Origin of the sequence: Chitinophaga qingshengii (genome assembly GCF_014529935.1) — a bacterium.
Classification (GTDB): Bacteria; Bacteroidota; Bacteroidia; order Chitinophagales; family Chitinophagaceae; genus Chitinophaga; species Chitinophaga qingshengii.
Genome location: NZ_JACVFC010000007.1, coordinates 1 through 57,671 on the forward strand (window position 1 = coordinate 1; position 57,671 = coordinate 57,671).

Annotated in this window: 16 protein-coding genes; 15 read left to right on the forward strand and 1 reads right to left on the reverse strand. The window is 48.6% G+C overall.

Translation table 11 applies throughout. The features are described from left to right. The 15 genes from ICL07_RS31215 to ICL07_RS31285 form a co-directional block, all read left to right on the forward strand. Positions 1–3,454: non-ribosomal peptide synthetase (locus tag ICL07_RS31215; RefSeq protein WP_188091985.1), on the forward strand; the 3,454-nt coding region annotated here is incomplete at its 5' end. Between the two features lie 36 nt (positions 3,455–3,490). Beyond that, positions 3,491–10,015: a non-ribosomal peptide synthetase gene (locus ICL07_RS31220; protein WP_188091986.1), complete on the forward strand. Its 6,525-nt coding sequence runs from the start codon at positions 3,491–3,493 to the stop codon at positions 10,013–10,015. Then, on the forward strand, positions 10,012–15,876 hold the full coding sequence (locus tag ICL07_RS31225) for a non-ribosomal peptide synthetase (RefSeq protein ID WP_188091987.1): 5,865 nt from the start codon (positions 10,012–10,014) through the stop codon (positions 15,874–15,876). Before ICL07_RS31220 ends, ICL07_RS31225 begins: the two co-directional genes overlap by 4 nt. Then, positions 15,873–26,606 (forward strand): non-ribosomal peptide synthetase, encoded by a 10,734-nt coding sequence (locus tag ICL07_RS31230; RefSeq protein ID WP_188091988.1) that lies wholly within the window; start codon positions 15,873–15,875, stop codon positions 26,604–26,606. Before ICL07_RS31225 ends, ICL07_RS31230 begins: the two co-directional genes overlap by 4 nt. Before the next feature lie 26 nt (positions 26,607–26,632). Then, entirely contained in the window at positions 26,633–39,163 is a 12,531-nt protein-coding gene (locus ICL07_RS31235; protein WP_188091989.1) for a non-ribosomal peptide synthetase, read from the forward strand. Positions 39,164–39,190: 27 nt separating this feature from the next. Next, positions 39,191–43,597 (forward strand): non-ribosomal peptide synthetase, encoded by a 4,407-nt coding sequence (locus ICL07_RS31240; RefSeq protein WP_188091990.1) that lies wholly within the window; start codon positions 39,191–39,193, stop codon positions 43,595–43,597. Positions 43,598–43,615: 18 nt separating this feature from the next. Next, positions 43,616–44,512, forward strand: a complete 897-nt coding sequence (locus ICL07_RS31245) for a class I SAM-dependent methyltransferase (protein ID WP_188091991.1) — start codon at positions 43,616–43,618, stop codon at positions 44,510–44,512. Between the two features lie 26 nt (positions 44,513–44,538). Further along, on the forward strand, positions 44,539–45,246 hold the full coding sequence (locus tag ICL07_RS31250) for a thioesterase II family protein (RefSeq protein WP_188091992.1): 708 nt from the start codon (positions 44,539–44,541) through the stop codon (positions 45,244–45,246). 12 nt (positions 45,247–45,258) lie between these two features. After that, on the forward strand, positions 45,259–46,935 hold the full coding sequence (locus ICL07_RS31255) for a cyclic peptide export ABC transporter (RefSeq protein ID WP_188091993.1): 1,677 nt from the start codon (positions 45,259–45,261) through the stop codon (positions 46,933–46,935). A 17-nt stretch (positions 46,936–46,952) separates the two neighbouring features. Next, positions 46,953–48,575 (forward strand): MBL fold metallo-hydrolase, encoded by a 1,623-nt coding sequence (locus ICL07_RS31260; protein ID WP_188091994.1) that lies wholly within the window; start codon positions 46,953–46,955, stop codon positions 48,573–48,575. Between the two features lie 174 nt (positions 48,576–48,749). Continuing rightward, positions 48,750–51,215, forward strand: a complete 2,466-nt coding sequence (locus ICL07_RS31265) for an outer membrane beta-barrel protein (RefSeq protein WP_188091995.1) — start codon at positions 48,750–48,752, stop codon at positions 51,213–51,215. A gap of 16 nt (positions 51,216–51,231) precedes the next feature. Next, the gene (locus ICL07_RS31270; protein WP_188091996.1) at positions 51,232–53,736 is read left to right on the forward strand and encodes a M1 family metallopeptidase; all 2,505 of its coding nucleotides are present in this window, start codon (positions 51,232–51,234) and stop codon (positions 53,734–53,736) included. A gap of 646 nt (positions 53,737–54,382) precedes the next feature. Next, on the forward strand, positions 54,383–55,279 hold the full coding sequence (locus ICL07_RS31275; RefSeq protein ID WP_188091997.1) for an NmrA family NAD(P)-binding protein: 897 nt from the start codon (positions 54,383–54,385) through the stop codon (positions 55,277–55,279). Between the two features lie 29 nt (positions 55,280–55,308). Continuing rightward, positions 55,309–55,776: a nuclear transport factor 2 family protein gene (locus ICL07_RS31280; protein ID WP_188091998.1), complete on the forward strand. Its 468-nt coding sequence runs from the start codon at positions 55,309–55,311 to the stop codon at positions 55,774–55,776. Between the two features lie 89 nt (positions 55,777–55,865). After that, on the forward strand, positions 55,866–56,783 hold the full coding sequence (locus ICL07_RS31285; RefSeq protein WP_188091999.1) for a helix-turn-helix domain-containing protein: 918 nt from the start codon (positions 55,866–55,868) through the stop codon (positions 56,781–56,783). A gap of 194 nt (positions 56,784–56,977) precedes the next feature. On the opposite strand, the gene ICL07_RS31290 is transcribed toward ICL07_RS31285, so the two are convergent. After that, positions 56,978–57,661 (reverse strand): MBL fold metallo-hydrolase, encoded by a 684-nt coding sequence (locus ICL07_RS31290; RefSeq protein WP_188092000.1) that lies wholly within the window; start codon positions 57,659–57,661, stop codon positions 56,978–56,980. Positions 57,662–57,671: the final 10 nt, after the last annotated feature.

Genomic DNA, 57,671 nt, shown 5'->3' on the forward strand with positions numbered 1-57,671 from the left:
GCAGCTGGCGGCCATCTGGGAAGAAGTGCTACAGGTAAGCCAGGCAGGTATCCATCATAATTTCTTTGAACAGGGAGGTAACTCTTTTTCTGCTATCAAGCTGGCTACGGCCATCCGCAATAAACTGCAAACGGAACTGGCCGTCAAAGATATCTTCCGTTATCCCACTATTGCGCAGCTCAGTGAAGTGCTGGGCGATGACCGGAAATCATTGTCCATACCGCGTCTTGCGCCCGCTGCGATTACAGGAAAGATACCTTTGTCTTATTCACAGGAGCGTTTCTGGATCCTGGATAAATTAGGGAAAAGCCACTCGTATCATATACCGGTAGCTTTGCGGCTTCGCGGTGTGCTGAACAAAAGCGCACTAGAAAACGCGCTGAGCACGATTATTCAACGGCATACTGCTCTCCGGACTTTGATCAGGGAACATCAGGGAGTGCCCTGGCAATTTGTGCAGGATACACCGGAATGGCATCTGCCACTCATAGAAGATACAGCCTGCGCGGATCACGGCCATCTATCTCTGCTCATCAATCAGATCATTGCCAGGCCCTTCGATCTTGCAACTGATATACCACTGCGTTTGCAATTGATCAGGATAGACGAACATACGCATGTGCTCCTGTTATTATTTCATCATATCGCAGTAGATATCTGGTCGATTTATCTGATAGCACAGGAGCTGCAAGTCTTATACAGCGCTTATCTGAAACAATCTGTCGTTGCGCTGCCGGAATTACCTGTACAATATACTGACTATGCCATATGGCAGCGTCAATGTCTGCAAGGGGACCTGCTGGATGCCGGGGTAGCGTACTGGACAAGGCAACTGACTGGCGTATCTCCGCTTCAACTACCATGCGATCTCATTCGCCCGGCAATACCTGGTGATCAGGGACGCTCTATTGGCATCAGTATTGACAAAGACATGGTGGATGGCATCAAATGCCTGGCGGCCCGTCGCAATACAACGCTGTTCGTGACATTGCTCGCCGCATTCAAAGTGCTTTTATACCGGCATACAAGCCAGGAAGATATTTGCGTAGGAACGCCCGTTGCCAACAGGGAACAACCTGAGATGGCATCGCTGGTCGGTTGTTTTATCAATACGATCGCATTGAGGAGTGAAGTGCGTCCGGAAATGCCGTTCTCCGCATTCCTGCGACAGCTGCATGATACAGTTGCCGCCGCTTATGCCCATGAATATATACCATTCGAAAAAGTGATTGAAAATCTCCCGGCATCAACTGACCGGAGCTATAACCCCGTTTTTAATGTGATGTTTGAATTGCAGGATGTACCGATAGATACAACGCTTTCATTGGAAGATATTTTATTGGAGGAGGTAGCGCTTGATCATGGCGTGTCACGGTTTGACCTGACATTTTCGGTAAGTACGGCGGGTGAAAGCGGGGAACTCTTACTGAAAGTAGAATACAATACCGCCTTGTTCCTCGAAGATACCATCAACAGAATGATCGGTCATTATAAAATGCTTATCACCGCTGCCTTGCAGCATGAGGATATGCCGTTGGGCCGCATGGAAATGCTCACACCCGCAGAAAGCGTACAACTCCTGACTGCTTTCAGGGGAACATCCGGAACTTACCCGCAGCAACTGACCGTGCTGGATCTGTTCAGAGAACAGGTCTCGCAATATCCGGAAGCGACCGCGCTTGTATTCAATACGCAAACACTTACCTACCGGCAGCTGGATGAGCGGTCCAGTCAACTGGCGCATTACCTGATAACAAAAGGTGTGAAGACAGAAGTACGGGTAGCTGTTTTGATGGAACGTGCTGTTGACGTAATAGTGAGCATGCTCGGCGTTATCAAGGCAGGCGGGGCTTACGTGCCCATTGATCCAGCTTCTCCACGTGAAAGAGTGCAATATATGTTGCAGGATGCAGCTGTCGGGGTTGTTATAACGGATAGCGATTATACGTTTCCGGACGGGCGGCATGTGATCTCTTTGGAAGCTGCATGGCCGCAGATTGAAAAATTCTCCGCAGCACTCCCTGTCATAAAAATTGATCCTGCCCAACTGGTTTATATTATCTATACATCAGGCTCTACAGGTATGCCTAAAGGGGTGATGCTGGAGCACCGGAACCTGCTGAATATTACCTTGAGCTGGAGGAAAAAATACCAGCTGGATCTGGTTAAACCGGTTTTGTTCTCCGTTGCCAATATCGCATTTGATGTGTTTACGGGCGACTGGTGCCGTGCATTGACAAATGGCGGTAAAATGATCATCGCCGACAGCCGGAACTTTGATATCTATGTTTACTACCGCGCCATACTGGAACACCAGGTAAATATTATTGAGGCTACGCCTGCGGTTATCATGAGTATCATGCAGCAAATGATGACAGCCGGTGTTGGTAACGCGTCTTTGCGTACCATTGTCGTAGGTGCCGACGTACTCGCCACAGCAGATTACCTGTCGCTCCGTAGCAGGTATGTGCCTGCAGCGCGGGTGATGAACAGTTATGGTGTAACTGAAGCAGCCATCGACTCCTCCTGCTTTGAAGGTGACATTCAATATGGTGCAACAGTGCCCATCGGCAGACCTTTGGACAACATTTATTACTATATCCTGGATAGCATGATGCAGCCTGTTCCCATAGGGGTATGGGGCGAATTATATATTGGCGGTGCGGGTGTGGCCCGGGGATATATCAACAAGGATGATCTTACCGCCGGCCGTTTTCTGCCCGATCCATTTTCTTCTGCCAAACAGCGAATGTACAAGACGGGAGATGTGGTCCGCTGGCTACCGGATGGCAATGTTGCTTTCGGCGGCAGAAAAGACAGCCAGGTAAAGATCCGCGGATTCCGCATTGAGCTGCAGGAAATAGAGAATGCGCTGATGCAACATCCTGCTGTGGATAACGCTGTATTGATCGCTGAAAGCGATACTGACAATATACATGAGAAATACCTTTGCGCCTATTATACCCCGGTAAAAGAAGAAGCCGCGCCTGCCATATCCGCGCTGCGGAATTTCCTGATAGACAAGCTACCGTTCTATATGGTGCCTCAATATTTTGTGAGCATGGAAACAATTCCGCTGACAGCCAACGGCAAAGTGGATCGTAAGGCCTTGCCCTCTGCAAAAGAAGCAGGGCAGCTCAAAGCTTTAAGACATGAACCACCCGCCAATGAATTGGAGACGGCCCTGCACGAATTGTGGCAGGAAGTGCTCAAGACAAGCGCTTTCGGGGTAACAGATAATTTCTTCGAGACCGGTGGCAATTCCCTCCGGGCCGTGAATATGCTGGCGTTGATGAATGAACGATTTTTTACAGATATCAGGTTGACAGGATTTATCCTCAGCCCCACCATCAGGGAGCAGTGTGATATCATCCTCGGCTTTTATGAAGAACAAAAACATCTTTTCGAGGAAGCGCTGGATAAAACAGCGGATGAATCGGAAAGCCTGCAATAATTAATGACCGTTATTAATTGTTAATCACTTCTCACAATGGCAAATATTTTTGACGAATTGAAGAATCTGTCCGCAGATCAGCGGGAGATGCTGAAATCCAGATTGAGGGAGAAAGGAATGAAAGGGATGGACGCAGAAAGGATAACACCGGCTCCTTCTATGGCTAACTATCCCTTGTCTTCCGCACAGAAGCGGATGTTTACCATGTATCAGATTGATCCGGTTACAATCGTGTATAACCTGCCGCAAGCGCTGTGGTTGAAAGGACACCTGGATGTTGAACGGCTTGCGCATGCCTTCCGGCAGCTGGTTCATCGTCATGAAGCGTTAAGAACTTCCTTTCACCTGCTGGACGACCAACTGGTACAGGTAGTACATCCAACGGTCAACTTTCATTTAGACTATGAGGTCAGGGATGAACGGCCGCTGACAGATGAAGAACTGGATAATACCGTTGCCGCATTTATGCAGCCTTTTGATTTTTCTGTCGCACCACTTTTCCGTGCAAAGCTGATCAGGATTCAGCGGAACGGAGAGCAGGTTCATCTGCTGTTGCAGGATAAGCACCATATCATTTCTGACGGTATCTCCGAAGAGGTGCTCAACACAGAGCTTGCTGCGCTCTATGCCGGCCTCGGATTATCGCCCGTAGCCCTTCACTATAAAGACTACGCTGTCTGGCAACAGCAACAACTGAATAAAGAATGGTTCCAGCAACAGCGCAGATACTGGCTGGACAAATTCAAGGGGCCTTTGCCCGTGCTCGACCTTCCCGCTGATTTTCCGCGGCCCAGGATCAAAACATTCAAGGGGGATACCTTTCTCTTCCAAATGGATGAACAGTTGACGGCAGGCCTGAAACAACTCGCCGCAGCCAATAGCGCTACCCTCTATGTATTGCTGGTAGCCATGTTTAAAACACTGCTGTTCCGGTACACGAACGAAAATGAACTGATCATTGCCTCTGATACGGCGAACAGGACACGCGCCGAACTGAACGGGGTAGTGGGTATGTTCATCAATAAACTGATCATAAAATCGCAGCCCGGAATGGATATGCCCTTTGACGTATATCTGAAACAGATAAGGGAAATATTTGCCGAGGCACTGGAGAACCAGGACTACCAGTTCGATATGTTGGTACAGGATATTAACGTACCAAGGGATACATCGCGCAACCCGGTATTCGATATCTCTATGGGATTTCAGAATATGGATGTTTCCGGCATCGCTCCGATAGCGCTTGATGTTGCGCCATATACCGGCAAGGAACGGCTGTCTGCCCGGCTGGATCTGCATCTCGACGGAATCGAAAAAGACGGCCGCCTCTATTTCACTTTTGAATACAGTACCGATCTGTTCAGGGAAACGACCATCGCAAACATGGCCAGGCATTTCCAGCAGCTGGCCGCCGCTATTGTAAAGGATAGTTGTACGACATTAGGTATGCTGCCGCTGCTCGGCAACGTAGAAAAAAATCATCTTATCGAAGCCGGTAATAAAGGGCCCCTGGAATATCGGAAGGAAGCACTTGTACACCAGATTTTTGAAGAACTCGTGGCCGTACAGCCTTTGCAGCCAGCCGTACAAGGCGGGCATGAAGTACTCACCTACATGGAGTTGAACAAAAGAGCGAACCAGCTGGCCCACCTCCTGAAAAGCAAAGGTGTATGCAGAGACCAGCCTGTGGCCATTCTCGCAGACCGCTCCGTGGAAACAGTGATCGGAATATTGGGCATTCTGAAAGCCGGCGCCTGTTATTTACCGATTGATAGCAACCATCCCACGGAGAGGATCGCATACATCCTGGAAGATGCCCATGCAGTAATAGTACTTTCCACGATGAACGATACCTTTCTCCGCATTTTTTCCATGCCGGAGTTCAGTGATACGGAGTGGATAATGCTGGATGATAAAAGTATCTTCACCGGACCCACTGAAAACCTCGGACAGGTAAACGTTCCCGGTGATCTGGCTTATATCATTTATACCTCTGCTACCACCGGACAACCAAAGGGGGTGATGCTTGAACATCGCGGTGTGCTCAATCTCGTGGCTAATACCAGCCACACTTTTGGTCTAACCAATGCAGATCATATCCTGCAATTCGCCACCATGGGCTTTGACGCATCCGTATTCGAAATTTTTACTGCGTTGCTGACGGGCGCCACCCTGTATATGCCTTCATTAGCCGTTATTCAGGAGTATAGCAGGTTTGAGCAATACCTGAATGATAACAATATCACGATGGCGCTGTTGCCTCCCATCTATGCGCAACATCTCAACCCGGAGAATATACACAGTTTACGTATACTTTTCACAGGCGGATCGGCGAGTAACTTCGAACTGGAAAAGAAATGGAAAACGCATCTTACCTATGTAAATGCATACGGGCCAACAGAAACAACCGTGGTGGCCAGCTTCTTTGTCAGCGATAATAACATATCAACGGAGTCGACCTATAGTTCTGTACCTATCGGAAAGCCTCTGTATAATACCCGATTGTATGTACTGGACGAATACCTGCAACCCGTGCCTGTGGGCTTTACCGGCGAATTGTGTGTAGCCGGGGACAGCGTAGCCAGAGGATACCTGAATAGGGAAGAAATGACTGCCGCCAGATTCATCGATGATCCTTTTGGCGAAGGCAAGATGTACAGAACGGGAGATATCGTAAAATGGACAGCTGATCTCAACCTCGAATTCAGAGGCCGGGTGGATGACCAGGTAAAGATCCGGGGATTCCGCATAGAGACTGGCGAAATAGAGAAGGCATTGATGCAGTACCCGGATATCAAAGAAGCGGTGGTGCTGGCAGTAGCCGATCCACAACAACAGGGCGAAAAATTTCTCTGTGCTTATTATACCGGTAGGAAAAATTTAGGTGCGCCACTGGTGACAGATGCGATTAAAAAACATCTTGAAAAGTCGCTTCCGGCTTATATGATACCACATTGCCTGATGCAGATCGAAGAGATGCCATTATCTCTCAGCGGTAAAATAGACAGCAAATTGTTGCCGCCGCCTGATAGTATTATCCATAAATCCAGCGCTGCCGATATGGTCGTCAGCCCACTGGAAGAGCAGTTGGCCGGTATATGGTGTGAAGTGTTGAGAAAAGAAAAGATCGGCATCCATGATAATTTCTTTGCTCTGGGCGGTGACTCCATTAAAGCTATCACCCTGGTGAGCAAGTTGAACAAGGAGTTGGATCTGGACCTGGTGATCAATAATATTTTTGCCAATCAAACCGTCAAAACGCTGGCTGCTTTTGTCGTCGGACAGAAAGATGAGCCGGTAGACCTTCCGCCGGCAGCAGCAGCGTACCAGGCGCTGACCGACTGGCAAGCCCGACAGCAAAGCGTTGTGGAAAAGCTGGGCCTGGGTGCATATGAAGACCTTTATCCTATGAGCGACATACAGGCTGGTATGTTCTATCACAACCTCGCGGACCCGTTCATGTATCATAATCACGTGGTTTTTGAGATCAGGGATGATGCCTTTGACCTGGATGCGCTGCGGGATACGATCGCCAGGCTTGTTCAAAAGCATGGTATCTTCCGGGCTGCCTTCTATCTTGATGCTTTTGAATCACCTGCCATCGTTGTGGCCAGCTCTCTGGATCTCTCTGAAAAAATCTTTTATCACGATCTTGACCATCTGCCCGGAGACCAGCAGCAGTCATATATGCAGGATTTTATGAATGATGATCTCCGGCAAGGGCTGGATTGGAAAGTGTTCGGTTTGTGGAGAATTGTAGTGTTTAAATTGTCTGCATCCCGGCACGCTGTGTTACTGGGGTGCCACCATGCTATCATGGATGGATGGAGTGATGCGGTATTCCTCACAGAAATAAGCCAGGTCTATCAAACGATCCGGAAAGATCTGCCTTTGAAGCTGGAACCTTTGCATTGTTCCTATAAAGATTTCGTGGCAGATCAATGGCGATACAAACAGGCGCCGGCTGTCAGGCAATTCTGGGCCACACAGCTGGATGGATATGAGCGGCTGCCACTGCCCTTTGACAGAAAGGCTGCCACAGCTGATGTGATGGAAAAAGACTACCACTACTTTTATCCGGAGAAAGAACTGGAAATGGCTTTACTGGAATTTGCGCAGCAAAATGAAATGAGCCTGAAACATATCTGCCTGGCGGCATACCTCTGTCTACTGCAATTGACCACCGGCAAGCAGGACCTGACCATCGGCGTGCTGTGCCACGGCAGGCCGGAGTTGGAAGACGCAGAAAAAATGTTGGGTTGCTTTCTGAACTCTGTACCATTCCGCGTGAAATTTGACAAGATGCTGTATGCCCGCGAAATACTCGACCTGGTTAAGCAGGCCAGCGACCTGCAACAAGGGTTCGACAAATTGCCATTGGTAGATATCGTACAAGCGGCGGGAGAGAAGTCCGCAGAGAGGAACCCACTGTTCGATGTTTTCTTCAGCTACCTGAATTTTCATGTGTATGAGCAGGCGGAAGCCGGCATGGAATTGAGCTCAGCCTCCAGAGGATTTGGCGTAAGCAACACGCTGTTCGATATTATGATAGAGTATTACGACAGCCTGACGATCTCATTCCACTATGTTAAAGGACTATATACAAATGCAGAAATTAAACGGCTGGAAGAATATTACCTCCGCTTGCTTTATAGATTGGTCACCTATCCGAAAGAAGTAATTCATACCAAAGATGTTATGTCTGCCGAAGAAGTGAAGAACGTACAGGTAACGTTTAATGATGTTGGTCCTGGTGAGACCGCTGCCGGTTCTGTTGTGGAGCAATTCCTTTATCAGGTGCGGCGTTTGCCTGGCAATACCGCGCTGGTGGCGGAAGGCCGGTCGCTGACTTACCTGGAGCTTAACACGAAAGCAAACCAGCTGGCGGCTTTATTAATACAAAAGGGCATAAGGCGGGATACGCCGGTAGTATTGTTGGGCACTCATTCAGCGGAGACGATCATTGGTATGCTGGGCATTCTGAAGGCTGGTGGCTGCTACGTGCCGGTAGATCTTAACTACCCGCTTGAAAGATTGCGGATGATAGCCACGGAGTCCGGCGCGGGTATAGCTATTGCTTGCGGATACCGCGAGGGCCTGATACTCCCGGATCAGGAGCTGATCAATATCGCAGATGCGCTCCAGGGCGATATTACCCATGAACCTCCGCTGGTGAATAAAGCAGATGATCTGGCTTATATCATATATACCTCGGGTACCACGGGCACGCCCAAAGGTGTGATGGTGTCGCATGACGGTATTATAAGATTGGTAATAAATCCTAATTATATTGAATTAAATGAGCAGACAAGAATACTGCCCACCTGTGCCATTTCGTTTGATGTATCAACCTTCGAAATATGGGGCGCATTGCTCAACGGTGGAACATTATTCCTGCTTTCCCGCGACGAGCTCCTGGATCAGTCGCTGCTAAAGGAATGTTTAACTGCAAATGCTATTAACACCATGTGGTTCACCACCTCCTGGTTTAATCAGCTGGCAGATACTGCACCTGATATATTTTCCGGATTGAAGTACCTGCTGGTAGGCGGTGAGAAATTATCGCCGGCACACATCGCCAGGATACGGAACCTCTTTGCGGCCAAAGGCCTCCGCATTATTAACGGTTACGGTCCTACGGAAAATACTGCCTTCTCTGCCTGCTATCAGATCGATCAGGACTTCGAATTCAGTATCCCGCTGGGGTATCCTGTTTCCGGAAGCCAGGTATATATTCTGGATGCTCACCGGCAACTGGTACCGGTAGGCGTTCCGGGAGAGATCTATTTGGCGGGGAGGGGACTGGCCCGCGGATATCACCGGCGGCCCGACCTCACAGAAGAGAAGTTCGGTGTGCTTTACCTCGACGCGCCCGTAAGGGTATACGCCAGCGGAGACATCGGATTCTGGCAACCCGATGGCACCGTGGCATTCATAGGAAGAAAAGATGAGCAGGTGAAAATACGAGGGCACCGCATAGAACTGGAAGAGATAGAACAAACTTTATTGCATCATCCGGAAGTGGCCAATGCCGCGGTGACTGTATTCACCGGCGAGCAAGGCAATAGATCGCTGATCGCCTATATTGTCGGCAAGGAAGGCAAAATACCTGTTATTGCCGATGTAAAAAGATACCTGTTAAATCTGCTGCCTGATTTTATGTTACCGGCGCAGTTTATACTGCTGGATACATTGCCCCTTACTTCCAACGGAAAGATCAACAAGGCGGCACTGCCGCCACCAGGGACATTGCAGACCGCCAATTATCAGGCTGCCCGTAACGAAACAGAACAAATGCTGGTAAATATCTGGGAACAGGTATTGGGGATTTCTCCTGTCAGCATATTCGATAACTTCTTTGAACTGGGTGGCCATTCATTGAAGGCATCGCTGCTCGTTACCCGTATTTCAAATGAAGGGCCGGTCAATATCACTCCCCGTGATATCTTCAGAAACCCTACCATCGAGCTGCTGGCAGAAGAGATAGGAAAACGTAAATGGATGCATACCGGCACAATGACCGCCGGTGATGACGCCGCATTTAAGATAATTGATTTATGAGCATAGACCAGCTGATAGGTCAACTGATGGAGCAGGATACCTTTATCAGGTTGACCGGTGATAACCGCTTGCAGGTTATGATGCCAAAGGCGGGAGCGCAGAATGATGCGCTGCTGGCGGAATTGAGATCCCGCAAGGCCGAAGTGATCGCCTGGCTTCAGAACGGATCGGGCGAACGCCTTCCGGTGGCCGCTTTTGAAGAACAGGACCATTATCCCTGTTCCCATTCGCAACAAAGGCTTTGGCTACTGCAGCAACTTATCGGCGATGCACCGGCCTATCACATCGCTGTTGGCTACCAGTTCCCGGATAGCCTTGATATTGCTGCATTCCGCAGGGCGCTGGCCCTGCTGGTATCGCAGCACGAAAGCCTGCGTACCTCGCTGCGGGAAATCGCAGATGAGCCCCGCCAGGTCGTATTGCCAGATATTAACGGGTATTTCTTCTATACAGATTATAGTGATGAATCGTTACAGGAAAGAGAAATGATGGAAAAGCTGCAGGCATTCAGGGATCTGCCGTTTCAACTCGATACCGCACCGCTTTTCAGGATTGGATTATGGAAGAGATCGGCGCAGCAGTATTACCTGTTGTTTGTGATGCATCATATCATCAGTGATGGATGGTCGATAGAAGTGCTGATGAAAGACCTGATCCGGTTTTATCGCCAGGAAACAGGCGGCAGCATTGGTTTTTCCGATAAGCTGCCCATACAATACAGGGATTATACTATGTGGCTGGAAACATGGCTGCAATCCGGAGAAATGCAACGGCACCGGGACTACTGGCTAAAATTACTGGGAGATGATCTGCCGGTGCTGGACCTCCCGGTAGATTATACCAGACCTGTTGCCCAAACATTTAACGGCCGCCTGGTATCAGCACAATTCCCGGTGAATACTTCCCTGGCATTTGCAGCACTGCTGAAGGAGCAAGGTTGTACCCTTTTTATGGGATTAACGGCCTTGATGAATACCTTATTCTTCCGCTATACCAACCAGCAGGATATCGTCCTGGGCACACCGGTAGCAGCGCGCCCGGACAAGTTACTGGAAGATCAGGTGGGCTTTTATATAAATACAATTGTATTGCGTACGAAAATACAGGAAGACGATTCATTTCTATCGATATTGAAAAGAACCCGTGAAACTGTATTGTCAGCATATGAGCACCAGCTCTATCCCTTTGATAAACTGGTGAAAGAGGTGAGCGACTACAGGGATACGAGCCGGTCTCCCGTTTTTGATGTATTACTCAGCTTCAATCCTGACGCCTATCTCGCAGGCGGCTTTCCGGAAGATGCACCGATACACGCAACTCCCTTGCCGATAGATGGTAATACCAGCCAGCTGGACCTGTCGTTCGATTTTACAGGGTATGATAACGCACTGGCAGTATGCATCGAATACAATACCGATCTTTTTTCTGCAGCGCGCATCGACAGGATGATAGTACATCTGCAGCTGTTAATGCGGGAAGTGGTAGCGCATGCCCACACCCGGATTACGGCGCTGGACTATATACCGCCAGCGGAGAAGGAGCTATTGCTGTATGAGCTGAACTACTCCGAAAGGGCGCCGGACTATCGCCATACCATCCATGAACTGTTTGAAAGGGAAGTGGAGAAATTTCCCGCAGCCCCGGCCGTTATACATGGTGCAACAGTGCTTTCATTCCGTGACCTGAATACTGCAGCCAACAGGATAGCACACCTGCTCTTGCGCCATGGCATCCGGAAGGGCGATTTTGTTGGCGTGTATCTCGAAAGAGGCGCGGACCTCGCATGCGCCATCATCGGTATCATTAAGGCCGGCGGCGTATATGTACCCTTGGATCCGCAGCATCCGAAAGTCCGCATACAGCTGCAATTGCAGGATAGCACCCCTTTTGCCTTGATAACGGCTGCGCAGATGATAACAACGGATCCTGCATTTTTTAAAGACACAGGCGTCAAACTGTTGCTTGCGACAGATAAATTAAAAACAGACAGGCGACTGCTGGAAAATATGCTGGCGCTGAAAGTCGCCGACAGCCAGGAGCTCAACGGCATGCCGGAAAATAATCCGGATGTCCGCATATTGCCGGAAGACTGGGCTTACATGGTATATACATCCGGCACCACCGGAAAACCTAAAGGTGCGATCTTGCGCCACGACGGAGCAGTGAATCATATACTGGCGGAATACCAGGAACTATCGCTTGCTGACGGTTTCCGCTTTTTGCAGAGCGCTAATATCTCCTCCGACATTTCGGTGTGGCAATTCATGGCGCCATGGCTTCGCGGCGGCGCCTGTGTAATTATCGACAAAGAAGATATTCAGCGCTATGACCAGCTGCTGGCGGTAATGGAAAGCCGGGAAGTGAGTATCGTAGAATTTGTAACATCATATCTCGCGGGGTTGATATCGTTTCTGGAATACTACCCGCAACGCCGCCCTGCTTTAAAGCACCTGCAGTGGATGATGATTGTGGGCGAAGAAGTAACGCCCGCTGTTGTAAATAAATGGCGTGCATTGTACCCTCATGTTGGCATACTGAATGGTTACGGGCCCGCTGAAGCTTCAGACGATATCACACAATACATCATTGCAGATGCCTTGCCTGCAGATACCCTGAAAGTACCCATCGGACGGCCTTTGCCCAATCTTAATATTTTTCTGCTTGATAGTCGCCGGCAACTGCTGCCATTCGGATATTACGGCGAAATCTGTGTGTCCGGTATCGGGGTGGGCGCCGGGTACTGGAATCTGCCGGAAAAAACCAGTGAAGTATTCATTCCCAATTCATTTGCAGGTACACTGGGAGAAACCATCTACCGCACGGGAGACCTTGGCCGCTGGCTGGCCGACGGCAACCTTGAATTCTGCGGACGTACCGACATGCAGATCAAGGTGCGCGGTTTCAGAGTGGAAGTGGCGGAAATTGAAATGATATGCCGTGTACATGAATGGGTGGAGGATATCGTTGTGGAGATGAAGAACATCCCGCCATCCGGGAAAGCATTGGTAGCATATGTCATAAAAAGCCGGACAGAAATGGAAGACCAGGCAGTAGCGGATGCTTTGCAGGATTTTCTGGCTGCCAGGTTGCCCGACTACATGTGGCCCTCATACTTTGTATTTATGCAGGCGTTTCCCGTGAACCTGAGTGACAAGGTAGACCGGAAAGCATTGCCGGCGCCAACCGGCTCACCTGGCAGCAAACAATATGCGCCACCTGAAAGTGAGCTGGAAAGTAAACTGCTGGCCATTTGGGAGCAAGTGCTGGAAAAGGATGGATTAGGTGTATTGGCAGATTTCTTCAGGAACGGTGGCCATTCCCTCAAAGCTATTCAGATAACTTCCCGCATTTATCACGACATGGGGTTGCGTGTTTCACTGAAGGATATTTTCATGTATCCCGCCGTCAGGAAACTGGCAGCCCACCTGGCAACCTTGCCTGTGGAAACGGATTTACATATTGACCGGGCGCCGGAAGCCGCAACTTATCCGCTGTCGCACGCACAACAACGGATATGGGTATCCGGAAAGTTGTACGAAGGCAATATGGCCTACAACATGCCCATGAAGTATATTTTCAACGGCCGCCTGAATGCTGCCGCACTCCGGCAGGCACTATACCTGCTGGCCGGGCGGCACGAAATATTAAGGACAGCTTTTATTGATGTCGATGGTGTTCCCTCACAGAAAATATTGCCCGTCGAACAGATGGAGCCACATCTCACCATTACCGGCATGCGCGGTGCAACGGAAGATGCAATAAGGGAAAAGGCAGAATTATTGCTGTGGCAGCCTTTCGACCTGAAAAAAGGGATGCTGTTCAGAGTAGATTTGTTACAGGTAGAAGAAGAGAAATACCTGCTGCTGTTTGTACTGCATCACATTATTTCCGACGGCTGGTCTGAAGATATTTTCCTGAAAGAGCTGACCATGCTCTACGACAGTTGCTGCAAGGGAAATACATCTACCCTTCCGCCCCTGAAATTACAGTACCGGGATTATGCTGTATGGCAACTGAAGTTCCTCGAAAGCCAGGCAGCTGAAAGACAGCTAAGGTACTGGCTCGACAAATTTTCTGCTGAAATACCGCTGCTGCAATTGCCCGTCGATTATCCCAGGCAGGAACACAGAACATTTGATGCCATCGACCTGCGGTTTACCATTCCATCAAATGTGGCGGATCAACTCCGGTCTATGGCCGCCGCCGCCGGTGCCAGCCTGTTCATGGTGTTGCAGTCGGCCATATACGTGCTGCTATACAGGTTTACTGCGCAAACAACACTGGTGATCGGGTCGCCTGTCGCTGCACGGACCCATGTGGATCTGGAAGGACAGATAGGCTGCTATATGAACATGCTGGCATTGCTAAACAGGATCGACCCGCAAAAGGAATGGACAGCTTTATTGCACCAGGTAAAGGAGAATACCCTGGATGCGTTCAATCATCAGGACTATCCTTTCGATCTGCTGTTGAAGGCATTGCAACCGCAACGGCATCCGGGACGCCTGCCGCTTTTTGATGTCGGATTTACATGGTTGAATACGATCGGGCCGGGAGAAGCCGTGGCCATCTACGAACAAAGCAACTATACAATAGAAGCCTATGCAGAGGGTGCCCGTACTGTGAAAGCCGATCTGTGGGTACACGCCTGGGAAGATGCGAACGGAGAGATCGGATGCAGCAGCTCTTTCAACAAAGGGCTATTCAGCGATCATACCGCCAGGCTCATATCCGGCACCTTCTCCCGGTTAATGCATCAATTGCCGCAATACATGCATACCAGCATTTCCACCATCATAAACGAATTAACTGTTGAACATAAAAACGCCACTAACATGAATAGGAACGAAGCCAGGAAGAAGAACCTGGAAAAATTCTTCCAGGCAAAAGCGCAGCCTGCCACGGTTTCCTCCATGGTGAATGAATCCCTGCTTTCCAATGGAGCTTCCTCCGTTAAATTGGTGGAAAGCACTGTCATTGGCGTAAAGCTGAACTACTGGATAGAAAATAACCGGGCGCAGGTGGATGAATCGCTGCGACAATACGGAGGCATCTTGTTCCGCGGATTCAACATCGATACGCCGGAACGTGTACAGGAAGTTGCTGACAGCTTCGACGGAAAACAACTCCGGTATTTTGATCAGACTTCTCCGCGTAGCGCTATCACAGGACAGTTGTATACTTCTACTGACCATCCCCATCACCAGGTTATACATATGCACAACGAGCTGTCGTATTCCATGCAGTGGCCCTTGAATATTATGTTCTGCTGTATTACCCCGGCAACAGCCGGTGGTGAAACACCGATAGCCGATGTCCGGCAAGTGTGGAAACAGCTGCGGCAGGAAACGAAAGACCGCTTCGCCGCCAACGGTGTGCGTTACGTAAGGAATATGAGAAACGGAGTCGGCCTCTCCTGGCAACAGGTATTTCAGACAGATGATAAAAGCACAGTAGAACAATATTTTGCTGATACAGGTATTGACTACAATTGGATAAGCGACGATCACCTCCGTACCCGGTGGGACCGCCCCGCTGTGCTCCGGCACCCATTCACAAAAGAAGAAATATGGTTCAATCACGGTTACTTTTACAATGAATGGCTGATGGAAGATACCATGCGTCAGGTTTTAGGAGGAGAATCCGAACTGCCATTCAATACTTATTATGGAAACGGCCTGCCTATCGAAGAAGAAACCATAGCCGAAATTGCCGCCGCCTTCGAACATTGCAAAATAGTTTTCCAATGGAAGAAAGGTGACGTGCTGCTACTGGATAATATGCTGATGGCGCACGGACGCAACCCCTTTGAAGGAAACCGAAAAATTGTGGTGGCCATGTTTAATCCGATTACCGTATGAAAGAGATGAACAACATATACCAGTTGTCGCCTGTACAGAGAAGGCTGATGGCTTTAAAAGCAGCAGGGATGGAAGGAATGGCGCATGTATGCTCCGTTCGCATCCATCAACCGGATATTACCGGGCTGCAAATGCAGCTGAAACAGATCATCAGGAAACACGATATTTTCAGGACTGTATTCATAAAGGAGCTGGGGATGGATTTTGTTTGTCAGCAAGTGCGGCAATATACAGGCTTTGAGCTGTCAGTAATATCTCTTGAGCACTTGCCTGCAGCTGAGCAAATGATGCAGATCGCACAACACAGGCATGCTATGATATGTGCATTGAATGATCCTGATGCCGCCATTGCTGCTGAGTTGCTGATCACGGGAAAAGATCAGGGCCTGCTACTGCTGGGGGTATCCGCTACTGCAGGCGATCTGGCTTCCCTGAAAAATGTTTTGCAGGAACTGATACCGGCAGAAAAGCCGGTAGCGGAAAATGACCCGCCGCAGTTTATTCAATTCTCTGAATGGCATAACCAGTTGTTAACAGAGCCACAGGAAGATGCGGCCGCTTTCTGGCAATACCAGCACCTCCGGGAAAACATGAGAGCCCCGTATCCCTTTCAGTCGCAGCGCCTGCATCAACCGCCGGCTCACCCGGGCGTCCTGCAAACGGATATCGATCATGATTGCCTCGAAAAACTACAAGCCTGTTGCCATGCCAGCCATGTTCCACTCGAGTCACTGTTGATGGCCTGCTGGTACCTGGTGTTATTCCGGCATGGCGACAATATCGCACCCGTCGTCGGCGTAGTGGAGCCATGCCGCAGCTATGAAGCATTTGAAGGGATAAATGGGCCACTTGCACAAACGCTGCCCCTGCGTTTGACAGTAGAGGCGAACCTGCCCGTAACGGATTTTATCTGCCGGCTCGGCGAGCAGCTGGAAGAGATGAGGCAGTGGCAGGACAATTTCCTGCTGGAAGAAGCGACACAGTTGTTACGCGGGCAATACAACTTCTTCAGGGCTGGGTTCTCTTTTGCAGATGTGATGCAATGGCACAACAACCACATTGATCATCTGTACAGCTTTTCGGACAGGTTCCTGTTACAAATCTTTGCATGGCGCCATGCGTCAGGGTTGGCACTTCACTATTACTATGAACCGCAGCATATACCCCGGGAAGCGATCAATTGCCTGCAGCAGTCCATGCGGAATATGTTGCTTCGCATAGCAGCAGATAATGAAGTGACTATTTCGGCGCTGCTGGATTTATATCCGGAGGAGCAACGCACCATTATGCATGTATACAGCGGATCGCAGCCTCCGTTGCCGCTTGCAGCTACTTTGCTGGAATCGCTGGAACAGCATGCCATACGCTCAGGAGAACGTATAGCTGTGACCCTTGGAGAGGCCCGATATACCTACAGCGAGTTAAATGACAAAGCCGGCCGGCTGGCAGCTTGCCTGCTTCATCAGCATCATTTACAGCCCGGGCATAAAATAGCCGTGGCCTTGCCCCGCTCTATAGATATGCTGGTGGTATTGATCGGCATACTAAAGGCCGGCTGCAGCTATATACCGCTGGATACCGGCATTCCTCTGAAACGTCTGCAGTTTATACTGGAAGACAGCAAGGCTGCATGTATTATCACCAACCGCATGTTCACATCCGCCCTGAAATGCCCGGTATTGCCCGCTGACGGGTTGTTCAGCCGGCTTAACGCTGCCGCATATACGAATCCGGCCATTGCCGTTGGCAGGGAAGAGGTTTGTTACAATATTTATACCTCAGGCACTACCGGCATCCCCAAAGGCGTAGAGATTACGCATGGTAACCTGTCCAATTATCTCTCCTGGTTCTCTTCCTCATTCAGCATCACTGACTCGGACAAAGCGTTGGTATTTTCTTCCGTCGCTTTTGATCTTACCTATACTACCCTGTGGTCTGCACTCTACAGCGGCGGCACCGTTTGCCTCCTGCCGGAAACAGAACGACTGGACCTTGAAATGCTTGTCAGTACGCTGAAGAATGAGAAGATCACCTATATCAAGTTAACGCCTTCGCACCTTTCACTGCTGGTGAACGAGAGTGATCTTGCTTTACACATAGATAGATTTGCCCTGCGGTTGATCACTGTGGGAGGGGAGCGGATCAGGGTACCCGATATCGAAAGATATTTATCACTGGCGCCACGGTGCCGTTTTATTAATCACTATGGGCCTACAGAAACCACTATTGGTACGGTTTTTAAAGAAATTACCGCAGATACGCTGGCGCATTTTGCTGACTTTCCGGTGATAGGGCGCCCCATCGCCAACAACGCGGCCTATATACTGAACGAACAGGATATGCCAGTGCCGGTAGGTGTAACAGGAGAGCTTTGCATATCCGGCGCCGGTGTGGCAAAGGGATACATCGGGCAACCGGCATTCGGACACCTGTATAAAACGGGTGATCTCGCGCGATGGTTGCCGGATGGTAACATCGTATTTATCGGCAGGAAAGATTTTCAGTTGAAAATAAGAGGGTACAGGGTAGACCCGGAAGAAACAGCACAAGTCCTGAAAGGAACACCGGGCATTGACAATGCCGTCGTGATGGCCCGTGAACACGAAAGTGGTGTATATCTCGCCGCTTATTATACCGGTACCGTTTACAACGATCAGGATCTGCGGCAGATATTGGCTTTACAGTTGCCGGAATATATGATGCCCGCCGTTTGTGTGCATATGAAAAACTTTCCCTTAACACCAAACGGAAAAATAGATGGCGCCCTGTTACCTGATCCCCGGATGCAGCCAGTAACAGGAGAAGATGAAACAAGATTGCCGCAAACAGACCGTGAGAAGGCTTTTGCGCGTGTGTGGGCAGAAGTGCTCCGGTATTCACCGGTAAGCTTGAACGATAATTTCCTGCGAAAGGGAGGTGACTCAATCAACGCTATCCAGATAGTTGCGCGCATGGCAAAAGAAGGCTACACCGTAAAGGTATTCGATATCTTCGCCTATCCCCGTCTGGCTGATCTGATTGCACAGGCGCAAGGGATGACGCACGTTGCCAGGAGTGTGCATGATATTGGCAGCGCGCCGCTCACGCCCATACAGGCCCGCCTGCTGACGCAGCCGGATATTGCCGCACCGCATCATTTCAACCAGTCTGTAATGCTCAGGGGCCAATTCAAAACAGACGTGATGAGAAAGGTATTTGAAAAGATCACTGCTCATTATGATGTTTTCAGACTGGTTTTCAAACAGAAGAACGGCGGCTGGGTACAGGAATATGCTGAACAGCCGGGCTTCTTCACACTGGAAGAAGCAGACCTCAGCGGTACGGCCTATCCTTCGGAAAGCCTGCGCCTGCACGCCGATAAGCTCCAGGCTTCGCTTGATATTTCCACAGGTCCTTTGCTGAAGGCGTGTATCTATCATTTGCCTGATGCTGACCGCCTGCTGCTGGTGATGCACCACCTGATCACAGATGGTGTATCCTGGAGGATCTTACTGGAAGATATAGCCACCCTCACCACACAGTATAATGAACAGCAAGCCCTCTCGCTTTCGCCTTGCACGGATGACTACATACAATGGGCAGCCCGGCTGCAGGAGTACGCCGGCAATGATGAAATATTACAGGAGCTGCCATACTGGAAAGAACAGGAGCGGATGGCCCTGCAAGCCCTGATCCCGCTGAAAAGTTCCAGTGAACAACCGGAAAGAGATACCCTGGGATTTACGTTCGATAAAGCTAGTACGCAATTGCTCGGCGCCGGCTTGCATGATCTTTATGGCACTACTGCCAATGACGTATTGCTGGCGGCGTTGTCGAGAAGCCTGGCACAGGTATTTAACCTGAAAATGATAGCATTGGCATTGGAAGGGCATGGCCGGGAAGACATCATCCCGGGAATGGATGTTTCCCGCACGATGGGCTGGTTTACGAGTATTTACCCGGTAGTGATCAATATAGACAGTATAGGCGATCCCATTAGCCTGCTGCTGGAAACAAAAGCGACACTGGATAAGGTGCCACGCAAAGGTATCGGTTATGGCATACTGAAATATCTCACCGGAAGCCATTTGGACATGCCGGTACAAGTGAGTTTCAACTACCTCGGGAGATTTGATACGGCTGTGAGTGAGGAACCGTTTGGGCTCGCCGCAGAAGACAGGGGCGCTGAGTGCCATCCGGATAATAAACGTTTCTTTGCGATGGAGGTAACGGCCGTTATTACCGAAGGACAGTTACAGGTGGAGCTGGATTACGATAAGGAATGTCTCGATAAAAAAGATGTTGCCCGTGTATCCACTGCATTTAAGGCTGCATTGCTGGATATACTGTATAGCCGTAGTGGAAGAGCAACCACCGGTCCGGTGATACCGGAATATACGTTCCATACCCTTACACCAGAGGAGCGGCAGGCGCTCGCAGAGAAATATGCGCCGCAGGATGTTTACCCGCTTTCTCCTTTGCAGGAGGGCTTGTTCTTTCACAGCCGTACGGGACTCGAAAGCGATGCTTACTTCCGGCAGTTCTCTTACCGCTTCCATGGCGTGTTTGACGTAGAGGCACTACGCCGGAGCTTTGATCTGTTAATAGCAAGACATGATATACTGCGGGCGATTTTTGATGATGAAACTGCCGGCCGGCCCGTACAGGTAATCCTTAAAGAAAGGCATATTGACTTCACCTTTATCGACCTGTCGGGTGAAAAAGAACAGGATACCAGCATCCAGGCTTTAAGGGCATCCGATAAAAAGAAAGGCTTTGACCTCGGCAAAGACTTGTTGATGCGTGTCACCGTGCTGAAGTTGCAGGATGCTTTGTATGAGCTGATCTGGAACTATCATCACATCATTATGGATGGGTGGTCTTCCGCCTTGCTCGGAAATGAGTGCCTCGAAATTTATAGTAGCATCCGCCAGGGGCGTGAAGTGAACCTGCCGCCGGCAATATCTTACAAAACATATATCAGCTGGGCCGCCCGGCAATCCCAGACTGCGGCGCTGGGCTACTGGAAGCATTACCTCGCAGGTTATGATGAACTGGCCAGCTTGCCCGGCAAGAAAAAAAATAGCCAGGGCATCTACAAAAAAGAACAACATGTATTGACCATTGCTGCCGACAAAACAGCTGCACTTGCGTACACGGCAGCCAATGAACAGCTTACTGTCAATACGCTGCTACAGGTAGTGTGGGCCATTCTGCTCGGTCGATATACGATGAAACGGGATGTCGTATTCGGTGCGGTAGTGTCTGGCCGTCCTCCTGAAATACCGGATATTGAAAGCATCGTTGGCCTGTTCATCAACGTCATTCCGGTAAGAGTCCGGATAGACAATCAAACTTCCCTGGTGTCGTTATGCCGTTCCGTTCAATATGAACAGCTGCAATCACACGTTTATCAGTGGTCACAGCTGGCAGAGATACAGACGGCGGCTGAACTGAAATACGGTTTGTTTGATCACTTCATCGGATTTGAAAACTTCCCTGTGGATAATAAACCGGATGATGATACAGGTGATAACTGGGGAAGACCTGCACTGGAGCTGTCCGGCAGCCAGGAGCAAACTACGTATGATCTGTACATCACCATTATCCCGGGTGAGCGGCTTACCCTGCTTTTTTCCTATAATGAAGCCGCATACGATCGTAGCGCTATGCAGGGTATTGCGGATCACTTTCTGTTTATATTGGAACAACTGCTGGATGATCCGGGAATCAGCATCGGCAATATAGAACTGGTAACGCCCGAAGCACGTAACAGGTTACTGCAACCGCAGCCCAGGGAAATCTTGCAGCCTTTCGAAGATGTGGTCGCCCGCATTGCGCAACAGGCGGCACATCATCCCTTGCAAACGGCAATGGTATGTGAAGGCCGCAGTATTACCTACGAAAATTGTGCGCAGTTATCTGACCGGCTGGCCAGCTACCTGCTGCAAGCCCATACCACGCCTGATGAGCCGGTAGCCGTTTGTATGCAACGCTCGGAATGGGCTGTAATAGCATTGCTGGGTATTCTCAAGGCCGGCATGGCCTTTCTGCCGATAGATCCCGCATATCCGGATAGCCGTATCCGTTATATATTGAAGGAAGCAGGTGTACGCGTCTTATTGACCGATGCTGACGGTATGTTCCGCGCAACGGAAAATTTCGGGGGTGAGGTATTTGTAGCAGATATTCAGCTGCCGGTAATGGAAGCATCCGCCTTTACAACCCTGCCGGCAACAGATATGGATCAGCTGGCCTATGTGCTCTTTACTTCCGGATCAACAGGGAATCCCAAGGGCGTGGCTGTTACGCGGGGAAATATAAATTATTACCTGAGATGGGCCAATCAATACTACTTCGATAATAGATCCGGATTTCACTTTCCCTGCTTTACCTCGCTGGGATTCGATCTTACGCTTACCAGTATCTTCACTACCCTGATGCGGGGAGATACCCTTTATATTTGGAGAGAAGGGGATATTGGAGAGATGCTCAGGGATATCTTTGATCCGCATAACCACATCCGCGCAATAAAATTGACGCCTTCGCATATCAGCCTGTTACCGCACCTCTCCATTTCTTCCACGGCAATTATGCATGCAATCGTTGGAGGAGAAGAGCTGACGCCGGAACAGGTAAATATATTACATAGCCTGAACCCTGATATGCGTGTTTATAATGAGTATGGACCTACGGAAACAACAGTTGGTTGTATGATAGCGGAAATACCCAGAGGCGCGCATACCGTTACGATCGGGAAGGCCATTGCAGGCACCGACATTTTCATCATGGATCAAGCCGGAAAACTACAGGCTCCCGGTATGCCCGGGGAGATCTGCATTGGTGGCGCGGGCGTCACGAAAGGATACATTGGCCGCCCGGACCTGACGGCAGAACGTTTTGTCGCCAATACCTATACCGCTGCACTGATGTACCGCAGCGGAGACAAAGGGCTATGGCTGCCGGATGGTAATATCGCCTACCTCGGGCGTATAGATGATCAACTGAAGATCCGCGGTCACCGTATAGAGCCCGGAGAAGTACAGCAGCTCATCAGTGACTGCAGCCGGGTACAGGAATGTATTGTCACCGCCTGCAAGGATACAGAAGGCGCAGATGCGCTGGCAGCCTACGTGGTCATGAAACCCAAAGATACCGGCGTTGAATCGTTGAGAACAGCGTTGGCTACACAGCTGCCTGCCGCCATGATGCCACAGTACATTATTCCTTTGGACACAATTCCCTTGACTGTTAACGGTAAAATAGACAAGACCGCATTACCTGTGCCTGGAACATCGGCCACTGAAAATACGCTGTTTGAACCACCATCTTCTGTAACAGAGCTGAAGCTCGCCGCAATCTGGGAAGCAGTACTGCAGGTAAGCAATGTTGGCATAAACGATAATTTCTTCAGGCTGGGAGGCCATTCGCTCAAAGTAGTCATGGCTATATCGAGGATTCATAAAGCGCTGGGCGTCCGGCTGAATATACATACTTTCTTCGATCATCCTACCATCAAAGCATTAGCGGAGCTGGTGGTGCAAAAGGAAGCAGATATGAGCACCGGCATTGTTCCGCTGCCGCCGGCACTGCATTATGAAGTATCTCACATGCAGCGCCGTTTGTGGATCATCAGCCAGTTTGAAAAAAATACGACTATCTATAATATAACGGCGCCGCTTTCCATCAACGGCATATTGCATATCCCCGCGCTGGAGAAGGCGTGCCGGGCACTGGTGGAAAGACATGAAAGCCTGCGCACCACCTTTATGATGATAGACGATGAGGTCCGGCAGGTAATACATTCCGCTAACGACGTGCTTTTTTATATGGAACAACTTGACCTGAGCGGGGATGCTGACCCGGCACGGCTGGTAAGGAATGAAATGGGTACAGCCTTTGATCTTGAGCAGGGGCCATTGTTCCGGGTGAAATTAGCCCGCCTCGCGCCGGAAAAGTATCTCCTCGTATTGTCCATGCATCACATTATTTCGGATGGATGGTCCATGGAATTAATGATCAGTGAACTAACGAAATACTATTGCGCGTTTACAAACGGGATGGATGCCGCATTGCCACCTTTATCAATACAGTATAAAGATTATGCCGCCTGGCAAAACAGGCAGTTGCAGGGCGCCGGGCTCGAAAAACACCGAAACTACTGGATCGGGCAGCTGGGCGGCGATCTGCCGGTACAGGAGTTGCCCGTCGATTTTCCCTATCAACAGGTGCAAACCTTTAATGGCGATGCTGTGGAGCTCATATTCAGCGAACAGGAAACGAAAATACTGCGGACTGTCAGCGAACAGGAAGATGCTACGCTCTTCATGACACTGCTTGCGGCAGTGAAGGCGTTGCTATGGTATTACACCGCACAAAATGATCTCGTCGTCGGTATACCGGTATCCGGCCGCGATACAGAGAGCCTCGAACAGCTGGTGGGATTCTTTGTAAATACCTTGCCGGTGAGAGTGAAAATATCGGAAGAAGAAACTTTTTCCTCTCTGCTGAAAAAGGTGAAACAGCACACAATGGAGGCTTTCGAGCATCAGGCGTATCACTTCGATAAACTGGTGGAAGACCTGGATATACCCCGGGTGTTCAGTCATTCTCCCATATTCGATACGCTGGTATCATTACAGCTTCCGGTTTTGCAAAATCAGGACGTTACCCTGCCGGATAACATGACAGTAGAAGCCTTCCCTGCACTATCTGCAACAGTCAGTAAATATCATCTCACATTTAACTTTACGGAGGAGGCAGGAACACTGACACTCGAATTGCAATACAATACCGACTTGTTCATGAAGCATAAGATCATCAACATGACGGCGCATTTGAAGCAATTGATCAATGCAATAGGCGTACATGCCGATATTCCCTTACAGCAGATACATTTTATTACACCGCAGGAAGAAATACTGGTGGTAAAACAGTTTAACAACACATCAATCCCTTATCCCGCGAGCGCTACCGCCGCAGATATATTTGAAGTGACAGCAGATAAATATCCCTGGTCTACTGCATTGGTATACGGAGAGAAGCAGGTCACCTACCGGGATCTGAATGCCATGGCTAACCGTATCTCCCGTTTGCTGCGGGAGGACTTGCATATCGGGCAGAAGGAAAACATCGCACTGAAATTGGAGCGAAGCGAAAAAATGATCGTCGTCATTCTGGCTATATTGAAGGCCGGCTGTACCTATCTGCCTGTTGATCCTGCGCTCCCGGACCAGCGTATCCGTTATATGCTGGAAGACACCAGACCGGCGTTGCTGATAAACGAAGCGTCTGCCGGAAATGAATGGGGACACCTGCTGCCTGAAATAACGCTCGATGAGTTGATCAGGAGGTCGGAAAGATTGGAAGAAATGAATCCTGCAAGGACTATTGATGCGGACAGCATCGCCTATATTATGTATACATCCGGCTCTACCGGCATCCCGAAAGGCGTTATGGTGCCTCATAAAGCCATGGTAAGGCTGCTGACAGGAAAGTCCTTGCCACAGTCCGGTCCCGGAACACGTTCTCTCCTGACATCCGGTTATGCTTTTGACGGATCTGTTTTCAGCATCTTCAATGCGTTGTTACATGGTGGCGAACTGCATGTGGTGGATAAAGAAACCGTCATTTCCCTGACAGCACTTGCCAGCTACATTCAGCGCCATGCGATCAGTGAAATGTTCGTAGCCACTGCTTTGTTTAACCTCCTGGTAGAACATCAGCCGGAAGTTGGAGCATGGATGAAATGGATAGCTACCGGGGGGGAAGAAGCCTCTACATTCCATATCAGAAAATGTATGGCCTCAGCTGCACCCGGATTTCGTATCTATAACGCTTACGGGCCTACGGAGAATGGCGTTATCACCACCGTGCTCGAAATAACTTCGCCCGATCAGCCCGTTTCAATCGGGAAACCCGTATCCAATGCCTCGGCTTTGATCCTCGACAGGCAGCGTCGCCCGGTGCCAGTGGGCATTGATGGTGAACTGTATGTAGGGGGCGAAGGCCTTGCTTCCGGCTATCTTAATAACGAAAGCCTGAGCAGGGAAAAGTTTGTGCTGCTCAACGGCAAACGATACTATGCCACAGGTGACCTGGGCCGGTGGACCCCCGCCGGCGACATCGTTTTCCGCGGAAGAAAAGACCGTCAGTTGAAAATAGAAGGCTATCGTATCGAACCCGGTGAGATAGAAACTACCATCCGGCAGCATCCTTCAGTAGTCAACGTAATAGTGGCCGGCACAGGCCCCGACAAACGCAGGCAGCTGGGAGCATGGGTGGTGCTCGCAGAAAGCGCCGGCACACCCGACCTGCGGTCCTGGCTGCGGGAGAGACTGCCTGTTTATATGATCCCTGTATTCTTTCGCTACATGGATGCTCTCCCCCTGACCTCAAACGGTAAAATAGATTATAGCCAATTGCAGGCGCCGATGGATGTACCGGATCTGGAATATGCCGCACCGCTTACTGAAACAGAAAACAACCTGGCACTCATATGGAACGAAGTGTTGATGCGCGAAAAGATAAGCATACACGCAGATTTCTTTGATATAGGCGGCCATTCACTCAAAGCCACCCAGATCATGGCCCGCATCTACAGAACAACCGGTGTGAATACAGACCTCCGGCGTTTCTTCGAAAACCCTACCATCCACCTGTTGGCAGGCTATATCGACAAAATGAAAGGAGAGCGGACTTCCGCTGCCGTTCAGGACAATGGTAACGAAGTGGAAGAATTTTTCCTCTAAACAATTAACGACCCAAAAAGACTGACATGGAAAAACTCATTGCTGACCTACGGAAGCAACAGGTACGGATCACACTGCAAGATAAACAACTGAGGGTCCTGGCGGCCAAGGATGCCCTCTCTCCAGACCTGATGGAAGCGCTGAAGCGCCACAAGGATGATCTCATCAGCTATATCGAAAAATATCCGTTTGCTTTTGATGAGCAACATCGCATCACCGCTGTGGAAGAGCAGGAGCATTATCCTGCTTCTGACGCACAGCAGCGCATGTGGGTGCTGAATCTGTTCGAAGAAAATCAAGCTGCGTACAATATACCTGCTGTATATACGCTTTCCGGATCGCTGCACCTCGCCGCTTTTGAAAAGGCCTTCGAAGAAGTAGTGAAGCGGCACGAATCACTGAGGACCACCTTTCTGGAGGTAGATGGCGCATTGCGCCAACAAGTGCTGGCAGGCACTGACAGGACCTTCCGTTTCAGTTATGTTGACCTTGGCGCCATGACTGATACGGAAGCGCTTATACAGGAAATGATAGCGTACGAAACTACATTCGTATTTTCCTTGCAACACGGCCCGCTATTACGCTGCAAGCTGGTGAAAACGGGGGATGCCAGGTATGTGTTCCTGCTGAATATGCATCATATCATCACCGATGGATGGTCGGTAGAAGTGTTGCTGAAGGAAGTACTCTTTTTTTATAACCATCATACATCGGAAACAGGACAGCCTGCACCCGCACCCTTGTCTATCCAGTACCGCGACTATACCATCTGGAAACAACACACACTCGCCGCATTGGAAAATAGCGATGATAGCAGATATTGGAAGGAGCAACTGGCAGGGCCCGTGCCTGTACTCGAACTGCCGGCAGACCACATCCGTCCGGCTATCATGAGCGCCAATGGCAGACAACAATGGTTTACGATCGATAAAGACCTTTCCAGGGCACTGCTGGAACTCGCCAGAAAGGAACGTGTTTCCAGGTTTGTACTTTTTGTAGCAACATTCAAAGCCCTGTTTTTCAGATACACCGGCCAGGAAGACATCATCATAGGTACGCCCGTCGCCAACCGTAATAAAGAAGAACTGGAAGACCAGATAGGACTATATATGAATACCATGGCGCTCCGTACCCGGTTCAACGGAAAGGGCGGCTTCCGGCATTTGCTTGAGCAGGTGAAGAATACAGTATTGGATGCCGATAAACATCAGCACTATCCGTTCGATAAACTGCTGGATGACCTGCAACTGAAACGCGACCTGAGCAGGTCTCCCTTGTTTGACGTCATGATCACCGTGCCCGCTGAAGCTACCGCAAATACTGGCCATACAGCCACCATGCAGGGACTGGATATCTCCAGATATCCCGGCAATACCACCACGGCACAATTCGATCTTGCTATTGATGTAGTTGAAAATGATGATGCTTTTGACATCAGTATCATCTATAATGCAGATATTTTCGAAGATAGACGTATAGCGTATTTCTTCGGACACTATTGCCAGCTCATAAAGAACATAGTCGAGGAGCCTGTCCGTCCGCTTGACTCGTTGAATTACCTGTCGCCGGAAGAACGGCACCAGCTGATATTTGAATTCAACCGTACTGCGTTGGCGTCGCCGCCTGAAAAAAGTTACCTGGATTTTTTCTATGATCAGGTAATAAAAAATCCTGATAATATTGCGGTGTCTTGTGAGCAGGAAAGATTGACGTACCGCCAGCTCGACGAATATGCCGGCCGCCTGGCACACTGGCTACTGGCGAAGGGACTACAAAAAGGAGATTTTGTGCCGGTGTTGTTTGAACGGTCGGTAGACACCCTGGCGGCTATACTGGCGATCTTCAAAGCCGGCGGTGCTTTCATCTTACTGGATCCGCTTTATCCGCTGAAACGCATAGCCGACCTGGTGGCCGACACCGGGGCCGCCATGCTCATTACCAAAACATCTGCATGCGCGGACTGGTCTCTGTTTGCCACCAGCATGCAACAGGAAACGGCGCTGCGCCATATCATCTTTCTCGATGTGCCGGCTGTAAATGCTGGTGTGTGGCCGGATACGGCAAATACCGATCTTACCGCAACAGGTACTGATGTATTGCAGGAGCAACCAGCGGGCAACCCGTCCATCGCGATACAACCGGATGATATCAGTTTCGTTATCTATACTTCAGGTTCCACCGGAAAACCCAAAGGCGCCCTGAATACGCAGATCGGCATGGTGAACCACTGCCTTGTGATGATAGACCGCTTCGAAATAGACAGTAATAGCGTCATCGCACAGACCGCACCGCCCAGCTTTGATATTTCCATATGGCAGCTTGTCACAGGCGCCATGGCAGGTGCCAACACCGTCATCTATCCCCAGCGCCAGGTACATAATCCGGCCGCGTTATTGCGGGCTATGCAGCAAGACAATGTAACGGTAGTGCAATGGGTACCGTCTTACCTGACGGTAGTGTTAGAGGAACTGGCAGCATGCCCCGAAGAAGATTTCTTTCCCTCGTTAAAATACCTCATCCTCTGTGGTGAAGTGATCCGGCCAGGGTTGATTAAGGAGTGGTTCCATTTCTATCCACAGGTGAAAGTAGCCAATGCCTACGGACCTGCGGAAGCCTCTGATGATATTACGCTCAACATTGTATCTGCTGACACCTTTGATGGCAGGATCTCTATCGGGAGACCCGTTGCCAATTGCCGCATCTATATACTGGATGAGCAATTGCAACTTTGCCCCGCAGGGCATATCGGGGAGATATGCGTCGCCGGCATTTGCGTGGGCGCGGGCTATCTGAACAATCCCGAAAAAACAGCAGCAGTGTTTCTGAAAGATCCTTTCGGGGAAGCCTCGCATCAGATGTATCGTACCGGTGATCTTGGCATGTGGCGCCCGGATGGTACCCTCGAGTTTATTGGCAGAAAAGATTACCAGGTTAAAATACGCGGACAACGCGTAGAACCCGGTGAAGTGGAAACCTTGCTGTTACGGGAAGAAACAGTGGCGCAAGTGGTTGTACTCGATGTGATAGATGAAAATCAAAATAATGACCTGGTAGCATTTCTGGTGCCCACAGATGACAGGCAATTCAGTGTTGATAACATCAAACAACGGCTGGAGCAACAGTTGCCGGTGTTTATGATCCCCTCCCGCTTTATCCGGTTAGCCCGTCTGCCATTGACCGATAATGGAAAAGTGGATAGGAAAGCCCTGAAAAGAAAGGCGGTAGAAGGAAGTCTTGAACAGCATGAAACCTATATCGCGCCACATAATGCATCCGAGATGCTTTTGCAAAAACTGTGGCAGGAAGTGCTGGGAAAAGAAAGTATTTCTATCCGCAGTAATTTTTTTGATATAGGCGGTCATTCACTGAAAGCGGTGCGACTGATATCACGTATTTACAAAGAGACAGGGCACCGGGTTGAGCTCAGGGAACTGTTCTTCCGGAACACCATAGAAAAACAGGCCATGCTGCTGTCGTTCGCACCGGCAGAAGATTTTGCGGAGATACCGCTGGCGCCTGCCGGACCACACTATCCGGTATCACATGCCCAGAAAAGGATCTGGCTGCTGGAACAATCAAATGAAACCGGCGCTTATAATGTACCGGAATCATTTGAGCTCTCCGGCACTTTGAACATTGATCTGTTTAATAAAGCTTTCCAATATCTTATAAAGCGCCATGAGTGCCTGCGTACCACTTTCATCACGGTGGACGGAGAGCCCAGGCAGCTGGTTCATGCAGTTGAAAACTATCCTTTTCGTATTGAAGTGACGGATCTCCGGATGGCACCTGACAAGGAAAAACAGGCAGCTGCTATGGTTGATAAAGAAGCCTGGCGCCCCTTTTCGCTGGAAAAAGGCCCGCTGATGTACGCCAGGTTGTTGCGGATAGAAGACGAGCGTTACATCTTTCTCCTCACCATGCACCACATTATTGCTGATGGATGGTCGACAGATATTGTTTCGCGGGATGTAATGACGGCCTATAATGCTTACCTGTCGGGCAATGAGCCGGACCTGGCACCACTGCGGATCCAATACAAGGATTACAGTGTATGGCAACAACATGAACTGACCGGTACCAGTTATGCCGGCCATCGGGAGTACTGGCTATCGCAATTCAGTGAAGACGCGCCTGTGCTGGCGCTGCCGACCGATGCTCCGCGGCCTGCCGTAAAAACTTACAATGGTGAAACCGCCAGTATGAACATCGACCCGCCGTTGAAAAGAGAACTGGACCAGCTGGCCCGCCGTCAGGGATGCACCATGTTTATGTTGATGATGGCCGCCGTAAATACCTTGTACTACCGCTATACCGGCCAGGAAGATATAGTGATAGGCGCCTCCGCGTCAGACAGGGATCATCCCGATCTCGAAGATCAGATTGGTTTCTTCGTAAACATGCTCCCCATCCGGCAGCGTTTCTCCGGAACAAACAGTTTTATCGAACTGTTGAAGGCGGTGAAAGATAATGTACTTGGCGCTTTCAGCCATCAGGTGTATCCATTTGATCTGTTGTTGGAAGAGCTCAGGCTGGATAGGGACCTGAGTCGTATGCCGCTCTTCGATGTGGTGCTCACCATGCAGAACACGGGGCTATCGGATGATGCCATGCAGGAACTACAAGAAGTATCCATTCAAACTTACGATAGAAAAGTGAAGCTGGCCAAGTTTGATGTTACCTTGTTCTTTGTGGAGCACGAAGGCGGAATGGAGCTGCGTGTGCTTTATAATACCGATCTTTTCCACGCCACCCGTATAGAAAACATGTTGCGGCATTTCAGGACGATGCTGGAAGCTATTGTAAAAGAGCCGGAGCTGCCGCTGAAGATCATTCCTTTGTTGTTGCCTGCGGAACATACGTCTCTGCTGGCTTTCGCAGCGCCGCCAGTGCCGGTGAAGCAGCGCTGTCTGCTTACGCATGAGCAGATAACAGCACAAGCCGCACTGCATCCGGATGCTACCGCAGTGATATCCGCTTCCGGCCGTATCAGCTACCAGCACTTTAATGAGGAGGCCAACCGCCTGGCACATCATCTGAGAAAGCAGCACCAGGTGAAGCCCGGTGATATCGTGGGTATGATGATGGACCGCTCGGAAAAAATGATCATCACTTTACTGGCCATCCTGAAGGCAGGAGCGGCCTGGCTGCCGATGGAGCCTGGCTGGCCTGCAGCAAGGAAGGCCGCTATATTGGAAGAAGCATTACCGGTACTGCTGATCACCGAGTCGAATTACATGTTTGACCTGTCATACTATTCCGGAGCTCTCTTTATCACCGACATTGAATGGGACGGGTTGCCATCAGAGAAATCTGATCCCGGAAATGTAAATGTGCCGGAAGATCTCGCCTATGTGATCTATACTTCAGGTTCTACTGGCCGCCCCAAAGGCGTGATGCTGCCGCATCGCGGGCTGGCGGCATATCTCGGCTGGTTTGAACAGACATTCCACACGGGCCCCGGCGACAGTACGTTACTGTTGTCGTCGATCGCCTTTGACCTCGGATACACCAGCTTATGGGGCGCGCTCACCACCGGCGCCGCTGTGGTCATCAACAATGCCGGTGAATACCTCGACAGGGAAGAAATGATAACATCTATGAGAAATGAAGCAATCACTTTTCTCAAACTCACACCTTCCCACCTGGATATCCTGGTGAACGATCCTGCTTTTGAAGAGGAAGCCCGCTCGCTATCCCTGCGCCTCGTAATTACCGGAGGGGAGAGCATCCGTACGGACGATATTGAAAAATTATTACACGCGCTGCCCGCTTGTACCATCGCTAACCACTACGGACCAACGGAAACTACCATCGGCACCCTGGCACACGTTTTTGACAGGAATACTTTTGCTGCATTCAAAAGGATGCCTGTCCTCGGAAGGCCTATAGCACATAACAAAGTATACCTGCTGGATAGCGCATTGCAGCCCGTGCCGGCAGGCATTCCCGGAGAGATATGCGTAACAGGGCAGGGGCTGGCACTACAATATATGCATGAGCCGGCGCTCACCAGCGAAAAGTTTATCCCCGATCCCTTTGAACAAGACGGCCGCCTTTATAGAACGGGCGATCTGGGGCGTTACACTGCACAAGGCGACGTGATTTTTATGGGTCGTAAAGATAACCAGGTAAAGATCAGAGGATACCGGGTAGAAACGGCTGAAGTGGAAACGGCATTGATGAAACATCCCGCTGTTCGTGCGGCGCTGGTGCTGGTAATACAGGAAGCAGACAGGAACCGCCTGGTGGCATACTATCAGCTCAGTACTCCGCAAGATGCCAGCGACCTGAAAAAATACGTGGAAGCAGCATTACCCGATTATATGGTGCCGGCACATTGGATCGAACTGGATACCTTCCCTTTGACGGCCAACGGCAAGATAGACCGGAAAGCCTTGCCGGCGCCTGTGCCGGCAGAGAAGGCACAAATACAGGCGCCCGCTTCCATTGTGGAAGAAAAGCTGGTAGAGATTTGGAAAGAAGTGCTGGGATACGAACGGATTAGCACCCTCGACAACTTCTTCAACATCGGAGGCGATTCTATCAAAGCAATACAGGTAGCCTCCAGAATGAGCAAGGCGGGTTACAGAATCGGGGTGAAAGATATCTTCGAGAACCCTGTACTTAACCAGCTCGCGTTATATGCGAGGAAAGTAGTAAAAGTAGCAGACCAATCGCCGGTACTGGGTCGCGTGCCGCTTACACCGGTACAGTTGCGTTTCCTGCAGTCCGGATATACGAAATTGCATCACTATAATCAAAGCCTGCTTTTCCATCCGGAAGGGAAATGGACCGGGGAGACGCTGAGGCAGATCTTTACAAAAATACAGGAACATCACGACGCCCTGCGAATGACTTTCCGGCAAGATGAAGCTGGTAACTGGATACAGGAAAATGCAGGTACAGATATGCCGGCCGATTGCAGCGTGATAGATTTGTGTGGAGATGTAACACCCTCGCACACCATGTTACAGCATATCAACGACATACAGGCCAGCATGAACCTGGCTGCCGGACCATTGATGAAAGCAGTGCTTTTCAGGCTGCCGGATGGTGACCGCTTGTTGGTTGCAGCGCATCATCTCGTTATGGATGGTGTTTCATGGCGTATTCTGGAAGAAGATATACACCTGCTTCACGAACAATACGAAAACCAGCAGCCGCTGTCCTTGCCGCTGAAAACGGATGCATACAAATTGTGGGCGGAGCGGTTGCTGGCTTATGCCGGTACGGAAGAATGTCTGCAGGAATGCGACTACTGGCAAAGGTTGTTCACACAACCACTGAAACCGCTTCCCACGGATCATTATATTATTTCCAATCTGCAGGAGCAGCGTGCGAACGTATCTTTTCAGATAGATGAAAGAACGACCGCCTTGTTGTCGGGAGAAGTACATCGGGCCTTCAGCACAGATATTAATGATATTCTGCTCACTGCATTGGTGCTGGCTCTGGATAAAGCTTTTGGCATCCGGCAATGCCTGGTGGCGCTGGAAGGCCACGGCAGGGAGGAAGTTTTCGGAGATGAAATAGATATCACCCGCACCATAGGATGGTTTACCAACGTATATCCTGTACTGTTAGATATCTCGGGCTCTGATGAACTGTCGCGCAATATCATTGCGGTAAAGGAACATCTGCATCGTTTGCCGGATAGAGGGATACGTTATGGTATCCTCAAATACCTCAGTGCGCCGGAACACCGCTTGCAGGAAATGCACCAGCCTGAGATCAGCTTCAACTATCTGGGTACATTTAATTCGAAACTGGCGCTGGCTGAAGAAGAGCCGGGCCGCCAGACAAGCGGGGAGTGGGTGGCGCCCTATACACTCGATGTGCGGGGCCTGATATTGGACAAATCGTTGTCTGTTGCCATTGAATATAATACCACGCAATACGACGAGGTTACCATGGAAAACCTCGTTCAATGCTACAAGCACTGCCTGCTCGAGATCATCGGCCTGTGCATGCAGCAGCAGCAACGCGTCCTTTCTCCTGTCGATCTTACCTATCAGCATATTGCCATGGACGTGTTGGAACAAACCGCTGCCCGTTACAACATTGAAGATATTTATCCGCTTTCACCCTTGCAGGCGGGTATGATGTTCCTCTCAGAGCAACATGCAGAAGATGCTTATTACAGGCAGGTATATTACGAACTGGAAGGTAACCTTCAGGAAAAACATATCGCAAAGACTGTTCACCTGCTGTTCCTCAGGCATGATATGCTGAGAACCATGTTTTCCACCCGGCTGGCCGATATTCCATTGCAGATCGTTTTAAAAGACCGGGAGCCGGAATTTGTTTTCCGTGACCTGAATGATATTCCTGCCGCTGCACAACAAGAGATACTGGAGGCATATCGTACAGCGGATAAAAAAAGGGGTTTCAGGCTGGATGCAGATGTGCTGATGCGGATCGCTGTATTTAAATTATCTGCCAACGATTTTGTCATCATATGGAGTTATCATCACATGATCATGGACGGATGGGGCACCTCCGTATTGATCAGTGAATTTTTTGAACTGTACAATGCCATGTTGCAGGGCGTTTCGCCGGTATTGGATACAGTAATGCACTACCGGAATTACATTCAGTGGCTGGAAAAGCAAAACCGTCCTGCTGCGTTGGCGCACTGGCAGCATTACCTCGCTGGATATAATGAACTGGCCACACTGCCTGCATGGCAGCACGCTACCGCAGGCACCTATGAACAAGGCAGCTTGCAAAGTATCGTGCCCGCAGCAGTTTCCCGCTCGCTGGTAGCACTGGCCGCGCAAACAAATGTTACGCTCAGCACAGTATTACAAGCGGCCTGGGGTTTGCTGTTAGGCATCTACAACAATCGTGGAGACGTCGTTTTCGGCGCCGTAGTTTCCGGCAGACCGGAAAATATCCCCGGCATCGAAAGTATGGTCGGGCTGTTTGTCAATACCATTCCTGTCAGAGTCAATACCAGCGGGGTTGACACCTTTGCTGACCTGCTATCGGCCATGCAGCGGGATACTGCCGCCAATACGCCTTATCACTATTGTCAGCTGGCTGAAATACAATCTGCCACCGGGTTAAGAGACCAGCTGCTGGACCATATCCTCGTATTTGAAAATTATCCCATAGCGGAGAAAGTGGATTCATATGTGCAGGGTATTAATGAGCGCGACAGTGGAGTAGCACATTTTAAGGTGAATGGTCTGAAATATGAAGAACGAAGCCACTATAACTTTTATATTATTATCACACCGGGCGAATCGATAGCCATACAATTTGGTTTTAACAACCTGTATTATGATAGCCGCCTGATAGCGCAGCTGGCAGCGCATTTCCTGTACCTGCTCGAACAGCTGGCCATGCATCCGGATCAGTTGCTGGAACACCTGCAGGTGCTCTCCTCTGAAGAACAGCTACGGCTTGTAACGGGTACCGATACACGCCTGGAATATGACAGTACGGCGACCATCGTAAGTTTGTTTGAGAATGTAGCTACTGCTACTCCACATGCTGTTGCGGTGCGCGGCGGGCAGGATACGCTCACTTATGCAGCATTGAACAGTGCCGCAAATAAACTGGCGTACCACCTGCGCCGCGGAAAAGGGATACGGCCCGGCGATCTGGTAGGCGTAATGACCGACAGATCGGTGTACATGGCCATCAGTATACTGGCTGTGCTGAAGGCTGGCGGCGCATATGTTCCCATCGATCCCGCATATCCCTTGCAGAGAAAAGAGTACATCCTTGCTGATACAGGTATGCAATACCTGCTCACAGATGGATCATATGTTGTCAACAGCGATATGCTGAAAGAAATACTGTCGGTGCCTGCACTGTTGCAGGAGCTCGACGGACTTGCCGGCGATAACCCGGATCAGGTGAATACGCCTGACGATCTCGCTTATATTATTTATACCTCGGGGTCCACCGGCCAGCCGAATGGTGTAATGATACCACACCGCGGCTCAGTGAATATGTTCGCCAGCCAGCGGCACTATTTCCGGCTCACACCGGCAGATAACGTGCTGCAATTCTCTTCCTTTTCTTTCGATGCTTCCGTATGGGAATGTATGATGGCATTGCTGTCGGGTGCCACACTTGTGATGGTGGACCGGAATGTGATAGAAGACCCGGCGCGCTTTACGGCTTATGTCACTGCACAGCAGGTAACTATCCTGACACTGCCGCCGGTTTATTTGTCGATGCTCGACAGGCAGCAACTGAAAACGGTCAGGTTACTGATCACGGCCGGGGAAGAGGCGAGACTGCAGGATGCGATCGCCTGCAGCCAGGAAATGGATTATTGGAATGCATACGGCCCTTCAGAATGTGCCGTGTGCGCCGCCATGTACCAGGTGTCGCCCGCTGACGCAGGAAGGCCGAGAGTACCCATTGGAAAGGCAATTGGCAATACGAAGATATTGATCATGGACAATAGCATGAAGCTGGCGCCGCCAGGTGTAACCGGCGAAATTTGTGTGGCGGGTGACGGCGTGGGATTAGGATACTGGCGTCGTGAAACACTTACTGCCGGAAAATTTGTCCAGGTCAATGGTGAACGACTCTATCGCACCGGCGACCTTGGCCGCTGGCTGCCGGATGGTAACCTGGAATTTCTCGGGAGAGCCGACGACCAGGTGAAGATCAGAGGACACCGCATAGAAACCGGAGAGGTAATGAATACGATCCGGAAACACCCCGCTGTGCAGGACGCTTATGTTACAACCGGCATGTATCCCGAAAAATGCCTGGTGGCCTATTATACTTCAAATACACATATCAGCAGGGAATCATTATTGGATTACCTGCGAGATATGTTACCCGCTTTTATGATACCTGCTTATATGACACAACTCGATAAACTACCGTTAACGCCTAATGGAAAAATAGACAAACAGGCACTGCCTGATCCGGTTGCGGCCACTGCCGCTATGCCGGAAACGCCGCTTACCAGGCAGGAGGCCCTCCTGGTTGATGTATGGGAAAAAGTATTGGGCCGTAAGGGAATCGGAGCAGGTGACAACTTTTACCAGGTGGGAGGGGATTCTATCAAAGCGATGCAGATTGCAGCCAGGTTACACCGGATGGAATATGAAGCCACCGCACAGGACGTACTCCGGTATCCTGTATTATCTGCACTGGCGAGCCATTTGAAGAAAAGAGAACACCAGGCCGAACAGTCGTCCGTGACCGGAAATGTACCTTTAACGCCGGTGCAGCATTGGTTTTCGGCGCATCGTGGACCACGGCACCACTTCAATCAGTCCATTACACTGCGCTTTAAAGAAAGAACAGATCATATGGCTTTGCAGCAGGCCTTAGCCCTTTTGCAACTGCATCATGATGCATTGAGAATGACCTTCTCCTTTACAGATGACCATATGGGGCAGTGGAACGCAGGCCAGGACCATCCCCACTTCTGGCAGGTGCACGACTTGCGTGAGGCGGCTTCTCCACCAGAGGAGATGGCTGTGCTGACGGATCAATACCAGCAATCTCTTGATCTGGGCACAGGACCGCTGATGAAGCCTGTATTATTTGTGATGCCTGATGCCGACCATCTTCTTGTTGTAATGCATCACCTGGTAACAGATGGTGTGTCCTGGCGGATCTTGCTGGAAGATATCCATACGCTATATGAGCGGCTCAAAGGAGGGCAGGAGCCGCTATTGCCAGCGAAAACCCATTCCTACAAACATTGGGCAGAAGCATTGACAGCTTATGCAGTAACCCCCGCGATGTTGACGGAGCTTGACTACTGGAAGCAGGTGCAGCAAAACGTGCCTGCCGTGAAAGCACATGGCGGCGGTTTGTTGGAAGAATATGACCTCTTGTACTTCGAGTCGGATAGCAAAACGACAACGGCGTTATTGACGGCAGCCAACGCTACTTTTCTTACAGAAGCAAATGAATTAATATTGGCAGCATTGGCAAAAGCGGCGGGCGATGTGCTGCACATGCCTGAACTGGGCCTCTCTATTGAAGGGCATGGCCGCGAGGAGATCGTGGCAGGCATTGATCTTAGCCGTACTGTTGGATGGTTTACCTCTCTGTATCCCTTGTTATTAAATACAGGGGGAGATCTCCGCACCGTCATTGTCAATACAAAAGACACTTTGCGGAAGGTGCCTCAAAAAGGGATCGGCTACGGTATCCTCCGGTATCTGACCCCGGCAGCCAGCAAGGCAGGAACGGATTTTCACCGCCATCCGGCCATCAGCTATAATTACCTCGGCAGTTTTGATGAGGCAGGTGGAAATGGCACCTTTGAAGTGACAGGAATGGAAGGGCGGAATTTCAGCCACGAATGGGAATGGGACTTTGCATTATCTGTATCTGTTTATATCAAAGACGGGCGGTTGCTGGTATCCTTCGCTTATAATACCGGTGTATTCGAAGAAAACGTTATTCGAAGCCTGGGAGATACCATGGTTGCATGTCTCCGCGATATAGTGCATTGCTGCATCAGCCAGGAGCAGTCACCGGTCAGTCTTCTTGACATGACATTTAAAGACCTCACCATCAGCGACCACGATCTCGATATCCTGCGAAAGGGATTACACTGAAATAATTACCATTAAACTATCCATCCAATGACGATCAAAGATGTTTACCCGCTGTCGCCCCTGCAAAGTGGTATCCTGTACCATAGCCTCCGGGAGGATGTATCCAACGTATATTTTCTACAATTCTATTGCCGTATGACCGGTCCCGTTATTCCGGCATTGGTGGAAGAGGCATTTAACGAAATATTCAAACGCCATGAAATATTACGTACCGTATTCAATTATGATGACCTGAAAAAGCCTGTCCAGCTTGTACTTCAGGAGAGGAGAGTGGAATTTTACCAGGAAGACCTGCGGCATCTGGCGCCTTCATTCCGCGAAGAAGCAGTGACCAGTTTCAGGAACCGGGATTACATCAGGGGATTTGATCTTCGTAAAGACGTATTGTTGCGGGTAGCCATGTTGCAACAGTCAGATCATGAATTCGAGCTCTTTGTAAGCTTTCATCATATCCTCATGGACGGATGGTGCCTGAGCATACTTACCTATGAGTTCCTCGAAATTTACGACAGCCTGCTCCTGAAGCGCCCGGCCAGGCTGCTGCCTGTTACGCCATACAAGCACTATATTCAATGGCTTGACCAACAAGACCAGCAACGTGCGCTGGACTACTGGCGGCAATACCTCCACGGCTTTGAAGGATTTACGCCGATCGGGAAACAAGACCACGCGAGAGGATATACGCTGGAAGAGGAGATGCTTGTTCTGGACGAAAAGGCAACGGCAAATATCGATCGGGCAGCTGCACAGCTTGAGATAACAGTGAATGCCCTCGTGCAAACCGCCTGGGGGATATTGTTAGGTTGCTACAACGATGTGCAGGATGTGGTATTTGGAACAGTGGTGTCCGGTCGGCCTGCTGATTTCAAAGGTGTTGAAACTATGTTGGGGCTTTTCATTAACAGTATTCCGGTCCGGATCTCTTTCAACGATGAAGCGTCTTTCGGCACTGTAGCCAAAAGAGCGCATACCAACAGCATAGATGCTATTAACTATCATTACTGCCAGTTGGCCGACCTGCAGGCCCTTACGCCCGCAGGCGGCCGGTTGATCGATCACCTGCTTGTTTTTGAGAATTATCCGGTAGAAGAGCAGATAGAAGGTATTATCCTGGAGCAGGAACAGCATGAAGGCGACTCGCTTACCATATCAGGCGTTGATATTTATGAACGGCCTAATTACGATCTCAGCATCGCCATCATACCCGGAAAGCACCTGCACTTCATATTCAAATACAATTCTTTTGTGCACAACAGGAAATGGGTGCAACAGCTGGTAAACCGTTTCGGTGCTATCTTACAGCAGGTGGGCGAAAATCCGCATACCCTGATCAGCGCTATTAACATGGTTACGACAGAAGAGCAGGAAACGCTTTTGGCCAAAGGCGCCGGTAAAACGATGTCCTTGCCCGCTGATGAAACTGCCGTCACACTTTTTGAGAAAAAAGTTGCAGCTGCACCGGAGCAGGCGGCCCTGTTGAACGGAAGTCTAAGCATTACCTATCGTGAACTGAATGAGAAAGCTAACATTCTCGCACATACGTTATGCGACAGGTACAACGTGAAAAAAGGCGATTTTGTAGCGCTCGTAATGGAACGGTCCGAATGGGCGGTTATTGGCCTGATGGGCATCTGGAAAGCTGGTGCAGTATATGTTCCCATTGACCCTGCCCACCCGGCGCAACGCATAGAAAGCATTTTGCAGCAAACCGGCGTCAGGGTGCTGATCACCGATTCCAATACCATGTTTCAGGTGATGGAATATTACAGCGGAACATTACTGGCGCTGGATATAGAACTGGACACACTGCCGCCCCATACGCACAATCCGGTGCCGGTGTGCACACAGCAGGACATCTCCTATGTCATCTATACCTCCGGCTCCACCGGAACTCCCAACGGGGTGCTGATTACGCATGAAGGACAGCTGAATATGTTTTACTCACAGGCAGCAAGATTTTCACCCGGAGAAGCGGACAACGTATTGCAATTTGCATCGTTATCTTTTGATGCTTCCGTTTGGGAAATATCCATGGCGCTTTTATCGGGCGCCACCCTGGTAATTGCCGGCAAAGCGCAGATCAATGACGGTGATACTTTTACCAACTACCTGAACCTGCATAGGATAAGCATCGCTACGCTTCCCCCGGCCTATGTGAATAGTGTGGATCTTTCGGTAGCGCATGCCTTGCGTATATTGATCACTGCGGGAGAAGAAGCAAGGCCGGAAGATGCCGAAAGATACAGCCGGCAGCTTGTTTACTTCAACGCTTATGGCCCCTCGGAATATTCGGTGTGCATCACCGCCTACCAGGAAATACCCGGACACAGGAAAAGTGTAAGCGTACCTGTAGGCACTCCTTTTCTCAACACACAGGTGTACATATTGGATAAACACCTGCGCCTCACGCCTGACGGCGTTGCCGGTGAAATATGTGTGAGCGGCAAAGGCATGTCTCCGGGTTATCTGCATAATCCGGCGCTCACAGCGGAACGCTTTGTGCCCGATCCTTATAAACCGGGGGAGAAACTATACCGCACCGGCGACTATGGCCGCTGGACAGACGACGGCAACCTGGAGTTCCTCGGCCGGAAAGATACACAGATAAAGATCCGTGGCTACCGGGTGGAAATAGCAGAAGTAACAGCCGCACTGCAAAAAATCAAGGAAATAAAAGATGCTTTTATACTGGCAAACCGGGATAAGACAAAAGGCGATGTTTATCTGACGGGATATTATGTTGCCCCGGCAGCGCTGGATGAAGCTTCCCTGCGGGAACAGCTGGCATTGTTGCTGCCAGCCTATATGATCCCGGCTTTCCTGGTATGGATAGCGGCGCTTCCGCTCAATACGAACGGAAAAGTAGATAAGGCACAATTGCCCGCTCCAATGGCAAATGCCCCGGAACAGGCGGAACTACTGGATGCCGGAGAGGAGGTACTGGCAGGCATCTGGACCGACGTGCTGGGTGTTTCGATCAACAGCAGAAAGGCTGATTTCTTTCACAACGGCGGCCACTCTCTGAAGGTAATACAGCTGGTATCCCGGATCGGTAAAGCGTTTTCAGTACGGTTTGATCTGAAAGATGTATTCAATCACACGCTGCTCATGGACCAGATGGCCTTCATTCGCCAAATGCAGCTTGCCGGATCTGAAAGTCTGGCACCCCTGCCGGAGCAGCCATGGTACGCCAGTTCACCTGCCCAGCAACATCTCTGGGCATTGTGCCGCCAGGAGCAGGGAACTGCCGCGTATACGATTGCACAGGTGGTCCGCCTGTCCGGACGTTTGAACAAAACCGCGCTGGAAAAAGCTTTTGCGTATATGGTGGCACGTCATGAGGCATTAAGAACAACTATCACCGTAGTTGACAATAAGCCATGCCTGCTGATACGTCCCGAAGGTTATTATCAGTCCCTTGTATCTTTCAGTGATGTTGATAGTCAGGATGCAGTTCCTCCGTTTGATCCGGAAGCCGGACCCCTGTTTCATTTCCGTGTTTCAAAGCAGGAAGAAAATGAATATGTGCTGTCGCTGACCTTCGATCAAATGATAGCCGATAGCCATTCCACGGCCATCTTCGCTCGCGAGCTGCTGGAAACATACCATGCTTTTTCGAATGGCATGGAACCTGCTCACGAAGTACTTTCTATACAATATAAAGAATATGCCGCCTGGCTGAATCAACAACTGGAAGGGTCCCGCTTGAAAGAATACCGTAAAAGCTGGCTGGATACCTTCAAGGATCGTGTGCCACAGGTAAAATGGCCGCAGGATTTCCGCTGGTCAGATAATCGCCGCACTGAAGCACAAAGTATTTCATCAACGCTCAACAACACTATTAGTGATGCATTGGCGCAATTGTGCCTGCAACAGGATGTAAGTCTATTTGTGGCGATCAGGGCCGCTGTGCAGGTGTTGTTGTATGGCTATACCGGAGAAACAGATATCGTAACCGGCATGCTGGCGGACGGGCGCTCTCACCAGGAATTGAAGCATGTCATGGGGTGCTTCAGTAACCTGCTGCCACTCCGGGTGAGCTGCCGGGAGGAGGATGTTTTCCCGCAGCTGCTGGAGAAAACAGCAGAGAGCATAGCCCTGGCCTTGCGTCATCAGTACTATCCTCTTGATCTGTTGCAGAAAGATCTGGGCAATACATTACTGTTGAATGTAATGGTCGTGGAACAAGGCCAGGCTGTCAGTCCGGGCAACCACGAGCTGATCTTCGCTTTCACATCCGGTGATGATGGGATCATCCTGACGCTAACATACGCCGGTATCTTCAGACCCGCCTGCATCACTGCGATGCTGGATGATCTGTGCGTCTTGCTCACCAGTATTGCGCATGACAGTGATCAAACGTTGATGCGGCTGAAGAGCGCTGTTACGCAAAAGATGGTCGTATCCGGCCCCGCAGGCGATGACCAGTACTAACCAAATAAGCATTGTAAAATGAACAAGCATGAAAACGATCTGCATCTGAGATTGCTGAACAGCCTGGAAAATATCCAGGACGAATATTTCAGCCTGACAGACGAGCAGGAAAAGAGAGCGCTTTTATTGCATGCCTGTAACGTGATAGCAGGTGAGCAGGGGGATAACCTCAGAAATATTATCGGCCATTATATCCAGGCCGACGGGCTTGATTATGATCAACTGGCAGGTTTCCTGTTGGGAAGGATTAATAATGCCGTTGACAGCTTGATTATGGAAAGAGAGCGGAACGATAATTTCGATGGCCGCTTCAATACCGTCACCAGTTTGCTTATCAATCAATATGAGTTGCCGGAGCCGGTGAGTTTTGAGCGGTATGAAACGGCGGCGCGTTATAACCCGAGCCCGGTTACTTCTGCGGGCATAATACTGGGAAAGCTCAGGGAATACGGCGTACAATATCGTGATTACACTTTCATCGATATAGGCGCCGGTATGGGCAGGGTATTGTTGCAGGCCGCAGATTTTCCTTTTCGCAAAATTATCGGTGTAGAGCTCTCGCCGTATTTACATGAACAGGCGAATACCAATATTTCGATATATCATGCTCCCGGTATGAAGTGCACCAACTTGCAATCGGTGTGTACGAATGCCCTCGATTTTCAACTGCCTGAAGAGAATATGGTTTTGTATTTCTGGCATCCGTTTGATGAAGATCTTGCTGCTGCGTTTATGCAGAAGCTGGAAGATTTTCTGGCCCGAAGAAAGCTCCGGATAGTATTGATATTCCTGGAAGTATCTTATCTACGGGTGGAACACTCGCCGGTATTCAATAAAATAGAGCAATTCAGCGTACCAACCGGCGCCGGCCGGGAAGATGTTTTTTTGCCGGTGAATGTCTTTTCGAATTTTTGAATGAATGACCCTGAATGATAATGCATATGAATCTTTTTTGTTTCCCGTTTGCCGGCGGAGGAAAGCATTCCTACAACGGATATAAGGAATATGCACCTGCCGACCTGTACCTCTGGCCACTGGAGCTGCCGGGAAGAGGTGCCCGTGTGGCGGAACCATTGATAACCGATATTCACCTGATGGCAGAAGACCTCTGGCAGCAGTTGAAGCACCAAATCCGCAGCCCGTATGCTTTCTACGGTCATAGCATGGGCTCCCTGCTGGCGTACCTGGTGGTGCATAAGATCATCGGCGCCGGCCTCACGCCTCCCAGGTATCTTTTCCTTACCGGGTGCAAAGCACCCTCGTTGAGAGAGCCGAAAGAGAATAAGACACATCTGTTACCTGGTGGAGAATTCTGGAAAAAGGTAGTAACGATGGATGGCCTGCCGGAGCCGGTGTTGAAGGACCAAACATTTATTACCTTCTTTGAACCCATCCTGAGAGCTGATTTTCAGGCAGTAGAAACCTTTACATACAATCCTTTGCCTCCTTTCAATATTCCCATGATGATCGTTACCGGAACGGAAGAGGATATCAGCATGGAGGAGATGAAAGCATGGGAACAGGAAACCACTGCTTCGGTAGTAACGAAACAATTGCCCGGAAAACATTTCTTCATACTGAAACATGAAAGAGAGATCATGCAGATGATCTCCCGCTGCCTCAAATCATCCGTTACGTTTTATTCGTAAACAGCTACAATTATGGAGTTTCTGAAATTGCTCTTCAAGCGCTCAAAGGTCTTCTATTTCTCGGTGGCTCTCCTGAGCATTATCAATTCATTGCTGAATATAGGACTGCTTTTAATGGTCAACAACACAATTAACGGCCACCGTATTACGTGGCTCCACGGATACGAGTGGGCGGCATTTTTAACGCTTGTGTTGCTGTCGATCATTTCCAGTTGCGCATTCCAGGTGCATATGATACGCCTGACGACGGAGGTGAATTTTGATTTCGAACTGAATATTCTCCGGAAGGTAAAACAGGCATACTATCCAGACTTGCTGCAACTCGGCAATGAGAGGATCATTACTGCTGTAAACGACGTACGGGCATTGGTGAACCTGCCGGAAGTGCTGACGAATGCAATCAATGCCGTTATTACAGTGGTATGCTGCTTTGCTTACCTGTTCTATATTTCATGGCCGGGAGGAACATTGATCCTCGGACTGATGCTCTTGTTGTTGTTGTTGTATATCGTCAGGAACAAACACATTGAAAAAGACCTCAATCATGTCCGTACCCTGCAAACGCACTACTACCGCTTCCTGGGCGACTTACTCATGGGGTTTAAGGAGATCAGGATAGATGGTGCCAGGAGCAGGAACATATATGATCGCTTTTTTCTCAGGAACAGGTCAGAGGCCCGCCTGCTGTCGAGGAAGGCAAATACCCGTTATATGATAAATGAGATCATCGGGCACTATAGCTGGTATATCGTCATCGGTGTCACTTTATTCGTAATGCCGCTGCTTGTCAGAACAGACGTTGCTTTTATCAGCTCTTTCCTTGTGACCATCCTCTATCTGATGGGCCCGGTAGCAGTACTGATCACACTGATCCCCACCTATACCAATGTCCGGATCGCCTTGCAGCGGCTATCGGAATTTAACAATATTATCGACAGCAGCCTGTCGGCGGATCATACGCAGCAGGAACATCTTGTCGATACAGGTTTGGCTTCGGCAGAATTTGAATCGATTTCTTTCCGGGACATCGTTTATGAATATACGGATGTAAAACATAATAAAACTTTTACGCTGGGCCCTGTCAGCCTGGATATACACCGTGGTGAGATCGTATTTATAAGAGGAGGTAACGGCAGTGGTAAAAGTACCTTTGTTAATATTCTCACCGGGTTATATAAACCTGCTTCGGGAAGTATTTATCTCAACGGTACATTGCTTCCCAAAGAACAAACGCCGGTCATTCATCGCCTGGTTGCAGCGGTATTCGCCAGTCCATATCTATTTACAGAAAATTACAACGACTTCAATATAACACCGCAGAATGAATTGCTGCAACAACTCCTGTTGCAGCTGGGACTGAGCGACAAAGCACGGTTTGAGCATAATAACATCAATCCAAATCTGTCTAAAGGTCAACAGAAGCGGCTGGCCATTATTATGGCCTTGCTGGAAGAAAAACCCATACTGGTACTGGATGAGTGGGCGGCAGACCAGGATCCCGTTTACAGAAAGTATTTCTATGATACTCTTTTGCCCGACCTGCGTGGCAAAGGGAAAACTATTGTGGCCATCACGCATGATGACCAATATTTTTATAACTGCAACCGCCTGATACGTTTCGACTATGGGACTATAAAAGAAGATACGGTTATCAATCAAGTAACATCTTTACAATCACAACCACTATAAACATAAATAATATTATTATGAAAGAGAAATTGATGTATCTGATGCCCAATGTGGTCATGGAGCCGCTGTTTGATCGCTGGTATGCCTGGAGTCACCTTGTTTCGCCTGCTACCGCAGCTATGAATATCACAGGCCGGCACCTCAGAATAATGAACTCCTACATCCAGGCATCGCATATACATGCTGCTGCCGTAAAAAATCCCAAAATGCGTGGTGGCCCCTTTATGGACCTCGGTGGTGGCAAGGTGGAAGATGTGAAAGCCTTGCGGGACCATACTTTGAGCGAACATGCCGACCTGGTGGCTTTGTCGGAAGCCTTCAAGGAACTGGACCGGTTGCTGCTCTCCAAAGCCAAAGGATTTACGTTGCAGCCTTTGTACAAAGAGATACCGGAGATACTAAAGGGTTATGTGGAGCTGGTATATGATCTCAATAATCATCCTTCCTACCGTATTTTTGAATCACTGCTCTACAGCAGTCCTTACTATAAAACCGGCGCACAGAGTGTCGCCATCAGCATTACCAATAATGACGAGCGGCCATTTGTATTGAGCACACCCCGGCTAAATGAGCCAGGGGTGCTGCATCTGAATATACCCTTCGCAGATAAAGCGATTGACAAGCTGGCTATGATGAAGAGAACACCGGGCGATGTGGATGAGATAGCAGGGATGCTCGGCATTGGTGAAGAAGACCGCGCTTTGTTCAATACTTTTTTTACAGAGACGCCGCCGAAACCTTATCAGCCCTATACCGGCAATAAGGTAAGAATGAGATACTTCGGCCATGCGTGTATACTGGTGGAAACAAAAGATATCAGTATCCTCATAGATCCGGTGGTAAGTTATTATGGATATCCGCAGGAAGTCGACCGTTTTTCCGATATGGATCTGCCGGAGCACATCGACTATGTGCTCATCACTCACAATCATCAGGATCATATCCTATTCGAAACACTGCTACCGCTACGCCACCGGATCGGTAACCTGGTAGTGCCGAGAACTTCCAGCGGCGCCCTGCAAGATCCTAATCTCCGCCTGATGTTCAACAGCATCGGCTTCCACAATGTGATAGAGATCGAGGATATGCAAACGATCAAATTCCACGACTGCAGCATCACGGGTTTACCTTTTATCGGAGAACATGGGGATTTGAATATTCAAACAAAGATCTGTCATCATGTGAAGGTGGGTAATTTTACAATGCTGTTTATGGCCGATTCCTGTAATGTATCATCTGAACTATATAAACATATCCACCAGAAAACAGGAGATGTAGACGTTGTTTTTCTGGGAATGGAATGTGAAGGCGCACCACTGAGCTGGTTATATGGGCCGCTGATGACGGAGGAGCTGAGCCGAGACAGAGATCAGACCAGGCGCTTTGCAGGTTCTGATTTTGAACAGGGCAGGGCACTGGCGGAGATCTTCAATCCGCATGAAATGTATGTTTATGCAATGGGGCAAGAACCATGGCTGGAATTTATCAGCAGTATTAAATATACGCCGGAATCACATCCTATTGTGCAATCCAATAAGCTGGTGGAATATTGTACCGGCCGCGGAATTATTACCGAGCGTTTGTTTGGTGAAAAAGAAATCCTCTATAGTAAAGTAAAAGAAGGTGCGGAACTATCCTGAAGCGACATTTTTTTTAGGTAGCAGGAGTGATCATTAGATCCTCTCCTGCTACCCTGGAAAGGCGTTTCAGAGAGGCTTGAAGAAAAAGGTGGCGGACCGCTGCCGTTTTACCGATGAAACTTATCTTTAAGTATATTCCCTAATGAAGCCCGGATGCGGTACAATGATTCAATTATGAGCAATAGTATAATGATCACAAGAGTGTTAATCCTGTTGTCGATAACCTTTCCTTTGTTTACCTTCCCGTTAATGGCCCAGGTAGGGTTTAAAGGCGAAATTTCTGGTGTCGTAACAGATAGCGCTGGCAGCAAGCGTAGCGGTGTAGGCCTTGGTCTTTTAAAGGCGGCCGACTCCTCTGCTATTAAATTTGCTGTTACAGATGAAGCGGGGAGGTACCGCTTTGAAAACGTAGCAGGTGGAGATTATTATATCGCCGCCATGAACGGGGGAGGAACGAAGATCGTGTCTTCCAGGCTAACGGTGTCGGATGCCAGGTCCCTGGTAAACGTGCCCGATATCACGCTGTCGCTCCCGCCACGGGAACTTGCCACTGTTACAGTGGCCGGACAGAAGCCTCTGATAGAGCGTAAGCTTGATAGAATTGTACTGAATGTAGAGAACAGCCCGCTTGCGGCTGGCAACTCCGCACTGGAAGTGATCGCCAGGGCGCCAGGGGTATCTGTAGATAACGAAGGGGCGATCAGCCTGAGAGGAAAGCAAGGTGTGAACGTGCTCATAAATGGCAAGCCTACCTATTTGTCCGCTGCTGACCTGGCGAATATGCTGAGGGCGACAGACGGCAGTACTATCCAGTCTGTTGAGATCATCAGCAACCCTTCCGCCCGGTACGACGCATCAGGAAGTTCCGGCGTGATCGATATCAAGTTGAAGAAAGATAGATCAATGGGCACAAATGGATCAATAGTAATAGGAAGTGGATGGGGAAACTATTACAAAGGAAATGGCGGTTTGTCTTTAAGTCATCGGGAAGGGAAGGTGGCGCTATTTGCCAACTACAATTACCTGTACAATAAGCGTGACAGGGATATGGTAATTAACCGCGTCAATGAAACATCCATAGAGAATACGTATTTCCAGCAGAATAGCCGCCTGGTCAGGGAGTATTCCAATCATAGTTTTAAAGCCGGTATTGATTACAATGTATCTTCACGTAATACCATCGGTTTTACATTTACCGGATATGCCAATAACACCATCGCCGATGGTAACGGTACTACACTCATGGGGCCTGGTGGGAAAATAAATGATTCATTGATAACAGACAACTCAGATGGCCATTCAAGGTTCCGCAACATGGCATTCAATCTGAACAACAAAACAGTATTCGATTCTTCCGGCCGAAGCCTGTCGGTAGACCTCGATTATTCGGAATTTTCCAACAAAGATATCTTCTATTACGATAACTATACAAGGATAATAAAAACCGGTATTGATCTTGCGCCGGTTTCCATCAGGAATATAACTCCGGCGACAATACGAATTTATGCTTTGAAAGCAGATTATGCGCAGCCGCTCCGCAAGGGCTACACACTTGAATCCGGTGTGAAAATAAGCTATGTAAAAACAGATAATGACCTTCGTTTCGATTCTTTGAAAAATGGTGACTGGAAACATACAGACCGCAGTAATCAATTTATCTATGATGAAAATGTATATGCAGCCTACCTGAATGTAAACAAGGAATTTAGTAAAACAAAGATACAGGCCGGCCTGCGTGCAGAGCACACGAACCTTAGCGGTAATTCCGTGACCTTGTCGAAAGTGACAAACCGGAACTATACCAGCTTGTTCCCGACCTTGTTCGTTAGCCGGAAATTAGGCAAAGAACATGAACTGATGTTCTCATATGGCAGGCGTATCAACAGGCCCAACTACCAGGACCTGAACCCGTTCATCTACTTCGTCGACAAATATACCCTCCGCGAAGGAAATCCCTATCTGAACCCACAGTTCGCCAATACAGCGGGTTTGTCCTACATCTGGAAAGATACCTATGCGGCCTCATTTGAAGTCAGTGGAACAAACGATGCTATTACCCAGGTATTGCTCACCGATACCACCAGCAAAATATTGTATCAAACCAACAGAAACCTGGCCAAAGAACTGGAACTTAACCTCAATATCAGCGTTCCGGTAAAGATAACGGACTGGTGGACTTCCAGCAACGATATCACCGTGTTTTACCTTAAATACCAGACACCGGAGCTGCTGGGAGCGCCGCTGAATGTAGGGAAGACAGGTGTATTCATCAATTCCAATAACTCGCTGAAATTAGGCAAGCGGATTAGGTTAGAAGTAATTGCCGACTACAAATCTCCCATCACCTATGGTACGGTGGAATTTTTCAGATCACAGTTTTATGTTGATTTGGGAATGAGCTATTCTCTTTTCGGGAAACGGGCCAATCTGAAACTGGGCATAAGTGATGTGTTCAATACACTCGATCAGCACATACGAAGTGTGATCCCGGCTGTCAACTATTCCATCAACCAAAAAAATGAAACGCGTGTAGTGCGCCTTACCTTTACCTACCGCTTTGGAAATAACGAATTAAAACCATTTAACAACAGGCGCTCCGGTGTAGAAGATGAAACCAAAAGAGTACAGCCTGGTAACTAATTTATAATCTCAAATCATGAAAGTACTTTTATTTGCACTGATGTGTTGCAGTTGTCTTGCAGCGCAGGGACAAATGCATTCCGGCACTGCCGATACCACATGGAAGCGGATAAACAGGTCCGCCGAAACCACTGTCAATGATGTGGTGCATACAAAACTGGATTTAAAAGCTGATTTCACAAATGGTACGCTTTCCGGCAAAGCCTGGATCACATTGAGGCCGCATCTGCATCCCACCGACTCATTGTGCCTCGATGCGAAACGCATGAATATCTATAAGGTAGCCCTGGCATCCGGTAAAAACAGCCCGGCGTTGAAATATACCTATAAAGACAGTATGCAACTCGTCATCAGGCTGGATAAAGTCTATACCAGCCAGGAGGACTACACGATTTTAGTTGAGTACCAGGCTTCGAACAATCATGATGATGCCGCAGAAGTACCATCCGAAAGCTATAATGCCGGATTGCATTTTGTCAGGGATACAAGCGGTAACGGATATACGCAATTATGGACACAGGGGGAACCGGAATTCAGTAGCTGCTGGTTTCCAACGATAGACAAACCGGATCAGAGAACGTCTGCGGAAATACGGCTGACGGTGCCTGACAAGTATGCCACCCTCTCCAATGGTGAACTGGTGATACAGCAACCGAATATAGACCATACCAGGACAGATACCTGGAAAATGGATTTATCACATGCACCTTATCTTTTTTTTATTGGCGCAGGTGTGTATGATATTGTAAAGGAAAGATACAGGAACATAGACGCATACTATTATATGGAAAAAGGATACAAGGACATATCCGGCCGTATCTTCGGCCGTGTGCCTGCAATACTTGGATTCTTTTCCGACAGGCTGAACACACCGTATCCCTGGAATAAGTATGCGCAGATCACAGGCCACGACTATTCAAGAACTGCAATGGAAAATACCACTGCCGTGCTCACCGGTACTTACATACTGAAAAATGAGCGCGAACTGGTAGACGGTACATTAGATGAGCTGGATATCGTACATGAGATCGCGCACCATTGGTTTGGAAACCTCGTGACGCCAAAATCCTGGAGCTATCTCTGTTTGAGCGAAGGCCTCGCATGTTACAGTGAATATTTATGGGCGGAAAGTCATTATAAAAAAGAACAGGCAGATGCGCTTCGCTACAGCATGTTGAAGAAATACACCGGGGACGAAAAGAACAGGGAGAAGGCGCTGGTCAGGTACTTTTATCCCAGCCAGGGCGCTTTGTTCGATGCGGTTAGCTATGAAAAAGGAGCTGGTGTAATGCATATGTTGCGGCATTATGTTGGTGATACTGCTTTCTTCCGGGCACTGCATCTTTATCTTGAGAAGAACCGCTTTAAATCAGTGGAGGCAGCGGATCTCCGGCAGGCTTTTGAAAAGGTGGCAGGAAAAGACCTGAACTGGTTCTGGGATCAGTGGTTTTATAAGCCCGGGCATCCGCAGTTGAATATTCATTACAATTATGATACTGCGACAAGGAAGGTGCTCGTCGCAGTGACACAGATGCAAACATCAGATGTGTACTTCAAGGCACCCGTCGGTATTGATATATATGTTGCCGGTCAAAAGGAAAGCCATGAGGTATGGATAGATGGAAAAACGAATACCTTCACCTTTCCTCTCAGCCAGCGACCCGACCTGGTGGACTTTGATGGAGAAAGAACATTGGTCTGCGAAAGGCATGAGAATAAAACATTGGTGGAATATCTGTTCCAGTACAAAAACGCAGGCAGCTATATACAACAGCTGGAAACAGTGCAATTTGCGCTGAACAATCCGGAAGATACCGACGCCGTCCGGTTTTTATTGTCCGTTCTGCAAAATATGGATACTAACAGTGATTTTCGCAATTTGATCCTGGAAAAGTTAAAACGCGAAGGGATGCCGGAACCAGTGATACCGGTGATAGAAGAGCTGGCGGCCAATGAAAAGAACCGTTTGAACAAGGCGCTTGCCATCGAGCTGCTCGGGGGGCTCAGGAAAAAACAATATGAACCGCTTTTTCTGCAACAGTTGTATGATTCGTCTTATACGGTTGCTGGTGCGGCATTGGAAGGCTTGCTGAAAGTTGATGAACAGAAGGCAGTAGCTGTGTTACCCACCCTGCACACGGATGTAAGAGGAAATCTCAGCAGGGCATATGATAAAGTGGTGGTGTTGACAAAGACAGATGATGATTTTAATACCATGTACAACAAATTCACAACTCAAACCCTTCTGAAGGCCTACTACGAGAACTTCGGTACTTTATTTAACTTCATCACATATTTGAAAAATGTACAGGACGTCAGCAAATTTACTAAAGGCGTTGAAGCGGTGGTAAAACTCCGGTCGAAAGTGGTGCCTTATTCTACGGAATTAGTGGGTATGATCAATGAGGCGCTGAGAGCTGTAAAAGCCCATAAGAAAAATATGATCAATACTGAGGCCGCCAATAACAATGACCTGGCCAAACAGGTTAACATGCTGGATAAAAATATCGGGAAGAATTGATGAATACCGGATTTGCAAGCCCCGGCTAAAATTTAATCAATTTCCCGGCGCCCTGCATGATTTTAAGTTATTGGTAATCAATTTATTAAATTTTTTACAGGTTTCCTTGCATGTAAAGTCCACTGTGGTATTACTGTCAATCTTGTAATGAAATAAATGCGTTAACTTTATAATGTACAAATTATATCAACCGATGAAAATTGAACAATCAATAGCGCTGGGGATATATATTGGCATCTATATACTAACCATACTTGCATTACTTCTCTTTATGAAATGAAAGTATAGAAAAAACTGGCTAAAAACAGATTGGAAATTTGGGAGTGGTAGAATAGACATCCGTATCCTGGTCGGTTTTGTAACGCTCGTTTTAATGTTCATTTTCAAATGGACCTATTCATTAATAAGATAGTTATTAGACCCACTTGTGCTATCTTAACTTGATCTGACATACAATTTTGACCATCGTTTCCCAAAGAGAAATTTTCTTTTGATTCCAATCACTGCCTGATTCAAAACGAATTTATATCAATTAATACCTCTGTCGTCATTTTGGCTACAATGTAGCTCAATCTGGCAACAGGGGATTAATAATTCCTGTACAATTTTGTATTGTAAAATTCAAGCAAAATTTAAATCAGGAAAAATGAAAAAAACAATCGCATTATTAGGCGCAACCGGGAAGGTTGGTGGCAAGATTTCGGAAATCCTGTTAAAAGATGGGTTTCATTTAAAATTGATTGCTCAAACGGATAGCAAGCTCGAAAGGTTTAAGGATATGGGTGCTGAGGTTATTCCCGCAGACATTACAGATGTGGGTGTGTTAACTGAGATATTTCGTAATGCTGATGGTGCTTATGTAATGACGCCGCCTGATTTTGGCGCAGCCAGTTATCGGGAATTTCAGCGAAAAGTTGGAGATGCTGTTATTGAAGCCATTAAAGAATCGGGGATAAAGTATATTGTAAACCTAAGTAGTTGCGGCGGTCACATGCACGAAGGTAATGGTCTTATTGGCGGCCTTGCCGAACAGGAGGTGAAATTAAACCAGCTAAAAGATGTCAATGTGTTGCATTTGCGCCCGGCTTATTTTTTGGATAATGCCTTGCTAAATGCGCAATTAATAAAACAAATGGGAGTAAATGGCACAACTGCCGATGCAGACCACGAAATCCCAATGGTGGCAACAAAGGATATTGCGGCGGTTGCGGCAGCTTGTTTAACCAAACTGGATTTCGAAGGAAAAAGCGTTCAGGCTATACTTGGACAAAGAAATTATTCGTTTAAAGAAATAACCGGAATTATAGGCCATGCGATTGGTAAGCCTGACTTACAATATATCCAATTCCCGGTTGAGCAGGCAATACAGGCGATGATTGAACAAGGTCTTTCTGCTGATGTCGCTAAAGACATAGCCTGTATGGAAACTTCTCTGAAAAACGGGGTGATGAATTATGAAAGGAGAACTGCCGCAAATACATCACCAACATCGGCGGAGGTTTTTATCCAGGAAGCATTTTTGCCATTATATAACGCTCTGTAGTCTTTTAACAACATTAAATTTAATCCACAATGGAAAAGAAAACAAACGTGCCGGAAAAGGTGGATAGGAATCATCCTGCATTTAACAAAAATTCAGAACCATTTTATAATATTGTAATGGAGGGGTTGAAAGGAGAAGTTGATGGAGAGCATTTTTGGGATGCTGTGGCAGAAAATGCGGTGTTTGAATTTCTGTACAATATTCCTGGATTTACTAATGAGATTAAGGGACGAAAAGCCTATATGGATTGGTTTGGTGGATATAGCAATATTCTTCATACATCGGACAATTTACGGATATATAAATCTGCAAATCCTGAAAATGTAATTGTATTGGAATATCAAGTTCACGGCACTGTTCCATCGACAGGAAAGGCTTATGATAATCGTTTTTGTTCTATCGTAACTATTAAAGACAGGAAAATAATCCATTGGCGTGATTATATGGACTCGCTTGCAGTGATGCTTTCAGTTTCTCCTGATTATAGTGCGAAATAATGGCACGCTATACGAGGCAATACGCAAAAGACAACAAACAAGCATCGCCATGAATAGCGTTCTATACAAATAGGTTTAAATTCGTAGTAATGAAAAAAGACAATAATATACCCCAAAAATTCAATTCCATTTCGGAGTTTCATAAGCTATTGGGCTTCCCCAAACCATTACACCCTTTAGTAAGTTTGGTGAATTACACAGATATAAAAATACCTTATAGCGAACTTCCCAAAACATTACTACTGAATTTTTATAAAGTTTCTTACATGGAAAGCACTCCGGAGAAAATAAAATACGGGCAGAATTATTATGATTTTGACGAAGGTGGTTTGTCTTTTGTTTCACCTAATCAAATTATATCATGTGCGGAAATTGAGGAAAGCTATTCCGGTTTTACTTTGCTTATACATGCCGACTTTATTCGCAACTATCCGCTTGCAACTAAGATTAAAAATTACGGGTTCTTTTCTTATTCAGCAAATGAGGCTTTATTTGTTTCCGATAAAGAAAAGCAAGTTATCTTCTCGGTTTTTGATAACATAAGAGAGGAACTGAATACCGATATTGACGATTTTAGTCAGGATGTAGTTGTTTCTTTTATCGAAGTTTTACTCAATTACAGTAACCGGTTTTACAAACGTCAATTCATTACAAGGAAAGCTGCCAATAATGATTTGGTTGTGCGAATGGAGCAGGTGTTGAATGAGCATTTTGAACAAGAAGATGCGTTACAGGATAAACTTCTTACTGTTGAGCGTTTGGCAGGCAAGTTAAATGTTTCACCTCGTTATCTGAGTGATATGTTACGCTCTCATACTGGTCAGAATGCACAACAGCATATTCACGACAAATTAATTGAGAAAGCGAAAGAGTATTTAACATCAACAAATTTATCTGTTTCTGAAATTGCATATCAACTGGGGTTTGAACACTCGCAATCGTTCAATAAATTATTTAAGAAGAAAACGAATAAGACACCGATAGCATTTAAACAGTCGTTTAATTAACATCACCGGTTATGGGTTATATCGAAAGATGAAGGTTTTGAATGAGATACTATAGAAGAAAATGTTACTATCTGAGGGTGGCTTTCATCGCCTTCATTTCTTGTCATAAATCCGTTATCCTTAATTCAGTTCCACAACATGTAATAAAAGAAGATGTTTCTTCTTTTAAACGGTAATTACAGCACGCGCTAACTTTAAATAACCGCGCTGCATTTAGCCGCAAATTGCTCAAACTTCCGGTCTTTATTTCGCATGACCGGTCCGTGGCCGAAGCCGATGATGGCAGGGTTCAGTTTTGCCAACTTCCGGAGCGATTTGATGTTGCGTTGCTGATCCGAAGTGAATATGCTTGGCGGGAGGTGCAGACCGGTTGCTGTTGTGAGCAAGTTCATATTTGTTGCTACATCTCCCATTATCAGTACACCATCCCGCTCACGGAATAAAGAAATATGACCTGCCGAATGTCCGGGCGTTTCTATTACCCGAAAGTTTCCGATCCAATCGTTTTCAACGATTGTCCGTTCGACTTTATGTCCCTGACCTGCCCAGTACTTTTGTTGAAGCTTTGCTACCCAATGTTGCGGCGTTGGATAGTCGTTCGTTACCATACCCGTTTCGGTCCTGAAAACTTCTTCGGGATGACAGACCAGGGGGATCGCGAACTCAGCGCATATCTGATCGCTACAGCCCTGGTGGTCTGCATGCGCATGTGTCAGTATATGTTGATAAACGGGGATTTTCTGAAGAGCTTTCTTTACAGTGGTATACGAACGCCGTATTCCGGAGTCTACCAATACACCTTCGATGATATAGCAGTTGATACTGTTTCGTGGCATCAATGAAATCTGGAACACTTCGGGGGCAATTTGATGTAGCATTTTTGGTACA

Bases quoted from the DNA above. Each gene is read 5' to 3' on its own strand.
- ICL07_RS31250 (WP_188091992.1), top strand. From the start codon at position 44,539: ATGAATCTTTTTTGTTTCCCGTTTGCCGGCGGAGGAAAGCATTCCTAC.
- ICL07_RS31280 (WP_188091998.1), top strand. From the start codon at position 55,309: ATGGAAAAGAAAACAAACGTGCCGGAAAAGGTGGATAGGAATCATCCT.
- ICL07_RS31285 (WP_188091999.1), top strand. From the start codon at position 55,866: ATGAAAAAAGACAATAATATACCCCAAAAATTCAATTCCATTTCGGAG.
- ICL07_RS31220 (WP_188091986.1), top strand. From the start codon at position 3,491: ATGGCAAATATTTTTGACGAATTGAAGAATCTGTCCGCAGATCAGCGG.
- ICL07_RS31255 (WP_188091993.1), top strand. From the start codon at position 45,259: ATGGAGTTTCTGAAATTGCTCTTCAAGCGCTCAAAGGTCTTCTATTTC.
- ICL07_RS31245 (WP_188091991.1), top strand. From the start codon at position 43,616: ATGAACAAGCATGAAAACGATCTGCATCTGAGATTGCTGAACAGCCTG.
- ICL07_RS31260 (WP_188091994.1), top strand. From the start codon at position 46,953: ATGAAAGAGAAATTGATGTATCTGATGCCCAATGTGGTCATGGAGCCG.
- ICL07_RS31275 (WP_188091997.1), top strand. From the start codon at position 54,383: ATGAAAAAAACAATCGCATTATTAGGCGCAACCGGGAAGGTTGGTGGC.
- ICL07_RS31270 (WP_188091996.1), top strand. From the start codon at position 51,232: ATGAAAGTACTTTTATTTGCACTGATGTGTTGCAGTTGTCTTGCAGCG.
- ICL07_RS31290 (WP_188092000.1), bottom strand. From the start codon at position 57,661: ATGCTACATCAAATTGCCCCCGAAGTGTTCCAGATTTCATTGATGCCA.
- ICL07_RS31230 (WP_188091988.1), top strand. From the start codon at position 15,873: ATGAAAGAGATGAACAACATATACCAGTTGTCGCCTGTACAGAGAAGG.
- ICL07_RS31225 (WP_188091987.1), top strand. From the start codon at position 10,012: ATGAGCATAGACCAGCTGATAGGTCAACTGATGGAGCAGGATACCTTT.
- ICL07_RS31240 (WP_188091990.1), top strand. From the start codon at position 39,191: ATGACGATCAAAGATGTTTACCCGCTGTCGCCCCTGCAAAGTGGTATC.
- ICL07_RS31265 (WP_188091995.1), top strand. From the start codon at position 48,750: ATGAGCAATAGTATAATGATCACAAGAGTGTTAATCCTGTTGTCGATA.
- ICL07_RS31235 (WP_188091989.1), top strand. From the start codon at position 26,633: ATGGAAAAACTCATTGCTGACCTACGGAAGCAACAGGTACGGATCACA.